54 protein-coding genes (1 of these 54 running past the window's edge) are annotated in these 56,147 nt (G+C 64.3%); 20 read left to right on the top strand and 34 right to left on the bottom strand.

The window, feature by feature from the left end:
- The first annotated feature begins 275 nt into the window (after positions 1-275).
- The 3 genes from AC56LW_RS21550 to AC56LW_RS21560 all read left to right on the top strand — a co-directional run bounded on the left by AC56LW_RS21550 (position 276) and on the right by AC56LW_RS21560 (position 2,505).
- Entirely contained in the window at positions 276-485 is a 210-nt protein-coding gene (locus tag AC56LW_RS21550) for a hypothetical protein (protein WP_499637461.1), read from the top strand.
- A 191-nt stretch (positions 486-676) separates the two neighbouring features.
- Positions 677-1,822, top strand: a complete 1,146-nt coding sequence (locus tag AC56LW_RS21555; protein WP_499637463.1) for an acyltransferase family protein — start codon at positions 677-679, stop codon at positions 1,820-1,822.
- Positions 1,822-2,505 (top strand): transglycosylase domain-containing protein, encoded by a 684-nt coding sequence (locus AC56LW_RS21560; RefSeq protein ID WP_332532595.1) that lies wholly within the window; start codon positions 1,822-1,824, stop codon positions 2,503-2,505. Before AC56LW_RS21555 ends, AC56LW_RS21560 begins: the two co-directional genes overlap by 1 nt.
- Here AC56LW_RS21560 and AC56LW_RS21565 read toward each other — a convergent pair whose 3' ends face one another.
- Positions 2,506-3,534 carry an MBL fold metallo-hydrolase gene (locus AC56LW_RS21565; protein ID WP_499637465.1) on the bottom strand — a complete coding sequence of 343 codons (1,029 nt, stop codon included), beginning with the start codon at positions 3,532-3,534 and terminating at the stop codon, positions 2,506-2,508. It abuts the gene before it with no gap.
- 161 nt (positions 3,535-3,695) lie between these two features.
- The gene (locus tag AC56LW_RS21570; RefSeq protein WP_332532593.1) at positions 3,696-5,177 is read right to left on the bottom strand and encodes an alanine/glycine:cation symporter family protein; all 1,482 of its coding nucleotides are present in this window, start codon (positions 5,175-5,177) and stop codon (positions 3,696-3,698) included.
- A gap of 232 nt (positions 5,178-5,409) precedes the next feature.
- On the opposite strand from AC56LW_RS21570, the gene AC56LW_RS21575 reads away from it, so the two are divergent.
- The 4 genes from AC56LW_RS21575 to AC56LW_RS21590 all read left to right on the top strand — a co-directional run bounded on the left by AC56LW_RS21575 (position 5,410) and on the right by AC56LW_RS21590 (position 7,130).
- Complete coding sequence (locus tag AC56LW_RS21575) at positions 5,410-5,604, top strand: hypothetical protein (protein ID WP_332532592.1); 195 nt, start codon at positions 5,410-5,412, stop codon at positions 5,602-5,604.
- Between the two features lie 106 nt (positions 5,605-5,710).
- Positions 5,711-6,163, top strand: coding sequence for a DUF2147 domain-containing protein (locus AC56LW_RS21580; protein WP_332532591.1), 453 nt, complete (start codon positions 5,711-5,713; stop codon positions 6,161-6,163).
- A 39-nt stretch (positions 6,164-6,202) separates the two neighbouring features.
- Entirely contained in the window at positions 6,203-6,544 is a 342-nt protein-coding gene (locus AC56LW_RS21585) for an SMR family transporter (RefSeq protein WP_407070048.1), read from the top strand.
- Positions 6,545-6,605: 61 nt separating this feature from the next.
- A complete protein-coding gene (locus tag AC56LW_RS21590; RefSeq protein WP_332532590.1) occupies positions 6,606-7,130 on the top strand; it encodes a hypothetical protein in 525 nt (174 codons plus the stop codon).
- On the opposite strand, the gene AC56LW_RS21595 is transcribed toward AC56LW_RS21590, so the two are convergent.
- Genes AC56LW_RS21595 through AC56LW_RS21605 form a run of 3 tightly spaced genes read right to left on the bottom strand, consistent with a single transcriptional unit; the run spans position 7,097 to position 10,648 of the window.
- A complete protein-coding gene (locus AC56LW_RS21595) occupies positions 7,097-7,702 on the bottom strand; it encodes a response regulator (protein ID WP_332532589.1) in 606 nt (201 codons plus the stop codon). The genes AC56LW_RS21590 and AC56LW_RS21595 overlap by 34 nt on opposite strands.
- A complete protein-coding gene (locus AC56LW_RS21600; RefSeq protein WP_499637469.1) occupies positions 7,699-8,820 on the bottom strand; it encodes a sensor histidine kinase in 1,122 nt (373 codons plus the stop codon). Before AC56LW_RS21600 ends, AC56LW_RS21595 begins: the two co-directional genes overlap by 4 nt.
- Before the next feature lie 16 nt (positions 8,821-8,836).
- The gene (locus tag AC56LW_RS21605; protein ID WP_499637473.1) at positions 8,837-10,648 is read right to left on the bottom strand and encodes a CIA30 family protein; all 1,812 of its coding nucleotides are present in this window, start codon (positions 10,646-10,648) and stop codon (positions 8,837-8,839) included.
- A gap of 248 nt (positions 10,649-10,896) precedes the next feature.
- Here AC56LW_RS21605 and AC56LW_RS21610 point away from each other — a divergent pair, with 248 nt between their 5' ends.
- Positions 10,897-11,352 carry a hypothetical protein gene (locus tag AC56LW_RS21610; protein ID WP_499637476.1) on the top strand — a complete coding sequence of 152 codons (456 nt, stop codon included), beginning with the start codon at positions 10,897-10,899 and terminating at the stop codon, positions 11,350-11,352.
- Here the strand turns inward: AC56LW_RS21610 and AC56LW_RS21615 are convergent.
- From AC56LW_RS21615 to tyrS, 14 genes are all read right to left on the bottom strand, one after another.
- Positions 11,344-13,008 (bottom strand): hybrid sensor histidine kinase/response regulator, encoded by a 1,665-nt coding sequence (locus tag AC56LW_RS21615; RefSeq protein ID WP_499637479.1) that lies wholly within the window; start codon positions 13,006-13,008, stop codon positions 11,344-11,346. The two genes, AC56LW_RS21610 and AC56LW_RS21615, sit on opposite strands and share 9 nt — an antisense overlap.
- The gene (locus AC56LW_RS21620; RefSeq protein WP_499637482.1) at positions 12,999-13,466 is read right to left on the bottom strand and encodes a response regulator; all 468 of its coding nucleotides are present in this window, start codon (positions 13,464-13,466) and stop codon (positions 12,999-13,001) included. The genes AC56LW_RS21615 and AC56LW_RS21620 overlap by 10 nt, the downstream gene beginning before the upstream one ends.
- Positions 13,463-15,799: an ATP-binding protein gene (locus AC56LW_RS21625; RefSeq protein WP_499637485.1), complete on the bottom strand. Its 2,337-nt coding sequence runs from the start codon at positions 15,797-15,799 to the stop codon at positions 13,463-13,465. Before AC56LW_RS21625 ends, AC56LW_RS21620 begins: the two co-directional genes overlap by 4 nt.
- A gap of 121 nt (positions 15,800-15,920) precedes the next feature.
- Complete coding sequence (locus AC56LW_RS21630) at positions 15,921-16,433, bottom strand: hypothetical protein (RefSeq protein WP_499637488.1); 513 nt, start codon at positions 16,431-16,433, stop codon at positions 15,921-15,923.
- 74 nt (positions 16,434-16,507) lie between these two features.
- Positions 16,508-17,584, bottom strand: coding sequence for a Holliday junction branch migration DNA helicase RuvB (ruvB, locus tag AC56LW_RS21635; protein WP_332532575.1), 1,077 nt, complete (start codon positions 17,582-17,584; stop codon positions 16,508-16,510).
- A 13-nt stretch (positions 17,585-17,597) separates the two neighbouring features.
- Positions 17,598-18,176, bottom strand: coding sequence for a Holliday junction branch migration protein RuvA (gene ruvA / locus AC56LW_RS21640; RefSeq protein ID WP_332532574.1), 579 nt, complete (start codon positions 18,174-18,176; stop codon positions 17,598-17,600).
- A 15-nt stretch (positions 18,177-18,191) separates the two neighbouring features.
- Positions 18,192-18,731 (bottom strand): crossover junction endodeoxyribonuclease RuvC, encoded by a 540-nt coding sequence (ruvC, locus tag AC56LW_RS21645; RefSeq protein ID WP_183556793.1) that lies wholly within the window; start codon positions 18,729-18,731, stop codon positions 18,192-18,194.
- A gap of 137 nt (positions 18,732-18,868) precedes the next feature.
- On the bottom strand, positions 18,869-20,455 hold the full coding sequence (gene purH / locus AC56LW_RS21650) for a bifunctional phosphoribosylaminoimidazolecarboxamide formyltransferase/IMP cyclohydrolase (RefSeq protein ID WP_499637492.1): 1,587 nt from the start codon (positions 20,453-20,455) through the stop codon (positions 18,869-18,871).
- Positions 20,456-20,546: 91 nt separating this feature from the next.
- Complete coding sequence (locus AC56LW_RS21655; protein WP_005667930.1) at positions 20,547-20,780, bottom strand: helix-turn-helix domain-containing protein; 234 nt, start codon at positions 20,778-20,780, stop codon at positions 20,547-20,549.
- 116 nt (positions 20,781-20,896) lie between these two features.
- Entirely contained in the window at positions 20,897-21,922 is a 1,026-nt protein-coding gene (gene dusB, locus AC56LW_RS21660) for a tRNA dihydrouridine synthase DusB (protein WP_499637495.1), read from the bottom strand.
- A 282-nt stretch (positions 21,923-22,204) separates the two neighbouring features.
- Positions 22,205-22,879 carry a histidine phosphatase family protein gene (locus AC56LW_RS21665; protein ID WP_499637498.1) on the bottom strand — a complete coding sequence of 225 codons (675 nt, stop codon included), beginning with the start codon at positions 22,877-22,879 and terminating at the stop codon, positions 22,205-22,207.
- A gap of 42 nt (positions 22,880-22,921) precedes the next feature.
- On the bottom strand, positions 22,922-23,587 hold the full coding sequence (locus AC56LW_RS21670; protein ID WP_499637501.1) for a YbhB/YbcL family Raf kinase inhibitor-like protein: 666 nt from the start codon (positions 23,585-23,587) through the stop codon (positions 22,922-22,924).
- 46 nt (positions 23,588-23,633) lie between these two features.
- Entirely contained in the window at positions 23,634-24,092 is a 459-nt protein-coding gene (gene dtd / locus AC56LW_RS21675; protein ID WP_499637504.1) for a D-aminoacyl-tRNA deacylase, read from the bottom strand.
- Positions 24,089-25,318 (bottom strand): tyrosine--tRNA ligase, encoded by a 1,230-nt coding sequence (gene tyrS / locus AC56LW_RS21680; RefSeq protein WP_499637507.1) that lies wholly within the window; start codon positions 25,316-25,318, stop codon positions 24,089-24,091. The genes dtd and tyrS overlap by 4 nt, the downstream gene beginning before the upstream one ends.
- A 180-nt stretch (positions 25,319-25,498) precedes the next feature.
- On the opposite strand from tyrS, the gene AC56LW_RS21685 reads away from it, so the two are divergent.
- Together AC56LW_RS21685 and AC56LW_RS21690 are read left to right on the top strand one after the other, a co-directional pair.
- Positions 25,499-26,863: a M23 family metallopeptidase gene (locus AC56LW_RS21685; RefSeq protein ID WP_332532567.1), complete on the top strand. Its 1,365-nt coding sequence runs from the start codon at positions 25,499-25,501 to the stop codon at positions 26,861-26,863.
- Between the two features lie 89 nt (positions 26,864-26,952).
- On the top strand, positions 26,953-28,050 hold the full coding sequence (locus AC56LW_RS21690) for an anhydro-N-acetylmuramic acid kinase (RefSeq protein WP_499637511.1): 1,098 nt from the start codon (positions 26,953-26,955) through the stop codon (positions 28,048-28,050).
- Between the two features lie 69 nt (positions 28,051-28,119).
- On the opposite strand, the gene erpA is transcribed toward AC56LW_RS21690, so the two are convergent.
- From erpA to rplM, 4 genes are all read right to left on the bottom strand, one after another.
- Entirely contained in the window at positions 28,120-28,488 is a 369-nt protein-coding gene (gene erpA / locus AC56LW_RS21695) for an iron-sulfur cluster insertion protein ErpA (protein ID WP_183556750.1), read from the bottom strand.
- Between the two features lie 229 nt (positions 28,489-28,717).
- On the bottom strand, positions 28,718-29,755 hold the full coding sequence (gene argC / locus AC56LW_RS21700; protein ID WP_183556748.1) for an N-acetyl-gamma-glutamyl-phosphate reductase: 1,038 nt from the start codon (positions 29,753-29,755) through the stop codon (positions 28,718-28,720).
- A gap of 166 nt (positions 29,756-29,921) precedes the next feature.
- Positions 29,922-30,314, bottom strand: coding sequence for a 30S ribosomal protein S9 (gene rpsI, locus AC56LW_RS21705; protein ID WP_183556746.1), 393 nt, complete (start codon positions 30,312-30,314; stop codon positions 29,922-29,924).
- A gap of 9 nt (positions 30,315-30,323) precedes the next feature.
- Positions 30,324-30,752 (bottom strand): 50S ribosomal protein L13, encoded by a 429-nt coding sequence (gene rplM, locus AC56LW_RS21710; RefSeq protein ID WP_183556744.1) that lies wholly within the window; start codon positions 30,750-30,752, stop codon positions 30,324-30,326.
- Between the two features lie 264 nt (positions 30,753-31,016).
- On the opposite strand from rplM, the gene AC56LW_RS21715 reads away from it, so the two are divergent.
- The 4 genes from AC56LW_RS21715 to AC56LW_RS21730 are packed head-to-tail and all read left to right on the top strand — an operon-like array spanning position 31,017 to position 34,860.
- On the top strand, positions 31,017-32,456 hold the full coding sequence (locus AC56LW_RS21715) for an alpha/beta fold hydrolase (RefSeq protein ID WP_499637514.1): 1,440 nt from the start codon (positions 31,017-31,019) through the stop codon (positions 32,454-32,456).
- Between the two features lie 14 nt (positions 32,457-32,470).
- Positions 32,471-33,202, top strand: coding sequence for an ABC transporter ATP-binding protein (locus AC56LW_RS21720; protein ID WP_499637517.1), 732 nt, complete (start codon positions 32,471-32,473; stop codon positions 33,200-33,202).
- Positions 33,199-34,383 carry an ABC transporter permease gene (locus tag AC56LW_RS21725; protein WP_499637519.1) on the top strand — a complete coding sequence of 395 codons (1,185 nt, stop codon included), beginning with the start codon at positions 33,199-33,201 and terminating at the stop codon, positions 34,381-34,383. The genes AC56LW_RS21720 and AC56LW_RS21725 overlap by 4 nt, the downstream gene beginning before the upstream one ends.
- Positions 34,384-34,437: 54 nt before the next feature.
- Positions 34,438-34,860, top strand: coding sequence for an OsmC family protein (locus AC56LW_RS21730; protein ID WP_332532562.1), 423 nt, complete (start codon positions 34,438-34,440; stop codon positions 34,858-34,860).
- A 9-nt stretch (positions 34,861-34,869) separates the two neighbouring features.
- Here the strand turns inward: AC56LW_RS21730 and coq7 are convergent, their stop codons facing one another.
- Positions 34,870-35,514 carry a 2-polyprenyl-3-methyl-6-methoxy-1,4-benzoquinone monooxygenase gene (coq7, locus tag AC56LW_RS21735; protein ID WP_499637522.1) on the bottom strand — a complete coding sequence of 215 codons (645 nt, stop codon included), beginning with the start codon at positions 35,512-35,514 and terminating at the stop codon, positions 34,870-34,872.
- A gap of 15 nt (positions 35,515-35,529) precedes the next feature.
- Entirely contained in the window at positions 35,530-35,961 is a 432-nt protein-coding gene (locus AC56LW_RS21740) for a hypothetical protein (protein WP_499637525.1), read from the bottom strand.
- Between the two features lie 230 nt (positions 35,962-36,191).
- Between AC56LW_RS21740 and AC56LW_RS21745 the strand changes: the two genes are divergently transcribed.
- From AC56LW_RS21745 to AC56LW_RS21755, 3 genes are read left to right on the top strand one after another with little or no spacing between them, the layout of a single operon-like run.
- Positions 36,192-37,085: an ABC transporter ATP-binding protein gene (locus AC56LW_RS21745; RefSeq protein WP_332532559.1), complete on the top strand. Its 894-nt coding sequence runs from the start codon at positions 36,192-36,194 to the stop codon at positions 37,083-37,085.
- Positions 37,086-37,087: 2 nt separating this feature from the next.
- A complete protein-coding gene (locus AC56LW_RS21750; RefSeq protein ID WP_499637528.1) occupies positions 37,088-40,693 on the top strand; it encodes an ABC transporter permease/M1 family aminopeptidase in 3,606 nt (1,201 codons plus the stop codon).
- Positions 40,694-40,736: 43 nt separating this feature from the next.
- On the top strand, positions 40,737-40,943 hold the full coding sequence (locus tag AC56LW_RS21755; protein ID WP_332532557.1) for an addiction module protein: 207 nt from the start codon (positions 40,737-40,739) through the stop codon (positions 40,941-40,943).
- 71 nt (positions 40,944-41,014) lie between these two features.
- On the opposite strand, the gene AC56LW_RS21760 is transcribed toward AC56LW_RS21755, so the two are convergent.
- From AC56LW_RS21760 to AC56LW_RS21775, 4 genes are all read right to left on the bottom strand, one after another.
- Positions 41,015-43,684 (bottom strand): DNA topoisomerase III, encoded by a 2,670-nt coding sequence (locus AC56LW_RS21760; RefSeq protein WP_499637531.1) that lies wholly within the window; start codon positions 43,682-43,684, stop codon positions 41,015-41,017.
- Between the two features lie 244 nt (positions 43,685-43,928).
- Entirely contained in the window at positions 43,929-44,387 is a 459-nt protein-coding gene (locus tag AC56LW_RS21765) for a Smg family protein (protein ID WP_183556726.1), read from the bottom strand.
- 213 nt (positions 44,388-44,600) lie between these two features.
- Positions 44,601-45,731, bottom strand: coding sequence for a DNA-processing protein DprA (dprA, locus tag AC56LW_RS21770; RefSeq protein ID WP_499637534.1), 1,131 nt, complete (start codon positions 45,729-45,731; stop codon positions 44,601-44,603).
- A 7-nt stretch (positions 45,732-45,738) separates the two neighbouring features.
- The gene (locus tag AC56LW_RS21775; RefSeq protein ID WP_499637537.1) at positions 45,739-46,860 is read right to left on the bottom strand and encodes a LysM peptidoglycan-binding domain-containing protein; all 1,122 of its coding nucleotides are present in this window, start codon (positions 46,858-46,860) and stop codon (positions 45,739-45,741) included.
- A gap of 281 nt (positions 46,861-47,141) precedes the next feature.
- Here AC56LW_RS21775 and def point away from each other — a divergent pair, with 281 nt between their 5' ends.
- Positions 47,142-47,681, top strand: a complete 540-nt coding sequence (gene def, locus AC56LW_RS21780) for a peptide deformylase (RefSeq protein ID WP_183556720.1) — start codon at positions 47,142-47,144, stop codon at positions 47,679-47,681.
- Positions 47,681-48,628 (top strand): methionyl-tRNA formyltransferase, encoded by a 948-nt coding sequence (gene fmt / locus AC56LW_RS21785; protein WP_499637539.1) that lies wholly within the window; start codon positions 47,681-47,683, stop codon positions 48,626-48,628. Before def ends, fmt begins: the two co-directional genes overlap by 1 nt.
- A 96-nt stretch (positions 48,629-48,724) precedes the next feature.
- Here the strand turns inward: fmt and AC56LW_RS21790 are convergent, their stop codons facing one another.
- Positions 48,725-48,955 carry a BrnA antitoxin family protein gene (locus AC56LW_RS21790; RefSeq protein WP_499637540.1) on the bottom strand — a complete coding sequence of 77 codons (231 nt, stop codon included), beginning with the start codon at positions 48,953-48,955 and terminating at the stop codon, positions 48,725-48,727.
- 235 nt (positions 48,956-49,190) lie between these two features.
- Here AC56LW_RS21790 and metH point away from each other — a divergent pair, with 235 nt between their 5' ends.
- Positions 49,191-52,961: a methionine synthase gene (gene metH / locus AC56LW_RS21795; RefSeq protein ID WP_499637542.1), complete on the top strand. Its 3,771-nt coding sequence runs from the start codon at positions 49,191-49,193 to the stop codon at positions 52,959-52,961.
- A gap of 255 nt (positions 52,962-53,216) precedes the next feature.
- On the opposite strand, the gene AC56LW_RS21800 is transcribed toward metH, so the two are convergent.
- The 4 genes from AC56LW_RS21800 to AC56LW_RS21815 form a co-directional block, all read right to left on the bottom strand.
- Positions 53,217-54,494, bottom strand: coding sequence for an EAL and HDOD domain-containing protein (locus AC56LW_RS21800; RefSeq protein ID WP_332532551.1), 1,278 nt, complete (start codon positions 54,492-54,494; stop codon positions 53,217-53,219).
- Positions 54,495-54,591: 97 nt separating this feature from the next.
- On the bottom strand, positions 54,592-55,380 hold the full coding sequence (locus AC56LW_RS21805) for a class II glutamine amidotransferase (protein WP_499637545.1): 789 nt from the start codon (positions 55,378-55,380) through the stop codon (positions 54,592-54,594).
- An 80-nt stretch (positions 55,381-55,460) separates the two neighbouring features.
- Entirely contained in the window at positions 55,461-55,718 is a 258-nt protein-coding gene (locus AC56LW_RS21810; RefSeq protein ID WP_183556710.1) for a BTH_I0359 family protein, read from the bottom strand.
- Between the two features lie 122 nt (positions 55,719-55,840).
- Positions 55,841-56,147, bottom strand: the 3' portion of a protein-coding gene (locus tag AC56LW_RS21815; RefSeq protein ID WP_499637548.1) for a GTPase. 143 nt of this gene lie beyond the right edge of the window; the window shows 307 of its 450 coding nt (coding positions 144-450); its start codon lies off the right edge, out of view; its stop codon occupies positions 55,841-55,843.

The following is a 56,147-nucleotide window of genomic DNA, read 5'->3' on the forward strand; positions in this document are numbered from 1 at the left end:
GCTCAATGGCACTCAGTCTGAACAGTGTCACCCCGACCGGCCACATCAACAATATTATCTACTGGTGCGCTGGCATCTTCAATATACGAGGTCTGACATTCGGACACGACCTCAGCCCTAACTACTTGCAATGGCTTCTTGCCCGGCATTAGCATGGCCCGGTGCAAGCTGGTTCCGACTACCCAATTGTCGAGTTCGTGTCCGAATGTCAGACCTGACCCCGGCTTTTAGTCGAGTTCGTGTCCGAATGTCAGACCTGACCCCGGCTTTTAGTCGTGGACCGCAACGCCGGTCAATGCAGGCCGGGCGGCCGTGCATGGCATCGAATTAGAAGGCAAAGCCACGATCGACCGGCTGGCGGCACGAGCGGGCGCATCGACGTCGGCGGCACCTATACCCACACCAGCGGCGTTGTCAGCCGCAGCAGCGCATCGATCGTCGATGCAGACAGCATGAAACGCCAGCTTGACCTTTACACACTGTGAAAGCGTGATGCAAGATCGCGCCTGCGACTGTCGGTCTCGGGCCTGCTGCAGCAAGACGTTCGCGAACGGCGCACGTTCGAAGGCAACGCGCCGTTGCTGCGCGCAGCGACATATCGGGTACGCGCAACCTGGCGCCTGGTTTGGGAGCACTCCCTGTAGACGATGGCAGCAATCACTCTGGAAAGCACCGCATGACGACTTCCCGTCCCCACTGGCACGCCGCGCGGCGCAACGTCGGCATCGATTGCCTGCGTGGCCTGGCGATCCTGCTCGTGATCGTGCACCATCTGGCCTTGCCGTTTCGCCTGCCGCTGGGCCCAAGCCTGCTTGGCCAGTGGCTGCCCAAGCGACTGATCGACGCCATCAGCTTCAACGGCTACGAAGCAGTCTTCATCTTCTTCACGTTGTCGGGCTTTCTGATCACGCTGCGTATCATCGAACGCGATGGCGACGTTGGACAGGTCGACCTGCGCCGTTTCTACCGCGCCCGCGCGCGGCGCATCCTGCCCCTGCTCGGCCTGGCCCTGACGCTGCTCTCGCTGCTGGCCGTGTGCCAGGTGCCGGGATTCGCGCCAGAGACCGACCGCCAGTCGCTGGCCGGCTTGCTTGGTTCGGCACTGACGTTCACGTTCAACTGGTACGAGGGCCGCACTGGCTGGGCGCCGCCGGGCTGGGATGTGCTGTGGTCACTGTCGATCGAAGAAGTGTTCTACGTGGGCTTTCCGCTGCTGTGCCTGTGGCTGCCGCGCCGTGTCCTGATCGGCATGCTGGTCATGCTGGCGCTGGGACTGCAACCGTTGCGCGCGCTGGTGCCGATGAGCGACGAGATCTGGTGGGAAAAGGCATACCTGCCCGGGATGGCCGCGCTGGCCTGGGGCGTGCTCGCTGCACTGCTGGCGCGCCGGTGGCAGCCAGGCAAACGAGGGGCCCGCATCATGGGTCTGGCTGGTGCGCTGTGCCTTGTGCTGGTATTGGGCTGGTCGGACGTGGTCTACCGACATCTGTTCAAGTCGAACCTGTATGTGATTTGCGTCGGCGCCTGCCTGCTGCTGCTGGCCTTTCACGCGCAGCCACCTGCGCCGCGCCGCGGGCTAGGATGGCTGGCGCGCATGGGAAGCCTCAGTTATGAGCTGTACCTGTTCCACATGTTCATCGTGCTTGGCACCGTGGGTCTGTACCGCGCGCTGATGGGCAATGTACAAACCTGGACCTTCGTCGTCTACGTGCCGGTGCTGCTGTGCTGTTACGCGCTGGCGCGCCTGCTCGAACACGGCGCCGTGCATCTGGGTTTGCAGCGCAGACCATCCGTGGGCCAGGCGCCCGTCAAAGGCGTGTGATGCGACGACGAACCCGTTGGCTGTCGATCCTGCCCGCGATGGTGGCGGGCTATCTGCTCCTTGTCGTCATCTGGGCCTGGGCCACCTTTGACACTGTCACTGCGCACATGCCTGCAATCGCTGACGCGCCCCTGTCCGCGCGGCAGACGCAGATCCTGCTGCGCGTCGAAGATCCTGCCTTCTTCGTACACCACGGCGTGAGCCTGACCAGCGGCCAGGGCTTTGCGACGATCTCGGGCGCGGTCGCGCGCGACCTCTACCTGGAAGGGGCGGACCTGGGCGGGGCTGGCGGCGCGTTGCAGGCGCTGTACCGCAGCGTCTTCGCGTGCTGCAAACGGATCGATCTGGGCCGTGATGCGATGGCCGTGGTGCTCGACGCCAGGCTATCCAAGGCGCGACAACTGGCGCTGTACACCACCCATGTCTATTTGGGAACGCACAACGGCAGGCAGATCATGGGCTTGTCAGCGGCGTCCCGGAATTATCTCGGCAAGTCGCTGGAACAGACCAGCGAAGAAGAATTCATTGGCCTGGTTGCCATGATCAAGGCTCCCAACGCGTACCATCCTGTCAGGCAGCCAGCCGCACATGCCACGCGCGTGGCACGGGTGCGTGCGCTGGTACATGGCACCTGCAAGGCGCAGGGCTGGTTCGATACAACACTGGCGCACTGCGGCGCGTGATCATTTGAGGCCATGCCACCAGCGCCCGCCGGCCTGCGGCTGCGTCAGGTTCAACGCTTCGCCCATCTGCGGCGTCGTCAGCTTGATCCCGCGCTCGTCGGCCAGCGTCTCGATCCGGTCGAGCGGCTCCTGCCAGCGGTGCAGCGCCAGGTCGAACGTCCCGTTGTGCATCGGGAGCAGCCAGGCTGCGTTCAGGTCCACGAACGCTTGCAGGGTTTCTTCCGGCTGCATGTGGATGTCCGGCCAGAGCTTGTCGTAGGCGCCGGTTTCGATCAGTGCCACGTCGAACGGCCCGTATTTGGCGCCGATCTCCTTGAAGCCCTTGAAATAACCGGTGTCGCCGCTGAAGAACAGGCGCAGGTTCTCGTGCCGTATCACCCATGATGCCCACAGCGTCGAGTTGCCGTCGCGCGGCCCGCGGCCCGAAAAGTGCTGGGCCGGCGTCGCGACGAACCGCACGCCGTCGATCTCGGCGCCCTGCCACCAGTCGAACTGGCGTACTTTGGCGCGGTCGATGCCCCAGTCGACCAGACGGTCGCCCACGCCCAGCGGCGTGAGAAATACCGACGTCTTCGCGGCCAGCGCCATGATCGCCGCGTAGTCGAGATGATCGTAATGGTCATGCGACAGGATGATCGCCTTGATGGGCGGCAGGTCGTCGATCGAGATGGGCGGCGCATGAAAGCGCGCCGGGCCGAACCACTGCACGGGCGATGCGCGCTTCGAGAACACCGGGTCGGTCAGGTAGAACTCGCCGGCAAGCTTGATCAGCATCGTCGAATGACCGAGGCGGTACAGCGTGTTGTCGGGCGCGGCCAGCAGGGCTGCCCGGGTCAGCGGCTGCACCGGCACCACCTGCTGCGGCGTGGTCCCGGCCGGCTTGTGGAACACGAAGGCCCACCACAGCTTGGCGATCTCGCCAGGACCGAGCTTGTGCATGGCGACCGGATTGCGGTATTTGCCGTCGTGATATTGGGGCGACTGCGGCGTGGTCGTGGTGGTCGCCGAGACCGGAGGGGAGATTGCCATGGTAGCGAGAGCTCCCAGAAGGATGATGCCGATCAGCGGGCGCATGAACGCGTCGATTCGATAAAAGTGCACTGCGGCCAATTCGGACGTTCGGGCGTTGGCGCGGGTGGAGGACGATCCGGCGGACGCCCCGGCCTGGATGGCCGGAGCATCACGCGACGCTATTTGACTGCCGCCGCGTCGCGCGCACCGTCGCCTTGCACCTTCAGCGCAGCAGCACGCCCCTCCCAGTAATGCGCATTCTTGATCCCCAGCGCGACCGGGTCGAACTCGGGTTCCTTGCCGGCCTTCTTCTGCGCCTCGTAATCGCGCAGGCACTTGAAGGCATCCTTGCGAAGCAGGAAGATCGCGACGATGTTCAGCCACGCCATCAGGCCGACGCCGATGTCGCCCAGGCCCCAGGCCACGTCGGCGGTCTTGACCGCGCCGTAGATCGTCGCGGAGACGATGCACAGCTTGAGGAGCACGCCCAGCCACGGATGGCGGTTATGGCGGTCCATGTAGGCGATATTGGTCTCGGCGATGTAGTAGTAGGCGACGATGGTCGTGAACGCGAAGAACAGCAGCGCGATCGCGACGAACAGTGCGCCGAAGCCCGGCAGCACGTTCTCGAGCGCCGTCTGCACGTAACCGGGGCCCGACGCCACGCCCTGCACGCCGATGAAGCGCGCCGTGCCGTCAGTATTTTCGACGTTGTACTGGCCTGTCACCAGCAGCATGAAGGCGGTCGCCGAGCACACAAACAGCGTGTCGATGTACACCGAGAAGCCCTGCACCAGGCCCTGCTTGGCCGGGTGGCTCACTTCGGCCGCCGACGACGCGTGCGGGCCGGTGCCCTGCCCGGCTTCGTTCGAATAGATGCCGCGCTTGACGCCCCACTGGATCGCCATGCCGAGCATGGCGCCGAAGCCCGCGTCCAGGCCGAAGGCCGAGCTGACAATCAGGCGCAGCACCCCTGGCAGTGCTTCGATATTCATGGCCACCACCACGACGGCCACAAGGATGTAGGCGGCCGCCATGAACGGCACCACGATCTCGGCGAAATGGGCGATGCGCTTGACGCCGCCGAAGATGATCGCAGCGAGCACCACGGCCAGGCCGATGCCGGTGTAGAGCGGATCGATGCCGGCGGCGGTCTTGAGACCTTCGGCGATCGAGTTGGCCTGCACGCCCGGCAGCAGCAGGCCCGTGGCGAACAGCGTGGCGATGGCGAAGGTCCACGCGTAGCGCTTCATCCCAAGGCCTTTTTCGATGTAGAACGCCGGGCCGCCGCGGTACTGGTTGCCGATCTGCTCCTTGTAGACCTGGCCCAGCGTCGATTCGACGAAGGCCGAGCTGGCGCCCAGGAAGGCGACGGCCCACATCCAGAACACGGCGCCCGGGCCGCCGAACGTGATGGCGGTGGCCACACCAGCGATATTGCCGGTACCGACCCGGCCGGCCAGCGTCATGGCAAGCGCCTGGAACGACGACACGCCCTGCTCCGAGCTCTTCCCTTCACGCATCAGGCGCAGCATCTCGCGAATATGCCGCACCTGCAGGAAGCGGCCGCGAATCGAAAAGTACAAGCCCGCCCCGAGGCACAGGGCGATCATGATGGGGCTCCAGATGATACCGTTGACTGCGTTGACCAGGTCGAGCATGGTGGTGCGACTCCTGCGTTGAGGGGTTCCGGAAGAGCGGCATGTGGCCGCCGTGACGTCGCACAAGTTACATGATTCCGTAAGGAATTCACATCATTTTTTCGGCCCTGTGGCGCCGTAGGCCGGGCTGACTCAGGATGGGCAGGAAATGAGCGCTGCTGGTGCAGGCGCGCCCGGTCGGTGCACCAATTGCTGGCGATCTAAAGCGTGGTGGACATGATACGATCCCACCATGGACCGACGAAGCGATTACAAGACCGCCCTCCTCATCGACGCCGTGCTGCACGACGTGTCGATCGAGGCCCGCCCTGCAGCGCGCGAACTGGCCACGCTGGGCGTGCCGCTCGAAGTGAGCCTGCGCGTGCTGACCCGCCCGGCCGAGCGGCGCCACCAGGTCACCCCGGAAGACGTGCGCAACGCGCCATAGGCCCGTGCTGCGCGATTGGAAGACATCCTCGGGCGTCAACCTGTCACACGGGCGAAGCGGTAGGCTACACTGGCGCCGTACCTACAACAACACTGGAGACACCACCATGCGCCACCTGATCCAAGCAAGCCTGATTGCCGCCGCCATGCTCACCCTGCCCGCCGCCGCGTGGGCGCAGGCCACCTCGCCTGTCGGCACCTGGAAGACCATCGATGACAAGACCGGCAAGCCGAAGGCGCTGGTGCGGATCACCGAAGAAGGCGGCATCCTGACCGGCAAGATCGAAAAACTGTACCGCGCGCCATCCGAAGAGCAGAACCCACTGTGCGGCAAATGCAGCGACGCGCGCAAGGACCAGCCGATCATCGGCATGACCATCCTGTCGGGCCTGAAGAAAGACGGCGGCGACTACACCGGCGGCGAAATCCTCGACCCGGCCGCCGGCAAGACCTACAAGAGCAAGGCCACGCTGGCCGACAACGGCAACAAGCTCGAAGTGCGCGGTTATATCGGCGCGCCGATGTTCGGACGCACCCAGACCTGGCAGCGCGAGCAGTAATCGTTACCACGGCCCGGCAACGGGCCGTTTTCATTTTCCATGACCCTGAACCTCGCTTACCTTTATCTCGGATTTGCCATCGTTGCCGAAGTGATCGGCACCACGGCCCTCAAGGCTTCCGACAGCTTTACCCGTCCCCTGCCCAGCCTGATCACGGTCGGCTGCTACGCCCTGTCGTTCTACCTGCTCACCTTCAGCCTGCGCGTGCTGCCAACCGGCATCGCCTACGCGATCTGGTCGGGCGTGGGCATCGTGCTCATTTCGATCGTCAGCTGGTTGTATTTCAAGCAAAGCCTGGATCTGGCGGCCATCGCCGGGCTGGCGCTGATCATCGCCGGCGTGCTGGTCATTAACCTGTTCTCAAAAAGCGTCGGGCACTGACCATGTCAACCGCGCCGTGCGCCCGGACGTTACATCCGGCCCCATCCCGATCATCCCCCCCATGAAATCCACTCCGATCACGCGTACCGCACGCCCCGTTTTTCGCGGGCGCGAAATGCGCGTGCTGCGGCTTCTGAGCATGGCCGCCGGTGTGTTCGCCATCCTGCTGCCGGCTGCGCTGCTGGCCTCGACGGCGCATGGCATCCCGGACTGGCTCGAGCCGTACATCGTGCTGGTGGGCGTGGCGCTGGGTTCGGGCGGGTTCTTCCTGGTGGCGATGGCGGGCCATCGCATGGGGCGCGACGCCATGCTGCGCTCGTTCGCGGCGCTGCTGCTGATGGTGCCGTTCGGCGCCAGCGGCATCGTCATCTGGCATGGCAGCAATATGCTGATGGTCTACCTGTGCACGTTCTTCCTGGTGCACACGGTCCTGCTCTATTGCAGTTTCATTTATCCGCTGATGCATGTGCCACAACCACCAGCGCCACCCCGGCGCGCTAATAAAACGGTCGCCTGGAACCAGTTGAGCCGGCCCCGCCGCAATCCCGACGACTACAACCAGCCGGCATCGCGCGCCAACCGGTAGGCTTCGACGCGGTTCCCGGCCCCCAGCTTGCTGATCGCCTCGGACAGGTAGTTGCGCACCGTGCCTTCCGACAGGTGCACCTGACGCGCGATCTCGCCGCTGCTGCGCCCTTCCCCTGCCAGCCGCAGCACCTGCCGCTCGCGCTCGGTCAGCGGATCGCTGCCGCTGTTCCAGCTCTCCAATGCCAGTTCGGGCGCGATTGCGCGGCCACCGCCGTGCACGACGCGGATCGCCGCGGCCAGCGCATCGACCGGCGCGTCTTTCAGCAGATAGCCGCGCACGCCCGCTTCCATCGCGCGGCGCAGGTAGCCGCTGCGCGCAAACGTGGTCACGACCACGACACGGCAGGCCAGCTTGCGCTGGGCTAGGCCCTGTGCCAGTTCGAGGCCCGTCATGTGCGGCATCTCGATATCGGTCAGCACGATGTCCGGCACCAGCCGCTCGCACAGCGCCAGCGCCGCGCGCCCGTCTGCAGCGCCGCCCACGACGTCGAAATCCGGTTCGAGCCGCAGCAGCGCGCTGAGCGCGCCCAGCACCAGCGTCTGGTCTTCGGCGATCAGGATGCGGATCATGCCGATGCTCCCGCCGGCACGTGCAGTTCGAGCGCCAGACCGGCGCCGGCCTGCAGCGACAAGCGCCCGCCGAGCGCCGCGACGCGCTCGCGCATGCCGGCCAGGCCGTTGCCAGGCTGCAGACCATCCGTGCTGCGCAGCTTGCCGTCGTCGAGCACGCGCAGCACGGCGTGCGTTTGCCCATCCTGCTGCTCTTGCACCAGGCTCAGCGTGCAGCGCGACGCGCCGGCATGACGCACGATATTCGTCACCGCTTCGCGCACGGCCAGCGCCACCACGTGTTCGGCCGCTGGTGCCAGGTCGATACGCTCGATGCGCTCGTCGAGGAGTACGTCGGCCGCGAGCAGGCTGGCGCGCGCGCTGGCCAGCGCCTGCACCAGGCCACTGTGGCGAAACCCCGTCACGGCGGCGCGCACCTCGGCCAGCGCACCGCGTGCATTGGTTTCGATGTCGGCGATTTCGCGCTCGCAGGCAGCCAGATCGCGCCGCGCCAGCTTGCGCGCCAGTTCGGCCTTGAGCGCGATCATCGACAGCGAGTGGCCCAGCAGGTCGTGCAGGTCGCGCGAGATGCGTTCGCGCTCGGCGATGCGCGCCATGTGCTCGACCTCTTCCTGCTTGCGCATCAGGAGCGTGCGCGACGTGCGCAGCCGTGCATCCATGATGCACGACAGGCCGACCGGCATGCCGGCCATCAGGATCGGCAGCAGGAACACCATCTGCATCTGCGGGATCAGCAAGGCAACCACCGCGCCACTGGCGATCACGGCCAGCATCGCGCCCACGGCGCGGGCCGTGCCGGGGATGCGGGCGCACATGGCACAGGCAAAGATGAAGAAGCAGGCAGCGCCCGGATTCCACGGCGCCCAGGCTGCGCCGATCAGGCAGGTAGCCGCCACGCAGGCGCCGACGCGCCAGCCGCGCGGCCAGAAGCTGGCGCAGTACAGCGGCACGAACAGGATGATCGTCAGCGCCAGCAGCACCGCCTCGGCCACGCCGGGCCTCACGTAATAAAACTTCCAGAACAGGTAGCCCAGCGACAGCAGCCACGTGTATTGCAATGCGCCGTAGTCGGCCGGCATCCACGGTCGCGCCAGTACCTGCCTGAAGGTCGTTGTCATCGTGACTCCGTGATGGTTATTGCGCCAGCAGGCGCACGTCGGCGAGTTCGAAGCGGTACTCGCCCGGCTGTGGCCCGGCACTGAATGCTAGCATGGCAACCGCCGCCGGATCGATGCCGGCAAAGGCCGACAGTGGCACGCTGATGTCCTCCCACTCTTTGCCGGCGACGAATGGCACGCTGCTCGGCCGGTTATTGGCCGCGCCCATGATCATCACCTGGTAGGTCTTGCCGTCGCCGCGCACCTTGAAACGCAACACCCGGGCCGCGCTCAGGTCTGCCGGCTGCATCGGCTGCGCGCCGGGCATGAACGCGACGCTCGACCACGCATACGGCAGGCCGGGGGCGACGCTGGCCTGCACCGCCAGCGGTATCTGCCCGTCGGGCAGCGCCGGCAGCACGTCGAGCTTGACGGTCGACTTGCCGCCGGCGAACTGGTCGGTCGATGGCATCCAGCCACTGCCGAACGGGCTGGCCAGCTTCGCCGCGCTGAACTGGCTGATGCGTCCATCGGCCGGCAAGTCCTGGCGCGTCGATCCGCCGCGCTCTTGCGCGACCCGTTCACGCCTGGCGTCGCGCAACGCATTCGCGCTTTGCCCGTCCTTCCACACCTCGACGATGCGGCGCGTGGCCGTGATGTCGCGTGTCGGGTCGCCCTCGACCAGCAGCAGGTCAGCCTTGCAGCCCGTGGCGATACAGCCGCGCCGGCCCAGCCGGAAGGCGGCGGCCGGTGCGCTGGTGGCGGCGGCCAGCGCGGCGGTCGGCGTCAAACCTGCCTCCACCAGCGCCGCCAGTTCGCGGTGCATGCTGATGCCATACAGCGTGCCCGCATTGCCGGCATCGGTGCCGGCCAGGATCGGCACGCCCGCCCTGGCCAATGCCGCCGTGACCGCCTTCGGCATGGCCAGCAATTGGGGCTGCGCCTGCTGGCCGTAGCGCGCCTTGAGGGTCGTCGCGCCCTCGCGTTCGACCAGCGCCGCCAGATCCGCATTGCCCAGCAAGTCGTCGCCGCGCACGCCGGCCATGCTTTCCATGACGGTGAACGTCGGGATCACGAAGGCGTTCTTGCGTTTGGCCAGTTTGGCCAGGCTGTCGACCGCCGTTGGATCGGGCGCGGCGCCCAGGAACAAATGGACCAGCGCATCGGCGCCCGCCTCGAGCGCGGCGCGGGCGTCTTTTTCGGTGCTGACGTGAACGACGGCCAGCTTGCCGCGCCGGTGCGCCGCCTCGATCAGCGCGGTGGCCGTCGCGATGTCGAGCGAGTGCATCTTGCCGGTGCCATGGCCGCCCGCTTCCAGCACGATCTTGATGAAGTCGGAGCCCTCGGCAATGCGGGCGTCGACAAAGGCCTGCGCTTCGCCCGGGCTGCTCAGGGTCGGGATCGGCACGCCGAACTGGGTGCCATGGCCGCCCGGCGCCGTGGCCAGGGTGCCGGCCGAGAACAGGTCGGCCTGCCCCGCATGCCTGCCTGCGGCCATGCTGCGTTTGGCGTCCTGCATGACCGGCACGGCGGTAAACATGTCGATCTGGGTCGTTACGCCAAACAGCACCGGCAAGTCGAATTGCCTGAAGGCGTGGGTATGGGCGTCGATCAGGCCCGGCATCAGCGTGCGCCCGGCGCCTTTGACGATGCGCGCCCCTGCCGGGGCCGGCCCGCGAAAATCCGCATCGACGACGCGCGCATCATCGAACAGCACCGAGCGCCGTTCGTGCACGGCCTTGCCGTCGAAAACGCGTACGTCCTGGACCAGGGTGGCAGCGCCCAGCGCCAGGCAGGAGAGGGACAGACCAGCTGCGGCAAGAGCCGCTTTTGCGACGATGGTGGACATGGTTTCCTCACGGGTTGGTGTGAAACCAGTATGGCGATCGCGCTGGTATGCCGACAGGCGCAGTTGCCATCACTATCGGATGACAACTGTCATGTGCGACCAGGCTCTCGCTACATTTGAACGACACATTCACGGCAAAACAAGGACAAATCTGTCGTGTGCCGATAACCTTATTCGGGCCCGTAATATTGCCTGTGTGCTATCTTTATCACACTGCCGTGCTGGCTGAATAATGCAATCGATCTCGTATGAGCCAGAACACCGTCCCTGTCAAATTTGCCGCGCGAAAAATCGCCATGACGATCCTGCGCCTGTTGTGCTTTGCCGCCGGCATGCTGGTGCTCGTCGCGCCAGCAATCGTGCTGCCGGCCGGCGCCATGACGCCGCACGCGGGCAAGGCAGCGGCAACGCTGGCCTGCCTCGTGCTCGGCGCGTGTGCCTTCTTCGTGACCGGAATGGCCGGGCATCTGCTGCGCCGCTCTGGCCTGCTGCGCGCACTGGCCGCCCTGCTGCTGGCCGTGCCCCTTGCGTTCTGCGCCGCGTTGTTGTGGCGCGGCGCCGCGCCTGCCTTCATGTGGACCGCCGGGGTGCTGCTTGGCTTTACGCTGACGCTGTACCTGACGTTCGTCTATCCGGTGCTGCGCGCGCAGACGCAGGCATGGCTGCGCTGGCGCGCTGCGCGGCAGCTGGCGTCATTACACTAGCCCCACCAGCCGCGCCACCGCCCGGATCAGCAGATGCGGCTGCAAGGGCTTGATCACGTACGCCTGATACCCCGCCTTCAAGGCGCGCTGCTGGTCCAGTGGCCGCGCGAATGCGGACATCGCCACGGCCGGCAGCATGTGTTCATCGAGCCGCATGTCGTTGCGCACCGTGCGGATCAGGTCATAGCCATTGAGCTTGGGCATGCTGATATCGCTGACCAGCACCTGCGGGTGCACATCGCCCAACTGCGCGAGCGCCGCCACGACCGAATTGACGGTGACAACACCGGCGCCCCGCTCTTCCAGAACACGCCGGCTCAGTTCCAGGATGTCTTCGTTGTCATCGACCAGCAGCACGCTCACGCCGTGCAGGTCGATCAGCATCAGCTGGTCAGCTTCCGCATTCGCTTCTGCTTCAGCAACCATGCCGGCCGCGTCGTCGCCTGCCGCATCGACAACGCGCAGCGGCAGCATCACCGTGAAGGTCGCGCCCTGGCCGACGCCCGCGCTGTCGCCGCTGACCGTGCCGCCATGCAGCTCGGTCAACTGCTTGACGATCGACAAACCGATCCCCAGCCCGCCATGCACGCGCGCAGCCTTGCTGTTTTCCTGGCTGAAGCGCGTAAACAACTGCGGCAGGAAACGCGCATCGATGCCCTCGCCGTTGTCGCGCACCGTCACCGCGACCTGTCCGTCATTGCGGCGCTGGGCTGTCAGGGTGATCGCGCCACCACCCGGTGTGAACTTGAGTGCATTGCCCAGCAAATTGGCGAAGATCTGCTGCAAGCGGATCGGGTCGCCATCGAGTTCCAGCGGCGCGCCGTCATGGGTATCGATCCGGATGGCGACGCCCTTCTCGATGGCGAGCGGACGCAAGAATTCGGCGGCCGAATCGAGCAGTGCGCTCAGGTCGAGCCGCTGCAGATCCAGAATCAGCTTGCCGGTCACGATGCGGTTCATGTCCAGCAGATCGTTGATCAGCTTGGCCTGCAGGCCGGCATTGCGCGCGATCGCGTCGACGCCCCGCTTGACGGTGGCAGGGTTGTCCTGCGCGCGTTGCAGCACGCCGGCCCAGCCGACGATCACGGCCAGCGGCGTGCGCAGTTCGTGGCTGAGCGTGGCGAGAAATTCGTCCTTCAGCAATGCCACCCGTTCGCTTTCCAGTCGCGCCGTGCGTTCGGCCTCGAACAGGTACTGGCGCTGGTTGTCCATCAGGTGGCGTTCGGCCATGACTTCGCGCGCGATCTTGCGCCGCTCAATGGCGTTTTCGACGGCCCAGGTCAGGCTTTCGCGGCCCAGCCAGGCCTTGCCCACGAAATCCTGGGCGCCGTGGCGCAGCGACGCGCGGCTCTCCGTCCCGGCCACGCCGGTGAGGATCACGACAGGCAGGTGCGGAATCCTGTCGGCGTCGCACGGCAGGCGCGCCAGCACGTCGAGCGCATCGCCGTCGGGCAGAAAGAAGTCGAGAATCATGCAGTCGAATGGCGCCGAACTCGCGCACAGGTGCATCGCCTCGTTCGCCGACGTCGCTTCGACGAACTGGTAGCGGCGATCGTGCCCACCCAGCAGCGCCGCTTTCGCGTCGGCGCGGTCCAGCGCATTGTCATCGACCAGCAGGATGCGCCAGGGACGATCGGTGTCGTAAGTCACGGGCATAAGGGTTTTCCAGTCGATGATGTGTCTGCGCCCGGCAGCACGACGTGCGTCAGCCAGTAGCGGAAGATGCTCTCGAGGTTGGCCAGGCCTTCTTCGAAGTTCACCAGTTTGACGTGATAGGCGTTGCCGCCGGCCGCGTAGAATGCATCGCGGTCGCGCGGGTTGATGCTGGCGGTCAGCACGATGACGGGTAGCGTGCGGCGTTGTGGATGGCGGCGCACTTCTTCCAGCAGCGTCAGGCCGTCTTCACCGGGCAGATTGCAGTCCAGGAGCATGAAGGCGTAGGCGTCACCAGCCGCGGCGAACAGCCGGCGCCTGGCGTCATCGGCGTCTCGGGCATGCACCAGCAGGTTGCCGATGCCGGCGCGCCGCGCGGCAATCGACACGGTGTCGACATCGTCGTCGCTGTCGTCGACGACCAGAATGGGCGGCAGGTCGCTCCGCACCAGGGGCATCATGCGCCGGACTGCTTCATGCCGGCGCCGATCAGCGTGAAGTAAAACGTGGTGCCGACGCCCACTTCGGACGTGAACCAGCTGTGGCCATTGTGCTGCTCGACGAGCTTCTTGACGATCGCCAGGCCAGCGCCACTGCCGCCCCCGTAGGCGTCGCGCGTGTGCAGACGCTTGAACATCATGAAGACGCGCTCGCTGTGCTTGGCGTCGATGCCGATGCCGTTGTCGCGCACGTAGAACGTCGAGACGGCGTCGGCGCCATCGGCCGGATCGAGGTAGCCGATCTCGATCCGTCGCTGCAGCTTGTCGTTGTACTTGGCGGCGTTGGAGATCAGGTTGGCGAACACTTCGCGCACGCGGATACGGTCGCATGAGATCGTCGGCAGCGGCCTTGGAATCTGCACGTCGATGTCGCGCCCGAGCAGACTCGCACCGAGCATGTCCGTCGCTTCGGCCACCACGTCGCCCAGCGCGATCGGCTGGCGCGCGAGCGAGAGCCGGCCGACGCGCGAAAAGTGCAGCAGCGCGTCGAGCAGGCTGTCCATGCGCACGGTCAGCCGCAACATGGCGTCGATGCGTTCGCGGCCATGCGCATCGAGCGGGCGGCCCGCCTTCGTTTCTTCGAGCAGGAAGTGCGCGTACTTGTGGATGCCGCGCAGCGGCTCTTTCAGGTCGTGGCCGGCGACGTAGGCAAAGGCGTCGAGTTCGTCGTTGCTGCGCACCAGATCCGTGTTCAGCGCCGCCAGCTGTTCGGCGCGGGCGACGACGACATCGAGCATCAACAGGCGCAGGTTTTTGGCCGCTTCGATCTCGACCGGCTTCCATGGTTCGGCGCGGCCCCGCACTTCTTCCTGCCACACGGCGAAGCTCTGACGCGGCGTCAGGCGCGTGCCGTGCTCCCCGGTGGCCTTGCCGGCTTCGTACGGATTGCCGCCCCAGCGATACGTCTGCAACTGCTCGGGGCGGAACCAGATGACCCAGTCGCCCTGGCTGCGCTGCGAAATCGGAAACGCCAGCAGGCCGCTGCAGCAACCAAGCGCGTCGCCGCCCTCAGGATAAGCGCGGCCCAGGTCGTCCAGCGCGATGACTGTGCCGCCATCGGCAAGGCGCGCGCTGTGCAGCGTCAGCCAGGCTGCCAGTGCCGTGAGCTGCTGGGCATCCGGGGTGGCGCCGGCCATGCTCCAATGACCGTTTTCCGATACCGCCACGCCGCCCGCGTCGATGCCGTCGAGGAGCGAAGGCGCACCATGCGTCAGCGCGGCGTAGTTGCCGTCCGCGAGCGCCTGGCCCAGCACCGCATGGTGCGCGGCCTCGAGCTTCAGCCGGTATTCCAGATGCTCCCGGCCCTCGGCCGAGGCGATTTCGAGGGACGTGACCTGGCCGAGGAATTCGGCGGCCGCGCGCAGAGTATAGGGCAGGACGATCGGCGCGTAATGGTGGCAGGCGATCAGGCCCCACAGCCGGCCATCGCGCAGGATCGGCATCGTCAGCGTGGCCGCCACGCCCATATTGCGCAGGTAATCGGTGTACATGACGGAGGCGCCGCGCAGGGCGCAATAGGTCATGTCCAGTGGCCGCCCCGTCACGGGGTTCAGCAGCGGTACGATCTCCATCAGCGCGCCGTCCACGTCCGGCAAGGGCCGCACGCCGATGCGCTTGAAGATGGCGCGCGCGGGCACCGGAATATCGCTGGCCGGATAACGCAATCCCAGCCACGAATTGAGGTCGCTGCGGTGCGCGTCGGCGATCACTTCACCGGTCTCGTCACGATGGAAGCGGTAGATCATCACGCGGTCCAGGCCCGTCGTGCGGCGTACCTCGTTGGCGGCAATGTCGCAGAACGCGCTCAGGCTGCTGGCCGATTTCAGGCGCACCAGCGTCGTTTTCACCATCGAGTAATAGTCGCTGTCGGTCACGACCGTGTCGCCCGGGCGGCTGGCCGGCTCGATCTCGACGATCAGGACGCCGTCGGCCTGGTGGACCGAAAAGTCCATCGCGATATCGCGGCAAGGGGCATGGGGCAGCGGCGCGGTCAGCACGTACAGCGCATTGCGCTCCAGGACTTCGGTGCGCATCGCTTGCACGATGCACTGCACCGCCTGCGGGCCAATCACGGCGGCCAGGGGCTGGTCCAGGACCTGCTCCATGGCCAGGCCGGTACGCTGCGGCCAGTTTTCACTGGCCTGGCGCACGATCAGATCATCGGGGCTGAGCGCCAGCAGCAAGCCGTGCGCCTGGATGCAGCCCGGGGTCTGCACCGGTTCATCGTCGCAGTTGGACAGCGAGACGCCATGGCGCTTGATACTGTACGGGAACGGCAGGGTGCTGCGACTCATTGAGTGACTCTTTATCGCATGGCCGTTTGCTAGACGAAGGGGCGAAGAGTAACACTAACGTCGGAACTGCGGATAATCGTCGCGCGACGACGGCACCTTTCGCTCTTGCGCCAGACGATGCTTACTCCATCAGCCTGCTACTGCAGTCACGGTTCACACGTTTCAGTCGGGTAGTGCCCTGACTGAAAAAATAGCGGCCCTGTGCGGCGCCATCGATATCGCGATTGTTGACAGCGCGACTCCATTGCAGTGCGGCGGTATCCGCATCGAGCTCGAGAAACGCATAAGTCTGGATTTCCACCCAATCAGGCTGCGTCGGCGCTGCGTGGAGATAGTAAATCATGTGACTGTCAGGAAGCGATTGGACGCGGTATTTCGTCCCCAGTCGCACATAGGCGCTATCCGGGAATTGGGGGCCCACGTCTCTCGCCCAGATGCGTACGACGCCCTTGCAGCTCGCGACCAGAAGGTCCGACGTGCCTTCCGCCACCGAATCATCAGGGCTGATCGTTTGCGACGTCAACGTCCCTGACCATACGCCGTCTCCCAGGGGAGATGGTGCGTCGCCCTGGATTGGCAGCGCGGCGCAGCCCAGCAGGGCCAGGGCCAGGGCGGCCGGGAATAGCATTTTCACGATTGCTCCAAAAAGAGAATGTTGCTGTGTTCTGACCATCGCGCGCACGAAGTCACATCAGGCCACGAGCCACTTCAGCCGCCCTGCCCTGGCGGCAGACTGTCCCACAGGTCGCCCGTCGGGCTGATGCGCGGCGCCGTCACGCCAAAGTGCTGGTAGGCCAGCGGCGTCGCAATGCGCCCGCGCGGGGTGCGCTGCAGATAGCCTTGCTGGATCAGGAAGGGTTCGAGCACGTCTTCGATCGTGTCGGCCGCTTCGCCGATGGCGGCTGCCAGGTTGCCGATGCCGACCGGGCCGCCGGCAAACTTGAACAGCACTGCTTCGAGCAGCTTGCGGTCCATGACGTCAAAGCCCACGCTGTCGACGTCGAGCATTTTCAATGCGCGGTCGGCGATGTCGCGCGTGATCTCGCCCGTGCCTTTCACCTGCGCGAAATCGCGCACGCGGCGCAGCAGGCGGTTGGCAATACGCGGCGTGCCGCGGGCGCGCTTGGCCACTTCGCGCGCGCCTTCTTCGTCGATCGGCGCCACCAGCAGCGCGGCGCTGCGCAGCACGATCTTGGTCAGCTCGGGGACGTTGTAAAACTCCAGGCGCGCCACGATGCCGAAACGGTCGCGCAGCGGATTGGTCAGCATGCCGGCGCGCGTGGTCGCGCCCACCAGCGTGAACGGCTGCAGGTCGAGCTTGACCGAGCGCGCGGCCGGGCCTTCGCCGATCATGATGTCGATCTGGTAATCCTCGAGCGCCGGGTACAGGATCTCTTCGACCACCGGCGACAGGCGGTGGATCTCGTCGATGAACAGCACGTCGTTCGGCTCGAGATTGGTCAGCAATGCCGCCAGGTCGCCCGGACGTTCGAGCACGGGGCCCGAGGTCTGGCGCAGGTTCACGCCCATCTCGCGCGCGATGATGTGCGCGAGCGTCGTCTTGCCCAGGCCCGGTGGCCCGAACAGCAGCGTGTGGTCGAGCGCCTCGCGCCGGTTGCGCGCGGCCGTGATGAAAATCTCGAGCTGGTCGCGGATTTTTTCCTGGCCTACGTATTCGTCGAGCTGCTTGGGCCGCAGCGCGCGCTCGATCGCCTCTTCGTTGGGCGAGGCCGGCGCAGCGTCGATCACGCGCTGTTCGGTAAAGTTGTCGGTCTGGATACTCATTGCTTACATCCGGTCAGGCTTTGGAGAGCGCCTTGAGCGCAAATTTGATGCCATCCGAGACGCTGGCGCCGGCTGGCATGTTCTTGATCGCGAGCAGCGCTTCCTTGTCGGAGTAACCCAGCGCGGCAAGCGCGTTGAGCACGTCGGTCTGCGTGTCGTCGCGCGGGACACCGGCCACCATGCCGATATCGGCGCCGAGTTTGCCCTTGAGTTCGAGCAGCAGGCGCTCGGCGGTCTTCTTGCCGATGCCGGGCACCTTGACCAGGCGGCCCGTCTCTTGCAACGTGACGGCTTGCGACAGCTCGGCCACGGTCATGCCGGACAGGATCGACAGCGCCATGCGTGCGCCGACACCGGTGATCTTGATCAGTTGCCGGAACAGCGCGCGTTCAGACGCGGTGCCAAAACCGAACAGCAGGTGCGCATCTTCGCGCACGGTCAGGTGCGTAAACAGCACGACTTTTTCGCCCGTGTGCGGCAGGTTGTAGAACGTGCTCATCGGCACATCGACTTCATAGCCGACGCCATTGCAATCCACCAGCACGTGCGGCGGCGCTTTTTCGAGCAGGGTTCCGGAGAGACGACCGATCATCGAATGAGTTCCTTGTTATGAGACGAGACGGCTGTTTTTCATGCGCAGCCCGATCATGTCGGGCGCAATCGCGCCCAAGAGGGCCAGCGTGTCGATCGTGTGGGCATGGCAGATCGCGACGCCGAGCGCATCGGCGGCATCGCTGCCCGGCAGGCCCGGCAGCTTGAGCAGGCGCGCAACCATGTCCTGCACCTGCGGCTTGGCCGCGCGGCCCGTGCCCACCACCGCTTGCTTGACCTGCACCGCCGTGTATTCGGCCACATCGAGATCGGCACCCACGAGCGCCGTGATGGCCGCGCCGCGCGCCTGGCCCAGCAGCAGGGTCGATTGCGGATTGACGTTGACGAACACTTTTTCGATGGCGGAACAGGCGGGCTGGTAGGTCGCGATGATCTCGCTGACGCCGTGCAGGATGACTTTCAGGCGTGGCGGCAAGGCGCCTTCCAGCCCGGTCTTGATGGTGCCCGAAGCGATGTAGCGCAGCTTCGTGCCGTGTTTTTCAATGACGCCGAACCCCGTCGTGCGCAGGCCCGGGTCGATGCCGAGAATAATCATGCTGGAATGTTACCCCGGCTGGGGGTGTTCGTGGGAAAAATACTGTGCAAAAACACAGGGGCGCACCATTTCGGTACGCCCCCGTTGGACGCCAGCCAGGGCGGCAGGTTTCCCGCGGCCCTCGCCTCGCCAATGAATCAATGACGGAAGTGACGCGTGCCCGTGTACAGCATGACGACGCCGCGCTCGTCAGCGGCATCGATGACTTCCTGGTCGCGCATCGAGCCACCCGGGTGGATCACGCAGGTCGCGCCGGCATCGACGACGACGTCCAGGCCATCACGGAACGGGAAGAATGCATCCGACGCCACGGCCGAGCCGGTCAAGCTCAGGCCGGCGTTCTGGGCCTTGATCGACGCAATGCGCGCCGAGTCGATGCGGCTCATCTGGCCGGCGCCAACACCCAGCGTCATGCCGTTACCGCAGAACACGATCGCGTTCGACTTGACGAACTTGGCCACGCGCCAGGCAAACATCAGGTCTTGCAGTTGCTGCGGCGATGGCTGCAGCTTGGAGACGACGCGCAGGTCTTCCATGCCGACGTTCTTCGCGTCCGGCGACTGCACCAGCAGGCCGCCGCCAACGCGCTTGACGTCGTAGGCATTCTGGCCGGCGCCCAGCGCGATTTCCAGCAGACGCACGTTCTGCTTGGCCGACATGATCTGGCGCGCTTCGGCGGTAAAACTCGGCGCGATCAGCACTTCGACGAACAGCTTGGCCAACGCTTCGGCTGCCTTGCCATCGACTTCGACGTTGAAGGCGATGATGCCGCCAAAGGCCGAGGTCGGATCGGTCTGCAGCGCGCGCGAGTAGGCGTCCAGTGCATCGACGCCGATGGCCACACCGCATGGATTGGCATGCTTGACGATCACGCAACCGGCCGCCTGGCCGAGGCCGCCGAGCGACTTGACGCATTCCCAGGCCGCATCGGCATCGGCGATATTGTTGTAAGACAGCTCTTTACCCTGCAGCTGGCGGTAGTTGGCCAGTGCGCCGTCGATCGTGACGAGGTCGCGGTAGAAGGCGGCGCCCTGGTGCGGGTTTTCGCCGTAGCGCATTTCCTGGACTTTCTCGAAGCCCATGTTCAGCGTAGCCGGGAAGTTCGAGCGGGTCACGTGTGCGCGGTCTTCGCCCAGGCTGGTCAGGTAATTGGTGATCGCGCCGTCGTACTGGGCGGTATGCGCGAAGACTTTCTTGGCCAGGCGGAACTTGGTCTCGTAGCTGACCGGACCGGCGTCGCCGCCCGAGCCCTTCATTTCCGCCAGCACGACGCCGTAGTCGGCCGGATCGACGACCACGACCACATCGCGGTGGTTCTTGGCGGCCGAACGCAGCATGGTCGGGCCACCGATGTCGATGTTCTCGATTGCATCTTCCAGCGAGCATTGCTCTTTGGCGACGGTTTGCTGGAACGGGTACAGATTGACCACGACCATGTCGATCTGCGGAATATTGTGCTCTTCCAGTTTCGCGATGTGCTCGGGGAAATCGCGACGGGCCAGGATGCCGCCGTGCACTTTCGGGTGCAGCGTCTTGACGCGGCCATCGAGCATTTCCGGGAAACCGGTGTAATCGGCCACTTCCGTGACTGGCACGCCATTTTCTTGCAGCAACTTGGCGGTGCCGCCAGTGGACAGGATGTTCACGCCCAGCTGGTTCAGGGCGCGCGCGAAATCGAGCACGCCGGTCTTGTCGGATACGGAAATGAGAGCTTGTTTGATCATGGTGAGGCCTATGGTTGAGAATTCCTGGCGCCGGACGTGGAGACCGTTGGGTCTCCGGGGCCGCGCAGGAAGCGCAGCCAACCGGCAACGCTTAGAGCAGCCCGTGCTCTTGCAGTTTCTTGCGCAATGTATTGCGATTGATGCCCAGCATCTGCGCGGCATGCGACTGGTTGCCGTCGGCGCGCGACATGACCACTTCGAGGACGGGCTTTTCGACGGTCAACACCATCATGTCGTAGATGTTGGTCGGTTTTTGCTCGCCGAGATCGTTGAAATAGTCTTCAAGACTCTTCTGGACGACTTCCTGGATACTTTCTTTGCTCATGTCTTTGCTGCTTCATCCTGGTTGTGTGATTGCTGCCCGGCTTGCTGCACTGGCTTGCTGCATCTGCGGGCAGCGCGTCCCCAATTGTTCTTCTTGTCGCTTGTTGTGCTGGTCTTCTATGCCGCGATCGCGTCCACGGCGGGAAGCGCGGGGCGGTATTGTAACCGCTCGCCATGGCGGTGCTGGGATTTCAGGAAGTCATCCATCGCCGCAAGTTGCTCGGCGGTCGATTCCAGCAGATTCATGCGCTGACGGAATTCCTCGCCATCCGGCAGATCCTGGACATACCAGCCGATGTGCTTGCGCGCGGTGCGTACGCCGATGAACTCGCCATAGAAGGCATAGTGCGCCGGCAAGTGCTCGTGCATCAGTTCGCGCACTTCTTCCACCAGCGGCGCCGGCATGTACTCGCCCGTGCGCAGGAAGTGGTCGATTTCGCGGCAGATCCATGGCCGGCCCTGGGCCGCCCGGCCGATCATGACAGCGTCCGCTCCCGTGTAGTCGAGCACGAACTTGGCCTTCTCGGGCGTGGTGATGTCCCCATTGGCCACCACCGGGATGCCGACCGACGCCTTCACGGCGCGGATGGTGTCGTACTCGGCGTCGCCCTTGTAGCCGTCGGCCCGGGTGCGACCGTGCAGGGTCAGCATCTGGATGCCGGCCTGCTCGGCCAGGCGCGCGATGCGCAGTGCGTTCTTGTTTTGGCGATCCCAGCCAGTGCGGAACTTCAGCGTGACCGGCACGTCGACGGCCTCGACCACCGCGTGCAGGATGCGCTCGACCAGGTCTTCGTGCTGCAACAGGGCCGACCCGCACCAGCTGTTGCAGACTTTCTTGACCGGGCAACCCATGTTGATGTCGATGATCTGCGCGCCACGCTCGACGTTGAACTTCGCACAATCGGCAAGGTCTTTCGGATCGGCGCCGGCGATCTGCACCGCCTTGGGCTCCATCTCGCCCGCGTGGTCGATCCGGCGCGACGTCTTTTCGCTGGCCCACAGGCGCGGATTGGACGCGGCCATCTCGGACACCGCATAGCCCGCGCCGAGCTGCTTGCACAGTTGCCGGAACGGACGGTCCGTCACACCAGCCATCGGCGCGACAAAGACGTTATTACGCAGGAGATAAGGACCTATTTGCACAGCGGGCAGACTCAAAAGTGACACGGGAACCTGCTATTTTACCTCAAGCGCTGCTCAATTTATCAGCACAATTTTTCAAATTGTTGTGTGTGCGATATTGGCAAGGCCAGGAAATGGGGAATGAGACGCTCACGTAGGGTGGACGGCTTTGCCGTCCACGCGGCGATCGCTATCGGCGCCGGTCACGCGAGGGGCGAGCCCACCGCCAACCAATCGGTGCCGGTTGCGTGCCGGATAACCCCACCGCCAACCATCACCGCGTGGAAGGCGGAGCCTTCCACCCTACGGCAACTCGTCGAGGGCGGGTTGCCGCAGGTGCTCGACTTCGCCCCAGCTCGTCAGGCGCAGCTTGCCCTGCCCGACCGCAAAGCGGTTGATGCTGGCATTGTGCACCTTGAAGTCGCGCGGGGTGTCCAGTGACAGGCCCAGTGCGGCCCGGTAGGCGCACTCGAGCACGCCACCGTGTGCCACCAGCGCCAGCGTCTGCCCTGGATGGCGTGCGGCATGTGCCGCGATCGCCGTCGTGACGCGGTCGAAAAAGGCACGGAACGATTCACCGTGGTTCTTACCCGGTGGCAGGGTCGCATCGACATTGCGCGCTTGCCAGGCGACAAAGTCCGCCGGATAGCGGGCCGCGATCTCACTATAGAGCAAGCCTTCGAAGCCGCCATAGCAGCGTTCGCGCAATTGCGGATCAACCTGCACAGCCGAGGCGATACCGCGCGCGCGCAGGATCGCCTCGGCAGTCTGCCGGGCACGGCCCAGGTCGCTGGACAGCACGTGGTCGATGGCTTCACCGGCCAGTGCCGTGCCAAGCAGCGCTGCCTGGCGCTCGCCTTCGGCGTTGAGCGGGATATCGAGATGGCCCTGCAGCCGGCGTTCGGCATTCCAGGCGGTTTCGCCGTGGCGGATGAGCAGGATCGTGGTCGCGCCCCGGGGCGCTGTGGTCATGGTCATGAGGTTCTTGTGCCCGAACCTCGGGGCAATCGGATGGAAGCGCTATTTTGGCAGATCGGCGACGGCGTGGGGATTGAGTGCATAGGTGCCGAAGATGCACGCCTCGTCGAGGATGTGCCCGTAGATCGCCATGCGCGCCTCGGGCCCCGTGAAGCGGCCCGTGAGCGGCAGGCGTGGCATATCGAGCGCATACAGGGTAAAGACATAGTGGTGCACGCGCTCGTCGTTCCAGGGTGGACACGGGCCGTCATAGCCATAGAACTCGCCGGCCATACCGGGCGCGCCGGCAAACCAGTCGGTATAGTCATTGAGGCCATGGCGCAACTGGTGCTCGGTGCCGTTCTTGATGGTGAATGGCACCAGCGGCCCCGGTTTGCCATGCGGCGTGACGCGATTGGAAAACCTGCCCTCGGCCAGCGTCGTGAGGCACACAGGGATATCGGCCAGCGTCCAGTGGAAAAAATCGATGCGCGGCGCCCTCAGCGGCACCGTGCAGCCGTCGACATTGACGCGGCGGCCATCGCGCGGGACGTCGGGATCGTGGCAGACCAGCACCAGCGATTCGGTGCCGTTCGGTACGTCGTCCCAGGCGATGTGCGGGTTGCGATTGCTTGACAGCCTGACGTGGGCGGCAGAGTCGCCCACGGCAAACGCGCAGGCGGCGGGAATGGCGGCCCCGTTGGTAAACGAATTGCTCCAGATGCGCATGGCTCCTCCCGGCTACTGGTTTTGACACCTGCAGCCAGCCGGGGTTTCAGCGCGTTGTCACGACCGGATCAACCCGCAGCCAGAATGTCACCGGCCCGTCATTGATGAGCGACACCTTCATGTCGGCGCCGAACACGCCGGTTTCCACCTGGGCGTGGCGCGTGCGGGCCTGGCGCACCACGTGGTCGAACAGGCGCCGGCCGTCTTCCGGTGCTGCCGCTGGCGTGAACGATGGCCGCGTGCCGGATTTGGTATCGGCCGCGAGCGTGAATTGCGGCACCAGCAGCAGGCCGCCATTGACGTCGGCCAGGCTGCGATTCATCTTGCCGGCCTCATCCGAAAAGACGCGGTAACCGAGCAATTTGGTCAGCAGCAAATCGGCTTCGCGCTCGGTGTCACCCTTTTCGGCGCACAGCAATACCAAGAGGCCGGGACCGATGGCGCCAACGGTCGCGCCATCGACGCGCACTGCCGCTTCGCTCACGCGTTGCAGCAGGCCGATCATGCCAGCGTCACGCGCGCGAACTTGCGCTTGCCCACCTGCACGACGAGCGTGCCGGAAGCCACCTGCAACGCTTTATCAGCCACGACGGCGCCATCGATGCGCACACCGCCCTGGTCGACCATGCGCATGGCTTCCGACGTCGATGCACACAGGCCAGCTTGCTTGAGCAATTGCGCCACGCCCATCGGCGCGCCCGACAGCGCCACTTCCGGCACGTCGTCAGGAATGCCACCCTTGGAACGGTTGACGAAGTCGGCCAGCGCATCGTCCGCCGCCTGGGCCGAGTGGAAGCGCGTCACGATTTCCTTGCCCAGCGCCACCTTGGCGTCGCGCGGGTTGGCGCCGCCGTCGATCGTCGCCTTCAGTTGTGCAATGTCGTCCAGCGAGCGGAACGACAGCAAATTGAAGTACTTCCACATCATGTCGTCCGAAATGCTCATCAGCTTGCCGAACATGGTGTTCGGTGCTTCGGTGATGCCGATGTAGTTGTTCTTCGACTTGGACATCTTCTCGACGCCATCCAGGCCTTCGAGCAGTGGCATGGTCAGGATGCACTGCGGCTCCTGGCCATAGTCCTTCTGCAGTTCGCGGCCAACCAGCAAGTTGAATTTCTGGTCCGTTCCACCCAGCTCAAGGTCGGACTTCAATGCGACCGAATCGTAGCCCTGCATCAGCGGATACAGGAACTCATGCACGGCGATCGGTGTCCCACTCTTGTAGCGCTTGGTGAAATCGTCGCGCTCCATCATGCGCGCAACTGTATAGCGCGACGCCAGCTGAATCATGCCGCGTGCGCCGAGCGGGTCGCACCACTCCGAGTTGTAGCGCATCTCGGTGCGGCCGGCGTCCAGCACCAGCGATGCCTGACGGAAGTACGTCATCGCGTTTTCTTCGACCTGCTCGCGCGTCAGCGGCGGCCGGGTGGCGTTGCGCCCCGAGGGGTCGCCAATCATCGACGTGAAGTCACCGATCAAGAAGATCACCTGGTGACCCAGATCTTGCAATTGACGCAACTTGTTCAGCACCACGGTGTGACCCAGATGCAGGTCTGGCGCCGTTGGGTCCAGACCCAGTTTGATGCGCAGCGGTGTGCCGGTTTGCTCCGACCGCGCCAGTTTTTGCGCAAAATCGGCCTCGACCAGCAACTCGTCCACACCCCTTTTTGCGATGGCGAGGGACTCGAGAACGCGGTCAGTCAGAGGAAGGCGCACAGGCGCATTTACCATGGAATTGCCGCCAGGAACTGCTGTTGAGGTCATAAATTCGTGTAGGAAATTGGCTAAAACGGTTGTAGGACCACATCTTTTGGTATAATTCACGATCCTGTTTTCGTTTCCCAAAGAAAACTTTGTTAAACGTCATGAACATGGCCCTTGAAAGTTCAGCCGCAAATTTTAACTGATTGCATGAACCCTATACAGAAAATTACCCGTCAGACACTGCTGCAGCTGGTGCCGAAGACCCGCAAAGCCCGCGTTTTGAGCGCCGGCGCCGTCTTCCTGAGCATGTGCGCCTTTGGCGCAGTAGGTGTCGCCCCGATCGCCAACGATCCTTCCGACCTGCCCGTGACCTCGGTCGCGACGAACCTGGAACTGCCAAATCTGGCATCCCAGATCGCCGCGCTCCAGCAAGACGAGCAGCAATTCATCCACGAAGAACGCATCCGCCGCGGCGATTCGCTCGGCTCGCTCTTCACCCGCCTTGGCATCGAAGATGCACAGGCACAGAAATTCGTTCGTTCCGACAAGCTGGCACGTCGCCTGCTGTCGCTCCAGACCGGCAAGCGTATCCAGGCCGAGACCGATGAAAACGGCCTGCTGCTGTCGATGCGCGCCACCGTCATCGATGGCAAGAACGGCAACGCACGCACGATCAGCGTCGAACGCAAGGGCGAATCGTTCGTCGCCCTCGAAGCGCCGGCCAAGCTCGAGCGTCGCGTCGAAATGCGCTCGCGCGACATCGCGTCGTCGCTGTATGCAGCGACCGACTCCAACGTCGACGGCGGCAGCCTGCCCGATTCGATCGTTGGCCAGATCATCGAGATGTTCTCGACCGATATCGACTTCCGCACCGACGTCAAGCGCGGTGACCGCTTCAATGTGGTCTACGAGACCTTCTGGCTCGACGGCGAACAGGTCAAGACCGGCCGCATCCTGGCTGGCGAGTTCGTCAACCGTGGCGTGGCGTACCAGTCGGTCTGGTATGAAGATCCGATCACCAAACAGGGCGGTTACTACACCCTGGACGGCAAGGCGCTGAAAAAGGCCTTCCTGAAGTCGCCACTCGAGTACTCGCGCATTTCGTCGGGCTTCTCGATGCGCGTGCACCCGCTGTCGGGCAAATGGAAAGCGCACAAGGGCGTCGATTACGCAGCATCGACCGGCACCCCGATCCGCGCCGTGGCTGACGCTACCGTCGACTTCGCCGGCAACGGCAATGGCTACGGCAATATGGTCGTGCTCAAGCACTGGTCGGCATATAGCACCGCCTACGCGCACATGAGCCGTATCGCACCGGGCCTGCGCAAGGGCGCCAAGATCAGCCAGGGTCAGGTCATCGGCTACGTCGGTTCGACCGGCTGGTCGACCGGCGCGCACCTGCACTACGAATTCCGTGTTGCAGGCGTGGCCAAGGATCCAAACCAGTACAAGTCGCTGGCACAGCAACCGCTGAGCCAGGCTGAACTGGGTCGTTTCCGCATGGCTGCCGCCGAGATGAATCACCGCTTCTCGCTGCTGGGTCCAAGCGGTTCGGCCATGGCCGCCCGCTAAGACAGCTTCACCCCTGTCCCGACGCCCTCCGCTGCATCTCGATGCCGGAGGGCGTTTTGCTTTGTATGGCCTGATTTTTTCATAACACCATGACCGAGACCCCTTCCCTTTTCATCGGCCTGATGTCAGGCACCAGCCTCGACGGCGTCGATGGCGTGCTGGCCGACTTTTCGCAAGGCGCGATCCGCACGATTGCAGCCGCGTTCACGCCCTTTCCTGCCGACTTGCGCGATGAGCTGATGGCGCTGCAGGCAGCCAGCCACAATGAGCTCGAGCGTGAGGCGCTGGCCGCCAATGCGCTGGCACTGGCGTATGCCGACTGCGTACGTGCGCTGTTGCCGTCCAGCCCCGGCAAGGTCGCTGCCGTGGCCGTGCATGGCCAGACGATCCGCCATCGCCCCGAACTGGGCTTTACGCGCCAGACCAATAATCCGGCGCTGCTGGCCGAACTCACCGGCCTGGACGTGATCGCCGACTTTCGCAGCCGCGATGTCGCTGCCGGTGGCCAGGGTGCGCCGCTGGTGCCGGCCTTTCACGCGGCCGCATTCGGCGCGCCAGGCACCGCGCGTGTCGTTGTGAATATCGGCGGCATTGGCAATATCAGCGTGCTGCATGGCGACGGGCGCGTGACCGGCTTCGATACCGGTCCGGGCAATGTCTTGATGGATCTGTGGATCGCGCGCCACCAAGGCCGCGCCTATGACGAGGATGGCGCCTGGGCAGCGAGTGGGACCGTGCACCCGCCATTGCTGGCAGCGTTGCTCGATGAGGCGTACTTTGCGCTGCCGGCACCCAAGAGCACGGGGCGCGACCTGTTCCATGCGGACTGGCTCGATGCCAGGCTGGCCGCTTTCCACGATGTCGCCCCGGCCGACGTCCAGGCCACACTCACGCGCCTGACGGCTGTGACGATCGCACGCGCCATCCGTGATGAAGGCATCGCGCCGGATGCGGTGTACGTGTGCGGTGGGGGCGCCTATAACGGCGCGCTGCTGCGCGCCATCAGCGCCGAACTCGATGGTGTAAAAGTGGTATCGACGGCCGAACTGGGCGTGGCGCCGAACAGGGTCGAGGCGCTCGCGTTCGCCTGGCTGGGTTGGCGTTTTACGCAGCGCGAACCAGGCAATCTGCCAGCCGTCACGGGCGCACGCGGCCTGCGTGTCCTGGGTGCGCTGTACCCGGCGTGAACGCAAAAAGGCCCGCTCGAAGCGGGCCTTTTTCGATACTCCGGCAATTGCCGGGCAGCGCTGCGCTGCTTACGCCGAGAACGACGAACCGCAACCGCAGGTCGAGGTGGCGTTCGGGTTCTTGATCACGAACTGCGCGCCTTCGAGGTCATCCTTGTAGTCGATTTCAGCGCCGACCAGATACTGGTAGCTCATCGAATCGATCAACAGCTGGACGCCTGCTTTTTCCATCGTCGTGTCATCGTCGTTGATGATCTCGTCGAAGGTGAAGCCATACTGGAAGCCCGAGCAGCCGCCGCCCTGCACGAAGACGCGCAGCTTGAGGTCGGGGTTGCCTTCTTCTTCGATCAGCTGGGCCACTTTCTGTGCCGCGCTGTCGGTGAAGTTGATTGGTACGGGAATCGTGTCGAAATCTACTACTTCGGCGACTGCGGTCATGGAATGCTCCTGGATAATCAAACTCCGCCCATTATAGACGGTTGGGGGAACTCATGCTGCCGACCCTCAGGGAAAGTCGGCCAGATGAGACACCAGTTGTCACTCAGACAGGGTACCGTCCCTTGATGATATCAAGAGGACATGATCCTTCTGCAAGAGCTGGTGCAGTAGCCTCGAATATGCGGCCAAGTGGCCGCAATTCAAGTCTGGCAGGCACCAGCGACGCCTGTTACGGCAGCAGCGCGATCTGCTTCAGCCCAGTCGCTTCATCCAGCCCGAACATCAGGTTCATGCACTGCACGGCCTGACCCGATGCGCCCTTGACCAGATTGTCCTGCACCACCAGGATCACGACCGTGTCGCCGCCATCCGGGCGATGCAGCGCCAGGCGCAGCACGTTCGAGCCGCGGGTCGAACGCGTCTCAGGGTGCGAGCCGAACGGCATCACGTCGACGAACTCGCTGTCCTTGTATTCATCTTCGAACAGCGCCTGCAGCGCCGCATCGTCGATCTCTTTCGTCAGGCGCGCGTACAGCGTCGCGTGCATGCCGCGGATCATCGGCACCAGGTGCGGCGTGAAGATCAGGCCGACCTTCTGGTCGGTGAAGCGCGCCAGCTGTGCCGTCGTTTCCGGCGTGTGGCGGTGACCGCTCACACCATAGGCCTTGAAGTTGTCGCTCGACTCGGAGAACAGCGTGGCGATCTCGGCCTTGCGACCGGCACCCGACACGCCCGACTTGCAGTCGGCGATCAGGTTGCCCGCGTCGATGATGCCGGCCTTGAGCAACGGGTAGTAGCCAAGCTGCATCGTGGTCGGGTAGCAGCCCGGGTTGGCGATCAGGCGCGCGCCCTTGATCGCGTCACGGTTCAGCTCTGCCAGGCCGTACACGGCTTCTTCAAGCAGTTCGGGCGCCGTGTGGTCGATCTTGTACCATTTTTCGAACGTAGCCTGGTCTTTCAGGCGGAAGTCGGCCGCCAGGTCGATCACTTTCACGCCGGCTGCCAGCAGCTCGGGCGCCTGCGCCATCGCCACGCCGTGCGGGGTGGCGAAGAACACGACGTCGCAGCTTTTCAGGTCGGCTTTATCAGGGCTCGAAAACGCCAGGTCGACGCGGCCGCGCAGCGACGGGAACATGTCGGCCACCGGCAGGCCGTCTTCCTTGCGCGACGTAATTGCCGTCAGTTGCACATCCGGATGCACGGCCAACAGCCGCAGCAATTCCACGCCCGTGTATCCGGTGCCGCCAACGATGCCAACTTTGATCATGTTCTGTTCCTCGATAATGGTAGAAAGGCCCTGCTTTCAGGACGAAGGGTGCATTTTAACAGCCTGGGAAATGCGGGGCGTACCGCTCTGAAAAGCAAAAAAGCCGCCCAACCTTGCGGTGGACGGCTTTTTCGGCACAGCGCCCAAAGGCGCTGGCAACAGCGAATTAACGCTTCGAGAATTGCTTTGCGCGACGTGCTTTGCGCAGACCAACTTTTTTACGCTCGACTTCACGCGCATCGCGGGTGACGAAGCCAGCACGGGCCAGATCTGGCTTCAGTGCTGCGTCGTAGTCGATCAGAGCGCGGGTGATGCCGTGACGGACGGCGCCAGCCTGGCCCGACTCGCCGCCGCCGTGCACGTTGACTTTGATGTCAAAACGCTCGACGTTGCCGGTCAGTTCCAGCGGCTGGCGAATGACCATCAGGCCGGTTTCGCGCGAGAAGTATTCCGAAGCAGGCTTGCCGTTCACGATGATCAGGCCGGTGCCAGTTTTGATGAACACGCGAGCGACTGCACTCTTGCGACGGCCGGTGCCGTAGTTGTAGTTACCGATCATGTCAGTTCCTTAGAGGGTCAGTGCTTGTGGTTGCTGAGCAGCGTGTGGGTGCGAACCTTCCGCGTACACTTTCAGCTTCTTGATCATTGCGTAGCCGAGTGGGCCTTTAGGCAGCATGCCCTTGACCGCTTTCTCGAGTGCGCGACCTGGGAAACGCTGTTGCATTTTCAGGAAGTTCGTTTCGTAGATACCGCCCGGGTAGCCCGAGTGACGGTAGTACGTTTTTTCGGTGGCCTTGGTACCGGTCACACGCAGTTTGCCTGCATTGATCACAACGATGAAGTCACCGGTGTCGACGTGCGGGGTGAATTCCGGCTTGTGCTTGCCGCGCAGTCGGAGTGCCACTTCGCTGGCAACACGTCCGAGGACCAGGTCCGTCGCGTCAATGACAAACCAGTCGCGCTGGACTTCATGGCCCTTAGCGGAAAAAGTTTTCATGTTTATTCCAAAATAAAAAATTGCTCAAATGGTGGTTCCGCCCTGTACTTCAGCGGACTCGGCCTTGTTATCTTTTCCTGAGCAAACGGAAAGCCGACGATCATAACCTGCACGGGCACTGCCGTCAATCGCCATCTGGTGATTTTCAGGGGCCAGCGCGACCACAATCCTGACCCGGTCCGCATGCCTTGATGCATAGTTGAAACAATGGGTTGACCATAGAAACAACGCGAACTTATCATCGTTGCAACCTGAGGAGATGTCGTGACGATATTCAAGATTTTGCCCACCCTGCTGGCGCTGCCGCTGCTGCTGGCCGCGGGTAGCGCCAGCGCTGCTGCACCGGCCAAGACGGACCGCAGCTGCCACCTGCCCGGTGTGGTCGAGGCGCTGCGCTGCGTCAGCGTGACGGTGCCGCTCGACCATGCAAAGCCGCAGGGTCCAACGCTGGCGCTGCATGTGACCGTGGCCCCGGCCTTCCGCCAGGGCAGCCGTACCGATCCGCTGTTCGTGCTGGCCGGTGGCCCGGGCCAGGCGGGCAGCGATGTGCTGCTGCTGCTCAAGGCCGCGTTCGACCGCGTGCGCGCCACGCGCGACATCGTCTTCATCGACCAGCGCGGCACCGGCCGCTCGGGCAAACTCGGCTGCGTCAGCAAGCCCGAACACGAAACCATGGGCGACGCCGAACTGATGGCCGAACTGCGCGCCTGTATCGCGGCCAACAAGTCGCCTTTGAGTGCGTACACCACGCTGGCCGCCGCGCGCGACCTCGAACGCGTGCGCCTTGCGCTGGGCTACGGCCAGGTCAATCTGTGGGGCGGCTCGTACGGCACGCGCCTGGCGCAAACCTACGCCCGCGCCTATCCATCCAGCGTACGCGCCCTCGTGCTCGACGGCGTGGCCGCGCCCGACCAGGTCATCCCGGCCGGGGGCCGCGACTCGCAGACCGCGCTCGACGGCGTGTTTGCCGCCTGCGCCAAGGACGCCGCCTGCCACAAGGCGTACCCGAACCTGCGCACCGAATTCGATGGCCTGGTCACCCGGCTCGAAGCGGGCGACCTGCGCCTGTCGCTGCCCAATCCGCGCACGGCCGAGCAGACCAGTTTCACGATGTCGTCCGACCGCTTCCTGGGCACCGTCCACAACATCCTGTATGCGCCGGCCGATGCGCGGCGCCTGCCATTCCTGATCCATAACGCGAGCCAAGGGCGCTGGCAGCCGTTCATCGCGCGCCAGAACCTGGCCGGTGACTTCGGCAACGATGCGAGCATGTCGATGCTGCTGCACTTCGCCGTGGTGTGCGCCGAAGACGTGCCCCGTTTCACGCCCGAGTTAATGAAGGCTGACGCTGCCGTGCTGGCGCGACCGCTGGCCGAGATGATGCCGAAGCTGTGCAGGGACGACATCAAGGTGCCGGCCGTGCCGTATGCAGAACCGACCCGCATCGACGCACCGGCCCTGCTGCTCTCGGGCGCGCTCGATCCGGTCACGCCGCCACACCGCGCCGCGAGCGCCGCCAGGTCGATGGCGCACGCCCAGCAGATCGTGGTGGCCAATGCCGGCCACGGCGTCTCGCAACTGGGCTGCGCACCGCGCCTGCTGCGCGCTTTTCTGGACCATCCGCAGGACAAGCTCGACGCGGCCTGCATGGCCGAGATCCCGGCGCCCACCTTCCAGCTCGGCAGCGCCGGGCCGCAACCATAAGATTCGGACACGCCATGATCGAAGTTCACGATGTACGCAAGGCCTTCGGCGCCGTCCAGGCGCTGGGCGGCGTTTCCTTTACCGCGCGCGATGGCCAGATCACCGCGCTGCTCGGCCCCAACGGCGCCGGCAAGACCACCCTGCTGCGCACGCTCGTCGGCCTGCTCAAGCGCGACCACGGCAGCATCCTGATCGGCGGCGTCGACCCCGAACTGGACCCGATGGCGGTGCGCCGCAATATCGGCTTTCTCACCGACCAGTTCGGGCTGTACGAGCGCCTGACCACCCGCGAATACCTGCACTATTTCGGCGAGCTCAATGACATGGACGCTGCGGCGCTGCGCACGCGCATCGGCGAAGTGGCCGAGCTGCTGGGCATGGAAGACATCCTGGATCGCCGGGCCAAGGGCTTCTCGCAGGGCCAGCGCATCAAGGTCGCGCTGGCGCGCACGCTGCTGCACCGCCCGCGCCACCTGCTGCTCGATGAACCGAGCCGCGGCCTGGACGTGATGAGCACGCGCGCGCTGCGCACGGCCCTGAACGCGCTGCGCGAGGACGGCAGCTGCGTGATCATGGCCACCCACGTGATGCAGGAAGTGACGCACCTGTGCGACGACGTCATCGTCATCGCCAAGGGCCATACCGTGGCCCAGGGCGCGCCCGAAGAACTGTGCCGGCGCACCGGCATCACCAACCTGGAAGACGCCTTTGTCAGCCTGGTCGGCACCGAAGAAGGTATCGCATGAAGTCCAAGATCCGGATCGTGTTTTTGAAAGAGCTGCGCGAGATGCTGCGCGAGCGCCGCACGCTGGCGTTCCTGCTGGCCGCCTCGCTGATGTACCCGGCCATCATCGGCCTGCTGCTGAACCAGATGATCGAACGGAACACGCGCACCGAGCGTGAAGGCATCGAGATGGTCGTCATCGGCGGCGCCAAAGCGCCGACCCTGATGGCCCAGCTGCGCGAGCGCAGCGTGACCGTCACCGAGGCCGCGCCGATGAATGAGGACGCCATCGGCGACCTGCTGCGCGCAAAAAAAACCGTCGCCGTGCTGCGCGTGACGGACGACTACATCGCCAACTACCAGGCCATGCGCCCGGCGCGCCTGGAGCTGTGGTTCGATTCGTCCACCGAAAGCGGCCCGCAGCGGCGCGACGTCGAAGATATCCTGCAGGCCTACAGCAGCAATATCGCCAGCGCGCGCCTGCTCGCGCACGGCGTCTCGCCCGCCACGCTCTCGCCCATCGAACTGCAGCGCCATGACACCGGCACCAATGCCTCGCGCTCGGCAATGGTCATCGGGGGCATCATCGGCATCCTGTTTTTGCCGGCGTTTTTCCTGAACCTGTCGGCGGCCGTCGACAGCACGGCGGGCGAACGCGAACGGCGCTCGCTCGAAGTGCTGATGGCGCAGCCGGCCCGCAGCTGGGAACTGGTGGTCGGCAAATGGCTGGCCGCGAGCGTGCCGTCGCTGCTGGGCGTGACGCTGATCCTGTGCGTCGCCCACGCGATCCTGCGCTGGCTGCCACTTGAGGAAATCGGCATGTCGTGGAACCTGGGCTGGGGTGAGCTGATGCTCGTGTGCCTGGTCACGGTGCCGCTGTCGCTGCTCTCGAGCGCCCTGTTCATCGGCCTGGCGATGAACGCGAAGACCTTCAAGGAAGCCCAGACCACGGTCAGCTTCGTGACCATCCTGCCCGTGATTCCGGGCTTCGTGGTCTCGTTCATGGAACTCAAGACCGCGACCTGGATGTACCTGGTGCCGATGCTGTCGAACCAGACGCTGGTCAAGGAACTGGCCAAGACGGGCGACATTGGCCCGCTGCCCTTCGTGCTGACATTCCTGTGCGCGCTGATCCCGGCGCTGCTGGTGGTGGCGTTCGCGAGCTGGCGCATGAAGAGCGAGAAATACGTGCTGGGTGTGTAATCCCGCCGTACAATCGAAGCCCCTTTTCAAGAACACAGCACAGCGGAGCAGAACATGGATGTAAAAGTCAGCTGGAACGGCCCGTCGGGCATGAGCTTCCGGGCCCAGACGGGCAGCGGCCACATGGTGGCGATGGACGGTGCACCGGAAGGCGGCGGCCACAATCTGGCGCCGCGACCGATGGAGATGGTGTTGATCGGCACCGGCGGCTGCGCCGCGTATGACGTGGTGCTGATCCTCAAGCGCGGGCGCGAAGACGTGCGCGGATGCGACGTGACGCTGCAGGCCGAGCGTGCCGAGGTGGATCCGAAGGTCTTCACCAAGATCAACTTCCACTTCGTGGTCACGGGCCGCAACCTGAAGCCGGCGGCCGTCGAACGCGCGGTGCAGCTATCGCATGACAAGTACTGCTCGGCGTCGGCCATGCTGGCCAAGACCGCCGAGATCACGCACTCGATCGAGATCGTCGAAAGTTAAGACGGGGCCTCAGATGCGGTAGGCGGCGGTGGTCATGACCTTGGCCATCGCCCGCATCGCCATCTTGACCGGCATCGGCAACGGGGCTGCGCCCATGCTTTGGGCCGCGTCGGCGTGCGCGATTTCATCGATGCGCATCTGGTCGACGATCGCGCGCGATTTGGCGTCCTGCTGCGGCAGCAGTTCGAGGTGGCTGTTCAGGTGCGCCTCGACCTGGCGTTCGGTCTCCACCACGAAGCCCAGGCTGACCGGATCGCCGATCCGGGCCGCCACCGCGCCCATCACATAGGCGCCCGCATACCACAGCGGATTGAGTACGCTTGGCTGCGAACCCAGTTCGTCCAGGCGCTGCGCGCACCAGGCCAGGTGGTCTTCTTCTTCCTGGCCGGCTTCTTCGAACTGCGCGCGCAGTTGCGGCGTGTGGGCGAAACTGGCCTGCGCATCGTACAGAGCCTGGGCGCACACTTCGCCGACATGGTTCACGCGCATCAGGCCCGCGCTGTGACGGCGATCGGTATCGGACAGCTCGCTGTCCATGGCGTGCGTGGCCGGGTTCGGGCGCGACATGGCGGTCACGCCGCCGACGACGCGCAAGGCCTTGTCGACGCCGACAATCAGGTGGTCCAGGGGGCTGATGAAACGATTCGCGGTCATGGCTGGCTCGGTAATCTAGTCGCTGAGGCCTTCATTATATGCCTTAGTTCTCGCGATCCACTCGACCAGCGGGCCTTCGGGTTCGATGCCCGAGATGTTCTTGGCCACGCCCAGGTTCAGTTCGAGCAGGTATGGCACCGACACGATCGGCACGCCGGGACGGTGGCGCGAAAACGCGTCCAGAAAACGCGCCGACTCCACGGTGGGCATGACCTTCTCGCCGCTCATGAACTGCAGCACGCTGGTGATCGTGTGGCCGTTGCCCAGCGTGTGGTAGATGAAGCGGTTGAATTCGCGGTCGACCGTCCTGAAGTCGATTTCGTCCTTCGTCATCAGGCCGGCCAGATACACCAGGCCCAGGCCGACGCGGAACCAGTCGGTCGATTCGGCCCGGCTGCGCCCTTCGCGCATCAGGATTAGCAGTTTGTCTTGGGTGGCGGCATCCATGTTGCCATTATCCATAATTTGGGCGGGCGCGGGCCGCACACCCGTTGCGCAGGACAACAAATTTATAGAAAGAAACCCGGCATGCACCCTGTCACCGGATAATGCAGCCTGTGGCCCGCTTTGGCCCGTGTATCGCACCGTGCCTGCCCTCGCCGTGACGATTGAATACAATGCCAGTGTGAAAAAAGAGTAGCTGCGATGTAAATACATCACTGCAGCCAGGAGTTGTCATGCAATTAAAGATCCGCAATTTGTCAAAGACCTACGCCAACGGCGTGGTCGCGCTCGACCGTGTCACGCTGAATATCCCGGCCGGGATGTTCGGGCTGCTCGGCCCGAACGGCGCGGGCAAATCGACACTGATGCGGATCCTGGCCACGCTGCAGGAATGCGACGCCGGCTCGGTGTTCCTTGACGATATCGATGTGCTGGACGAAAAAGACGCGGTGCGCCGCATGCTCGGCTACCTGCCGCAGGACTTCGGCGTCTATCCGAAGGTCACGGCGTACGACCTGCTCGACCATTTCGCGCAGCTCAAGGGCCTGTCGCACCGGGCACGCCGGCGCGAGGTCGTCGACGGCCTGCTGCAACAGACCAATCTGTGGGACGTGCGCGCGCAGCGCCTGGGCACCTTCTCGGGCGGCATGCGCCAGCGCTTCGGCATTGCCCAGGCCCTGCTGGGCGACCCGCGCCTGATCATCGTCGACGAACCCACGGCGGGCCTGGATCCGCAGGAGCGCGTGCGCTTTCACAATCTGCTGTCGGACATCGGCGAAGAGCGCACCGTGCTGCTCTCGACCCACATCGTGTCCGACGTGGCCGACCTGTGCGCCAATATGGCGATCATCAACAAGGGCCAGGTGCTGCTGTGCGGCGAGCCGCAAGAACTCATCTACGGCATCGAAGACTTCATCTGGGCGCGTTTCGTCACCAAGGCCGAACTGCCGGCGTTCCAGGCGCGCCACAGCGTGATCTCAAGCCGCCTGCTCAGTGGCCGCACGCTGATCCACGTGTATGCCGAGGACGATCCGGGCGACGGCTTCGAGCCGGCCCGCGCGAGCCTGGACGACGTGTACTTCGCCACCATCGCCGGCCGTCACAATCCCGCCGCCGGGGATTGCTGACCGTGCGCGCGCTGCTCGTCATTGCCCGTTTCGAGGCCAGGCAGCGCCTGCGGCTGCTGTCGACCTGGGTGTATTTTGGCGGCTTCCTGGCGCTCGGGATGCTGTGGATGGTGGCGTCGGGCGGCGCGTTTCGCGAGCTGTCGATCACGTTCGGCGCCCGCATCGCGATCGATGGGCCACGCCAGATCGCGCTGGCCACCGCAATGCTCGGCAGCCTCGGGGTCATTGTTGCCGCAGCCGTCATGGGCCGCGCGGTGCAGCAGGATTTCGAGCACGAGATGCACCACTTCTTTTTCAGCGCGCCGCTGCGCAAGGCCGACTACGTGTTCGGTCGCTTCCTGGGCGCGTATGCCACGCTGGCCGTGATCTTCGCCGGCATCGTGCTGGGCCTGTGGTTCGGCACCATGCTGCCAGGGATCGCGCCCGATCGCCTCGGCGGCGCGCCGCTGGCCGCCTGGCTCACGCCGTATCTGTTCACGCTCCTGCCCAACCTGTTCATCTTTGGTGCGATCTTCTTCGTGCTGGCCGCCCTCACGCGGCGCATGCTGCCGGTGTACGTGGCCAGCGTCATCATGACGCTCGGGTACACGGTCGCGCCGTCGCTGGCGCGCGACCTCGATTTCAAGACGCTGGCCGCGCTGATCGACCCGTTCGGCACCACGGCCCTGATCCGCCTGACCGAATACTGGCCGCTGGCCGAGCGCAACGTGCGCCTGATTGCATTGACCGATGTGTACCTGGTCAACCGCGTGATCTGGGCCGGCTTCTCGCTGCTGGTGCTGCTGCTTGGCTACTGGCGCTTCCAGGCCGTCGGCGAGACCGAAGGCCAGACGCGCGCGCGCCGCAAGCTGGCGCCCGAACTGCCGTCCGGACTGCCCTCCGGGCTTACCCCGCCGTTGTCGCGCGCGGCGCGCGACACCAGCACGCCGCCCGACTTCGCGGCCCGCAGCCTGGCCGTGCTGCTCGTCAAATCGGGCTGGGGCGAACTGCGCGAATCGACCCGCAACGCATACTTCGTGGCGCTGGCCACGGCCGGCGTGCTCGCACTGATCGCCAGCGCGCTCGACCTGGGCGCGGTGTATGGCACGCCGACCTATCCCGTCACGTACATGATGCTGGAACTGATCCGCGGTGTGACCGGCCTGTTCGTGATCATCACGACCATCTTCTATGCCGGTGAACTGGTCTGGCGCGAGCGCGAGATGCGCACCAGCCAGATTCTCGATGCGCTGCCGGTGCCAAGCTGGCTGCCGCTGGCCAGCAAGACGCTGGCGCTGATCGGGCTGCAAGCCTGCCTGCTGCTCGTCGCCATGGCCACGGCCATGCTGATCCAGCTCTTCAAGGGGTACTTCCAGCTCGAACCGGGCCTGTACCTGCAGGCGCTGTTCTCGGTCATGCTGCCGCACTTCGCGCTGCTCGCGGTGCTGGCGATCGCCGTGCAAGTCATCGTCAACCACAAATACCTGGCCAACTTCGTCATGATCGGCTGGGTGCTGGCGGCGCTCGCCTTCAATGGCGCGGGCCTGGATCATCCGCTGGTGCTGTACGCGGTCTGGCCCGACCTGACCTATTCGGCGATGAACGGCTTTGGCCACTACCTGCTGCGCGAACGCTTCTACCTGCTGTACTGGGGCGGCGCGGCGCTGATGCTGTTGGGCGCGGCGCGCGCGCTGTGGCCGCGCGGCGTCGATAGCGGCTGGCGCGAGCGCCTGCACCTGGCGCGCCGCAGCCTGAGCCTCCCGGTGCTGGCCACGATCGGCACCGGCGCCGTCGTGTTCGCGGGCAGCGGCGCCTTCCTCGCATGGGAAATGGCGCAGGGCGGCTACCTGAGCGCGCACCAGGCCGAACAGCTGCGCGCCGACTACGAACAGCGCTACCACCGCACCGCGTTCCTGCCGCAGCCACGCATCACCGCCGTCAAACTCGACACGGCCATCCATCCCGCCGCGCGCGCGCTGCAGGTCAAGGGCAGTTATCAGCTCGAAAACCGCACCAGCCGCCCGTTGTCGGACGTGGTGCTGTACCAGCAGCGCGGCGCGCGCCTGAACGTGACGTTCACGCAGCCGGCAACGCTGGCAGCGAGCGACCCGGAACGGGGTTTCTATCGCTATCGCCTGGCCACGCCGATGGCGCCGGGCGCGCGCATGGGGCTGGACTTCACCGTCGACTACGCGCCGCGCGGCCTGCTTGGCCTGGGCAGCGAGACGCCGGTGGTGGGCAACGGCACGTTCTTTACGGATGACGTCATGCCGCGCATCGGCTACCAGCCGGCGGTGGAACTGCGCGACGAACGCGATCGTCGCCGCCACGGCCTGGCCCCGCGCGCGCGCATGGCTGCGCGCGACGATCCGGCGGCGCGTGCCAACCACCTGCTGGGCGTGGACGCCGACTGGATCGACTTCGAGACCACCGTCAGCACGAGCGCCGACCAGATCGCGGTGGCGCCAGGCACGCTGGTGCGCGAATGGAGCCAGGACGGGCGGCGCTACTTCCGCTACAAGATGGACCGCCCGATGCTCAACAGCTATGCCTTCCAGTCGGCGCGCTACGAAGTGCGCCACGAACGCTGGCAGGACGTGACGATCGACGTGTATTACCACCCGGGCCACGAAGCGAACGTGGAACGCATGGTGCGCGGCGCCCAGGCGGGCCTCGACTATGGCGCGCGCAACTTCGGGCGCTATCCGCTGCGCGAACTGCGCATCGTCGAGTTCCCCCGTTACAGTGATGGCGCCGTTGCCTACCCGGGCGTGATCCCGTTCTCGGAAAGCGCCGGCTTCATTGCGCGCATCGATCCCGGTTCACCAAAAGACCTCGACTACCCGTTCTACATCAGCGCGCACGAGACGGCGCACCAGTGGTGGGGGCACCAGCTCATCGGCGCCAATACGCGCGGCAGCACGGTGCTCAGCGAAGGGGTGTCCGAGTACATGGCGCTCATGGTCATGCAGCGCGCTTACGGCGCGGGCAAGATGCGGCGCTTCCTGCGCTATGACCTCGACGGCTACCTGAGGGGCCGCGCGAACGAGCAGCGCAAGGAAGCGCCGCTGGCGCTCAACGAGCAGCAGCCTTACATCCAGTATCAGAAAGGCGCGCTGGCGCTGTACCTGATGCAGGACATGCTGGGCGAGGATGTCGTCAACGGCGTGCTGCGCGGGCTGTTGGCGCAGCACGGCTACCAGGGCCCGCCCTACCCGACCGCGTCAAGCCTGATCGACGGCCTGCGCGCCGTGACGCCGCCGGCGAAGGCCTACCTGATCGACGACCTGTTCGAATCGATCGTGCTGTACGAGAACCGGGCCGACAGCGCCACGGCGCACCGGCGCGCCGATGGCAGGTACGACGTGACGATCCATGCCAGCGCCGGCAAGATGCGCGCTACCGACCAGGGCGAAGAGCAGCCGATGCCGCTACACGACTTCATCGAATTCGGCGTGGACGACAGCGACGGCAATCCCCTGGTGCGCGAACGGCGCCTCGTCAGCCGGGCCGAACAGCAGATTACGCTGGTGGTCAATGGCATGCCGGCGCGCGCCGGCATCGATCCCGATAACAAGCTGATCGATCGAAAACCGCGTGACAATATGCTTGCAGTCGACAAGCCGTAGTTCTCGCGCTATGATCAAATCAAAATATGGGGGAGGAAGCGTCATGTCAAACCTGGTCACGGAGATTACCGAAAAAATCCAGATGCTGAACGCAACAGAGAAACAGCAAGTGCTACACATGCTGCTGCAGGATATCGACGGTCCCGATCAGGACGCCGATGAAGCGTGGCGCAATGAAGTCGTGCGGCGCGTGCAAGCCATTCACAACGGCGAAGCAGCCATTCGCGCACTGAAGGAATGGCAGGACTGACAGCGTTCGGTTCGTCTGAAAAACAAAAAACCGCGGCATGCCGCGGTTTTTTTACGCCGGTGGGCGCTGGTTTATTTCGCCGCCGCCTTCTTGGCAGGCGCTTTCTTGGCCGCCGGCTTCTTGGCCACTGCCTTTTTGGCCGCAGGTGCCTTCTTGGCCGCTGGCTTGGCGGCCGCTTTGCGCGCTGCCTTCACCGGTGCTGCTGCGCCGTCGACGGTTGCCTCGGCATCTGCGGCGCCATCGGCAGCGCCCGCCTTGACCTTGGCGCCCGGCTTGGCCTTGCGCTCTTCGAATTCGAAGCTGATCTTGTTGTCCTTGCCACGCACCAGGAACGCCTTGAACGCGCGCCGCGTGCGCTGCGACACGAAGCCCGGCAGCAGGTCGGTCTTGCCTTCGTTGAGCAGCTTGCTCATCTGTTCAGGCAAAATCTCTTGCTGCAGGATGATGCGGCCGCTGCGGAAGTCGCACGTCTTTGGCTTGGCCACGCTGTGTTCGCACACATAGGCCAATGGCATTTCGAACACGCCACCGGTGCACTTCGGGCACGGGCCGACCGGCGTCTGGCCAGTAAAGTCCACGCCTTCGCCATCGGCGCCTTCATCGTCCTGGCCAAAATCGAACTCGAGCTTGAAGTTCTTGATCTCTTCGTCGCGCACGATGCGCAGGATGGCGGCAAACGGGCGGCCCATTTTCGAGCGGAAGCCTTGGAGCGGGCCAATCGTGCGTTTTTCAAGCAGCTCTTCGACTTCGCTGATCTCGAACTGGCGGCTCCCCGGCGTCTTGCTCATCGAGAAATCGCATTTGGTGCACGCGAAGCGGCGGTAGTTTTCCTTGACCACGCTCGCGCAATTCGGGCACGGGGTGGTCAGCGTCGCGTAGTCGCCCGGGATCGTGTCATTGCTGTATTCCTTGGCGCGCTTGACGATGATCTGGGTCATCTGGGCGATTTCGCGCATGAATTCTTCGCGCGAGATCTTGCCCTTTTCCATTTGTGACAGCTTGAATTCCCATTCGCCGGTCAGCTCGGGTGCTGTCAGTTCATTCACACCCAGGCCGCGCAGCAAGGTCATCAGCTGCGATGCTTTGGCGGTCGGCATCAGCTCGCGGCCTTCGCGCAGCAGGTATTTCTCGGTCAGCAGACCCTCGATGATGGCGGCGCGCGTTGCCGGCGTGCCCAGGCCCTTGCCGGCCATCGCGTCGCGCAGCTCATCCGAGTCGATCAGCTTGCCGGCGCCTTCCATGGCCGACAGCAGCGTCGCTTCGTTGTAGCGTGCCGGTGGTTTGGTGACCAGGCCATTGGCCGTGATTTTTTCGGTCAGGACTTTCTCGCCCTTGGCCACCGGCACCAGGTTGGCGCCATCCTTGTCGTCGCCCAGGTCCTTGCCGTACACGGCCAGCCAGCCGGGATTGGTCATGACCTTGCCTTCGGTCTTGAACTGGTGACCGGAGACTTCGGTAAAGCGCGTCGTGACCAGGAATTCGGCCGCCGGGAAGAACACGGCCAGGAAGCGGCGCGTGACCAGGTCGTACAGTTTCTGTTCCGGCTCGGACAGGTTCTTTGGGACGATGCCGGTCGGGATGATCGCGAAGTGATCCGAAATCTTGGTGTTGTCGAAAATGCGCTTGTTCGGCTTGACCCAGCCGCCCTTAGTCACTTGCTTGGCGAACTGGTTATAGTTATTGGTCTCGGCCAGCGCGACGAGCGTTTCCTTGACCGTAGCGATATAGTCTTCTGGCAAGTGACGCGAATCGGTACGCGGGTAGGTCAGCACCTTGTGCTTTTCGTACAGCGCCTGGGCCAGGCCCAGCGTGTTCTTGGCCGAGAAACCGAAGCGGCCGTTGGCTTCACGCTGCAAGCTCGTCAGGTCGAACAGCGCCGGCGCCATCGACGTGGTCGGTTTGGACTCTTCGGTGACGGCGCCCTGCTTGCCGCGGCAGGCGGCGGCGATCGAGTCGGCCGCGGTCTTGCTCCACAGGCGCTCGGCGCGTTTTTCAGGATCGTTCTCGTCCTTCTTGAACTTCTGGTCGAGCCAGCGGCCTTCGTAGATACCGGCGGCGCACACGAACTCGGCGCGCACTTCCCAGTAGTCGCGCGGGACGAATTTCTTGATCTTTTCTTCGCGCTCGACGACGATCGACAGCGTCGGCGTCTGGACGCGGCCGACGGTGGTCAGGTAGAAGCCACCCTCTTTCGAGTTGAACGCCGTCATGGCGCGCGTACCATTGATACCGATCAACCAGTCGGCTTCGGAGCGGCAGCGCGCGGCATCGGCCAGCGGCAGCATTTCTTCGTCGCTGCGCAGATTGGCGAAGCCGTCGCGGATCGCGCCGGCCGTCATCGACTGCAGCCACAGGCGCTTGACCGGTTGCTTGGCCTTCGCGTTCTGCGCGATCAGGCGGAAGATCAGTTCACCCTCACGCCCGGCATCGCATGCGTTGATCAGGGTCGTCACATCCTTGCGCTTGATCAAACGATTCAGCACCTTCAGGCGCGATTCGGTCTTGGCGATCGGATTGAGCGCGAAGTACGGCGGGATCATCGGCAGGTGCGTGAAGCTCCACTTGCCGCGCTTGACGTCGTGCTCTTCGGGCACGGCGATTTCGAGCAGGTGGCCAACAGCCGACGAGAGCACGAATTCGTCCGATTCGAAGTACTCATCGTGCTTGGTGAAGCCGCCCAGCGTCTTGGCGATGTCGTTCGCGACCGACGGCTTCTCGGCGATGATGAGGGATTTGGTCATAGTGTTTCTCGTCGTACTGTCTATATAGTGTGGGGCTTGCGCATCATACATGCTCGGGCCAGCACCGGTGAAATTCTGGCCATCATGCCAGTTTGGTAACGTCCTGAATGAAGCGGCCAATGATAAGCGGGTTCCCGCGCATCCGGCAAGGGGCCGCCCCACGCTGGTGCATCATGGCAGGCAGGCCAGAAATACAAAACGGGGCGCGCAGCCCCGTTCAGTCGTTACCATTATTGCATCAACTTCAATGCAATAACCGCGGCTCCTGCTCGTCGTCGTCGCTGAACAGATCGTCGAACATCAGCGCATCCGGCTCCTTGCCCTGACTCCACAACACCATCAACACGATGATCTTGAGTTTGCTCAATGCAATGGGCGATTCGTCGCAGGCCAGCGCACGCTCGATGACGATTTCGCGCTGGATCGGGCCAAGAACCTTGGCGCTTTCGAGGAAGGCAATAAAGCCGATCGCTGCGCTGCCAAGCTCGATATATTCTTCGTCGACGTAGTAACGGGTGCCCGTGGATGCATCGATCGTTTCAGGCAGCGGCGCGTCGGTCAATCCGCCCAGCCAGTCGAGCGCCTCCGTGATTTCGATGTCATCGAAACCAACGGCGGAGAGCTTGCGCGCCAGGGCTGCCGGCTCGGGGCAGGCGTCGGGACGGTAGTACGTCTCGTAGAGATAGACCAGGATGTCGAACATAGTGACGCTACTGTAGCAGCTAAACTTCGTGAGGTACAAGTGGAGCACGCCAGCCACGCCGCGCTACGGAAAAACCGTTGTATCCAAGCCTTGTTCAATAAGCCAGCTTATTAATAATGATTAAAAACAAGCACATACCATTCGCATAATACGGATCGGGAAGCACGACCCCGGTGTCATTGTCGGTCATAAATACCCCCTGCCACGGCGTTGTCAGTGCCAGATGCGCTGCATACGGCCACCCGGCAAACGGGCCACGAGGCCGGCCAGTTCCAGCTCGAGCAGGCGCGCGCTGAGCGCGCCGGGATCGATTGCCAGGCGGGCCAGCAGTTCGTCGAGCGCGACCGGTTCGTGGCCCAGGGCGTCAAGCAGGAGAGCGTCGTCCTCCGACCCAGGCGCGGCAGCGTCGACCTGCGGCAACCCTGCCAGCGGCGACATGCGCATGGCCATCAACACATCGTCCACCGTTTCGACCAGTTGCGCGCCTTCGCGAATCAGGCGGTGGCAGCCCTTGGTCAGCGCCGAATGGATGGAACCGGGCAGCGCGAACACTTCGCGGCCCTGCTCGGCCGCCAGTTGCGCCGTGATCAGCGAGCCGGACTGCGCCGCTGCCTCGATCACCAGCACGCCCGCTGCCAGACCGCTAATGATGCGGTTGCGGCGCGGGAAGTTGGCGGCCAGCGGCGGCGTGCCCAACGGATATTCGCTGACGATGCAGCCTTGCGCGGCGATCCGGTGCGCCAGCGCCCGGTTGCGCGCCGGATAGACGCGGTCCAGGCCCGTGCCGACGACGGCGATCGTCGAGCCGGTTCCGCGCAGTGCGCCTTCGTGCGCCGCCGTGTCGATCCCCAGCGCCAGCCCCGACACCACGCACAGACCGGCACGGGACAACGCGGCGGCAAACGACTCGGCATCCACCCTGCCCTGCACGCTGGCATTGCGGCTGCCCACGACCGCAACGAGCGGTTGCGCGAGCAACGCCACGCGGCCACTGACATATAACAGCAGCGGTGGATCGGGAATCTCGGCCAGCGCCGGCGGATAGCGTGGATCGTCGAACGTGACGAGATGGTGATCAGGCCCGGCCAGCCAGGCCAGCGTGGCGTCGATGAGCGCCGCCAGCGCAGGCGTGACGGGGGCGCAGATGGCACGCGCCTGGGCGGGGGTGACGTGGGCGCCAAGGGCTGCGGGGCCCGCGCACAGGATGGCCCCGGGGGTGCCGAACACGGCCAGCAGCGCGTGCACGCTGCGGCGCCCTACCCCGGCCGCCTGTTCCAGGCGCAGCCAGTCGGCGATCAGGGTGGCATGCTGGTCCGGCGTTGGGCGGGGGTCCGTGGCCTGCACGGCGGGATTACTCCGGTGATTTGACCACGTCGCCGACTTGTACGGGCGCTGTCACCGTCATGATCAAGCCGTACGAGACGTTCTTGAACACGCGGAAGATGAACAGGCTGCCGTTTTGCTCGTCAGGCATTTTCAACTGGGCACGCCCCATGCCGAGGAAACCCCGGCTCGCCGGGTCGGGCACAGTCTTCCCGACATGATAGAGCTGCAGCACGGCGCCGACATCGAGTCCGTCAACCGCGCCCCGGTTGACAGTGACGACCTGGCTCTGGCCGGCGTAGGTCACGCCGGCGTAAATGGACATCACGCGCGCATCGATCGGTTGCAGCGGCGCATGCGGCACATAATTGCGCACCGGCGTGGGTGGCTGCGGCACCAGCAGGTCGCCCACGCCCATTTCGCGCACGGTGTCGACGACCTGGAACGTGTGCGCATCGACGCCGGGGCCGGCCGGGGTAACGAGCTTGACGCTGCCAAGGAAGGCCGCTTCATGCGCCATCACCTTGCCGGTCTGCGGATCGCGCAACACGGTGCCGGGACGGAACACCTGGTACACCGTGTCGCTTGTGAGCGCGCCGTGGACGTACACGCGGTCGCCCATGCCCAGGTAGAAACGGCCTTCCTGCGAAGCCACGATGCGCGGCGCGCCGGCCAGCTCGTCGGCTTCGACCACCAGCGGCTGGGTCAGGTACGGCTCGATGGCCCCGGCGGGGATCGACGGCACCGCGCCCTGGCCCGTGCCTTCGCTGCGCACCTGCGGCGACAGGCGCGTCAATGGCGGCTGGCCACGGCCATCGCCGTCTTCGCCGGGCCGGTTGAACGACAGGCGGCCGCGCGCGCGGTCGAACCAGATCACCTGGCCCGGATAGATCCAGTGCGGGTTGCGAATTTCATCACGGTTCATGCCCCAGACCTGCGGCCAGCACCATGGGTTGCGCAAGAATTTGCCGGAAATGTCCCAGAGGGTGTCGCGCTTGACGACGACGTGCTTGTCGGGGGCGTCGGGGCGGAACGCGCAGGCCGCCGACGGGGTGGCAGCATTCGTCTGGGCCACGGCGGGGCCGCTCGCGGCGCAGGCCAGCAAGGCCACCGCTGCAGCATGGGCCATGACTGTGCTAAAATTTTTCATTGAAGACGTCCGTTAAGTCCGGCGTTAAGACAGCGTAAATCCGAATACGATTGCAGGCCGCGCATGAATTCCGCCCGGCCGCGGCGCCAGAAGCATCACGACGTACCGCTCCCCGCCCACGGAAGGGTTGCTGTATAGAATCAAATTCTGCACACAATTGCCTGAACTAGCAAGACAAACCGGCGTTTGTCCTGCGGGGCGTGTGGCGCATTTGCTGTCTGAAATTGCCTGCGCTCCAGCACCCCGTCAACCGCACCCACCTCTCGAAATCCGAACTGATCATGGCCCTACTCGACATCCTTCGCTATCCCGACCCACGTCTGCACAAGATTGCCACGCCCGTGACCGAATTCGGCACCGAGCGCCTGCGCACTCTCGTGGCCGACATGGCCGACACCATGTATGACGCGCCCGGCGTTGGCCTGGCCGCGAGCCAGGTGGACGTGCACGAGCAAGTCGTCACGATCGACGTGACCGAAGCGCAGGACGACCTGATGGTGTTCATCAATCCCGAAATCACCTGGTCAAGCGACGAGCGCGCCGTGTACGACGAAGGCTGCCTGTCGGTGCCGGGCGTGTACGACGGCGTCGAGCGGCCATCGCGCGTCAAGGTGCGCGCCTTCGATCTCGAGGGCAAGGAGTTCACGGTCGACGCCGATGGCCTGCTGGCCGTCTGCATCCAGCACGAGATGGATCACCTCAAGGGCAAGGTGTTTGTCGAATACCTGTCGCCTTTGAAGCGCAACCGCATCAAGGCCAAGCTGCAGAAAGAAGAGCGCGGCCTGGCACGCGAAGCGGCCCAGCGCGGCGCGCGTCGTTGATGAAGGTCGTCTTTGCCGGCACGCCGGAATTTGCCGCCGTCGCCCTGCGTGCGATTCACGAAGCCGGTTTTACCGTGCCGCTGGTACTGACCCAGCCCGACCGCCCTGCCGGGCGCGGGATGCAGTTGCAGGCTTCCAGCGTCAAGCAATACGCGCTGGCGCATGGCATGCCGGTCGCGCAGCCGCTGTCGCTGCGCACCGACAGCAAGGATCCCGAGCGCGCCGAACAGGCACGCGCGGCCCATGCGCAACTGCTGGCGCTGGACTACGACGTGATGGTGGTGGCGGCCTACGGCCTGATCCTGCCGCGCAGCACGCTGGACATCCGGCCCTGCATCAATATTCACGGCTCGCTGCTGCCGCGCTGGCGGGGCGCCGCGCCGATCCACCGCGCCATTGAGGCGGGCGACCCTGACGCCGGCGTCACCATCATGGAAATGGAAGAAGGCCTCGATACCGGCCCGATGCTGCTGATGGAAGGCTTGCCGATCGAGGCCACCGACACCACCGGCACGCTGCACGACAAGGTGGCGGCGCTGGGCGCACGCATGATCGTCGAGGCGCTGCACAAGATGGCCGCCGGCCAGCTGGTGGCGACGCCGCAGCCAGAGGTCGGCGTGACCTACGCGGCCAAGATCACGAAAGAAGAGGCAAAGCTCGATTTCGCGCTGCCGGCAGGCGTCCTGGCGCGCAAGATCCGCGCGTTCAATCCGTTCCCCGGTGCGAACGGCGTGGTCGATGGCGTGGCAGTCAAGATCTGGCATGCCGACGCCGTTGATGGCAGCGGCGCGCCGGGCCAGGTGCTGCAGGCGGATGCGGGCGGGATCGTGGTGGCGTGCGGCGCGGGCGCGCTGCGCCTGACCGAGCTGCAAAAACCGGGCGGCAAGCGCCTGGCGGCGGCGGAATTCCTGAAAGGGTTTGCGCTGGCGGGATTGACGTTCAGCTGAGCCGCCACGCGCTCCGGATACGACAAGGCAGCCCGCGGGCTGCCGTTTTTGTCTTCACGTCGTGAAAAAGGCGCCTCGCCGGCGCCTTGCAACTGCTTACTCTGCCTGCGAACTACGCTGGGCATCCATATGTTCACGCAGAACCTGGTTGATGCGGGTCTGATAACCAGGACCTGCGGTCTTGAACCATTCGAGCATATCCACATCCAGACGGATCGTGACGATCTGTTTCACACCATTGCTGGCGACTTGCGGCTTCGACGATGCTGCTGAGTCCGGGCTGCTGTCAATTGGCTGATCCCAATCCGGTCGGTATTCTTTGTTCATGCGTAATCCCATCTGTTCACGCCACTCGCGGTGGCTTGACTTCATTGTCGTCTCACCGTGTAACGTAAAGATTGCTGTTAAGTCGCGAATTGTAACGCCATGTAACACATGCCATGTTACATACAAAAGGATACATACATGGGTCCGACTTTCAGCGATATCAACGGCTTGACGTATAATCGTAGACCGCCCAACAGGCAATATCTTCAAGCCGCCCTCCTCGAAAGACCTCACCATGAACGCCCGCTCCAACGCCATCTCGCCGATCGAAACCCAGCTGCGTGACATCCTCGCGCGCCGTATCATGATCCTGGATGGCGCGATGGGCACGATCATCCAGCAGTACAAGCTCGATGAAGCGGCGTACCGCGGCGAGCGGTTTGCGACCTTTGCCGCGCCCGAAGGCAGCGGTGCGCGCGAACTGTTCGTCAAGGGTAACAACGAGCTGCTGACGCTGACGCAGCCGCAGATCATCCAGGAAATCCACGAGCGCTATCTGGCCGCCGGCGCCGACCTGCTCGAGACAAACACGTTCGGGGCCACCGGCGTGGCGCAGGACGACTATCACATGGCCCACCTGGCCTACGAGATGAACGTGCAGGCCGCCAAACTGGCGCGCGCCGCCTGCGACAAGTACTCGACGCCGGACAAGCCGCGCTTTGTCGCCGGCGCGCTCGGCCCGACGCCCAAGACCGCGTCGATTTCGCCCGACGTGAACGACCCGGCGGCGCGCAACGTGACGTTCGACCAGCTGGTCGCGTCGTACCATGAGCAGGTGCGCGGCCTGGTCGACGGTGGCGCCGACGTGCTGCTGGTCGAGACGATCTTCGACACGCTCAACTGCAAGGCGGCGCTGTTTGCCATCGACCTGTACTTCGACGAACACCCGGACGTGCCGCGCCTGCCGCTGATGATCTCGGGCACCGTGACCGATGCCTCGGGCCGCATCCTGTCGGGCCAGACCGTGCCGGCGTTCTGGAATTCGGTGCGCCATGCCAAGCCGCTGACGATTGGCCTCAATTGCGCACTGGGCGCCGCGCTGATGCGCCCGTACGCGCAAGAGCTGTCGAACATCGCGGACACGTTCGTCTGCATCTATCCGAATGCCGGCCTGCCCAACCCGATGAGCGACACGGGCTTTGACGAGCTGCCAGCAGACACGTCGGCGTTGCTGCGCGAATTCGCCGACGCGGGCTTCATCAATATCGCCGGTGGCTGCTGCGGCACGACGCCGGAGCACATCAACGCGATCGCGACCATCCTCGAGCAGCACGCGCCACGCGTGATTCCCGAAATCCCGGTGGCGATGCGCCTGTCGGGTCTGGAGCCGTTCACGATCGACGAGTCGTCGCTGTTCGTCAACGTCGGCGAGCGCACCAATGTGACGGGCTCGAAAGCGTTTGCGCGCATGATCCTCAACGAGCAGTTCGACGAGGCGCTGTCGGTCGCGCGCCAGCAGGTCGAGAACGGCGCCCAGGTCATCGACATCAATATGGACGAAGCGATGCTCGACTCGCAGGCGGCCATGACGCGCTTTTTGAACCTGATCGCATCGGAACCCGATATCTCGCGCGTGCCGGTGATGATCGACTCGTCGAAGTGGTCGGTGATCGAGGCGGGCCTGAAGTGCGTGCAGGGCAAGGCGATCGTCAACTCGATCTCGATGAAGGAAGGCGAAGAAGAATTCATTCGCCAGGCAGTTCTGTGCCGCCGCTACGGCGCGGCCGTGATCGTGATGGCGTTCGACGAGCAGGGCCAGGCCGACACGTTCGCGCGCAAGACCGAGATCTGCGCGCGCGCCTATAAAGTGCTGACCGAGCAGGTGGGCTTCCCGCCCGAAGACATCATCTTCGATCCAAACATTTTCGCGATCGCGACCGGCATCGAAGAACACGACAACTACGCGAACGACTTCATTCAGGCGTGCCAGTGGATCCGCGACAACCTGCCCTACGCGAAGATCTCGGGCGGCGTGTCGAACGTGTCATTCAGCTTCCGCGGCAACGATCCGGCGCGCGAAGCGATCCACACCGTGTTCCTGTACCACGCGATCAAGGCGGGCCTGACGATGGGCATCGTCAACGCCGGCATGGTCGGCGTCTACGACAACCTGGCGCCCGAACTGCGCGAGCGCGTCGAGGACGTCGTGCTCAATCGCCGCAAGGACGCCACCGAGCGCATGATCGAGATCGCTGGCACCCTGAAGGCCGGCGGCAACAAGCAGGAACAGAATCTCGAGTGGCGTGAAGCGACGGTGGAGAAGCGCCTGGCGCACGCGCTGGTGCATGGCATCACGCAGTGGATCGTCGAGGACACCGAGGAAATGCGCCAGCAGGTGCTGGCCGCGAACGGCCGCCCGATCCACGTGATCGAAGGCCCGCTGATGGATGGCATGAACATCGTCGGCGACCTGTTCGGCCAGGGCAAGATGTTCCTGCCGCAGGTGGTCAAGTCGGCGCGCGTGATGAAGCAGGCCGTGGCGCACCTGGTGCCGTTCATCGAAGAAGAAAAGGCGCTTGAAGAAGCGCGCACTGGCATCGTCTCCAAGCCGAAGGGCAAGATGGTGATCGCCACCGTCAAGGGCGACGTGCACGACATCGGCAAGAACATCGTCTCGGTCGTCATGCAGTGCAATAACTTCGAGATCGTCAACATGGGCGTGATGGTGCCGTGCGCTGACATCCTCGCGCGTGCCAAAGAAGAAAACGCGGACATGGTGGGCCTGTCGGGCCTGATCACACCATCGTTAGAGGAGATGGCGCACGTGGCGCGCGAAATGCAGCGCGATCCGTACTTCCGCGACCGCAAGATGCCGCTCCTGATCGGCGGCGCAACCACCAGCCGAGCGCACACGGCCGTGAAGATCGCGCCGTTCTACGACGGCCCGGTGGTGTACGTGCCGGATGCATCGCGCTCGGTGTCGGTCGGCCAGTCGCTGGTCACGGACGACACGCGTGACGCCTACATCATCGAACTGGCCCAGGACTACGAACGCATCCGCATCCAGCACGCCAGCAAGAAGGCGCTGCCGATGCTCACGCTCGAGCAGGCCCGTGCCAACAAGGCGCGCCTTGATTTCGCGCCAGTGAAGCCGAAGTTCATTGGCCGGCGCATCTTCAAGAACGTCGACCTGGGCATGATCGCGCGTTACATCGACTGGGGTCCGTTCTTCCAGACCTGGGACCTGGCCGGCCCGTTCCCCGCCATCCTGACCGACCCGGTGGTGGGTGACGCAGCAAGCAAGGTGTTTGCCGAAGGCCAGGCGATGCTCAAGCGGATCATCGAAGGCCGCTGGCTGTCGGCCAACGGCGTCATCGCGCTGCTGCCGGCGAACACGGTGCATGACGACGACATCGAAATCTACACGGACGAATCGCGCTCCCAAGTGGCGCTGACCTGGTACGGCCTGCGCCAGCAGGGCGTGAAACCCATGGTGAATGGCGAGCAGCGCCCGAACCAGTGCATCGCCGACTTCATCGCGCCGAAAGACAGCGGCATTGCCGACTACATCGGCATGTTCGCCGTGACGGCCGGCCTGGGCATCGAAAAGCACGAGCAGCGTTTCGAAGCGGCGCACGACGACTACTCGTCGATCATGCTCAAGTCGCTGGCCGACCGCCTGGCCGAAGCGTTCGCCGAATACCTGCACGAACGCGTGCGCACCGACCTGTGGGGTTACGCCGTCGGCGAAGACCTGAGCAACGAAGCGCTGATCGCCGAAAAATACCTCGGCATCCGCCCCGCCCCCGGCTACCCGGCCTGCCCGGAGCACACGGTCAAGGCCGACATGTTCGCCACGCTGCAAGCCGAAGAAATCGGCATGCAACTGACCGAGTCCTACGCCATGTACCCCGGCGCCGCCGTCTCCGGCTTCTACCTGGCCCACCCCGACTCGAAGTACTTCGTCGTCGGCAAAATCGGCAACGACCAGGTCGACGACATGGCCACCCGCCGCAACATGGACAAACAAGAAGTCGAACGCCACCTGGCCCCCAACCTCTCCTGACCCAATTAGGGTCAGAGTAGAATTAATCAGTAATTTTTCCGAAAATCACGCTTTTTAATGAGGGTCAGAGTCGAATTATTGAGCAGTTGCTCTCGCCAATAACGGGCTCTGCCATTCGGCGCCTTGCGGATAGGAAAAGTTGTCAAACAATTCGACTCTGACCCTCATTGTTGGGTAATTGCTTTCTGTGGCGGGAATGCGAAACGGGCCGGCAGGTTATCCTGACGGCCCGTTTGGGTGAATTCGCTGGCGGGGTCAGATCGCGTAGCGTACGACCTTGTCGCTCCACTCGAATGCGGCTACTTCGAGCTCGGCCAGGTCGTCGCCGTCGAAGGCCAGTGACTTCAGGCCTGCGAGCATGTCGTCCTGCTCGTCGTCCATGCGCTCGATCGATTCAGCCAGCTTGAGCAGCTCGCCAAAGAAGCCCGTGCGGTTCAGGAGCGCGGTGCGCACTTCGTCGATCACGGGAATCTGTTCGACGATGTCGCGCATTGGAATGCAGAACAGCGTGTCCATCAGCGACATCATGCCGACCGTGAATGCGATGTCGGCGACGTTGCGCTGCGCCGGGCGCATGCGTTGGGCCAGCAGCTCCATCAGGCGCGCGCGGGTCGTGGCCAGCATCAGGAGCGGACTCTGGCTGTGGCCGCGCACGTCGGGCTCGGCAAACAGCAGGATCTGCAGCCAGCGCTGCAACTGGCGCCGACCCAGCAGGTTCAAGGCCTGGCTGATCGATTCGATGCGGCGCCCTGCCCCCACTGCCGGCGTGTTCACCAGGCGCAGCAGGTTCAGGCCGATCGTCACTTCACGTTTGACCACCTGCTCGATCTCGGCATTGTCGGCGTCCGACGTGATCAGGTTCATCAGGTCGAGCACCGTCGTCTGTGACGGCGACAGCTTGCGCCCTGCGATCACCGAGGGCTTGGCAAAGTAATAGCCTTGGAAATAGTCGAAGCCGACGTCCAGGCAAGTCCGGTATTCAGTGAGGTTCTCGACCTTCGCCGCCACCAGCCGCTTGCCGGTGTTGCGCAGGCGCGGTGCGAGCGACAGCATCGTCACGAGCGGCAGCGCGCGCAGGTCCATCTTGACGAAGTCGATCACCGGCAAGAAACGCGACAGCGCCGGGCCATGGGCCGACGCTTCGGCAGCAAAGCGAAAGCCGTGCGACGCCAGATGCGTCATGCGCTCGATGACGTCGACATCGGGCTCGACCGAGCTGACGATGTCCAGCACCGTGCGCTCTCGCGGCATGAACGCAAACATATCGCTCATCAACGCGTCCTTGTCGACATTGATGAACGCCGTCGCATCGCCAATCGCACGTGGCAGGCCGAGCTGGGACGCATGGTGGATGACGCTGGCGCTGGCCGACAACCCGGACTCGAACTCCGCCGGCCCCTGGGCACTGCCGCGGAACAGCAATTCGTAGCCATACAGTGCCTGGTTACGGTCCAGCACCGGCTGGCGCGCTAAGAAGAAATTGCGCATGCGCAGTGGCTGGGATGCCTCGTCGAGGCGGGCTGTATCGGTCATATCATTCTCAATATCGCGGCAACCGATCTACTTTACCGCATCCCAATGGCAGTTGGGTTTCCTAGCATAAATTTTTTGTGAGAATGTTGGGGAACGATCAACCCGCTGACATGGTCGCTACATCCTGCGGCAAGCCATCGACGAACACCTTGAGTTCACCCGGCGCGAAATGGGTCCATGCCTCGTTCGTCGTCAGCGGTTCAGTCACGATGATCGCGACCCGGTCATCGGGCGTCGTCACCTGCGAAAAGTCGACCGACAGGTCTTCGTCCGACAGGCAGGCCGTCACGAACGGGTGCTTGCGCACAACGTAGCATAGCTTGGTGGAGCAATGCGTGTACAGCGCCGTCCCATCGGACAGCATCATGTTGAAGGTGCCATGGGCGGCGATGCCGGGAATGATGCGTTCGAGTGCGCCAGCGAGCGCCGCGCGCGTGGGCGCCGTATCGCCGAACTCGCGGCGCAGGCTTTGCAGCAGGAAGCAGAAGGCGAGCTCGCTGTCGGTCGTGCCGACTGGCCGGAACGCGCCATCGAGCACAGGCGCGAATGCCTTGAGGTCGCCATTGTGGGCAAACACCCAATAGCGACCCCACAATTCACGCACGAACGGATGACAGTTTTCCAGCGCCACCTGGCCGACGGTGGCCTTGCGGATATGGGCAATGACGTTGGTGGACTTGATCGGGTAACGCTTGATCAGCTCGGCGATTGGCGAAGCAATCGCTGCCTGGTGATCGACGAAGTGGCGTACGCCCGTCCCTTCGAAGAACGCGATCCCCCAGCCATCATGGTGGGTATCGGTGCGGCCGCCGCGATGGGCGAAGCCGGTAAAAGAAAAGACAATGTCAGTGGGGACATTGCAGTTCATTCCGAGTAACTGGCACATGGGTACAGCTTCGTAAGCTACTGAAATGAGAGCGCCATCACCTTGGCTGGCAATGGCGCGGCAGGTACTTCGACACCGGCTTAATGCAGCACCACCGGTTGGCTCATCAAGGTATCGTACTCGCCCAGGAACTCGTCGATTTCTTCCATCGTCGGTTCGCTGGCGATCAGGTTGTTGACATCGCGTCGGAACGATTGCGCGAGTCGGCCGCCGATGAACGCTTCGCGCCGGCCGGCCTTGTCGACGATCTCGAAGCCACCAAAGCGCAGTGCTTCGAGTTCACGGTCGACGCCGAATTCGACGACGCTGTACTGTTCACTGTTATAGATCATGTTCATGTTGACTCCTTCGATCAGAAAGTTGGTGCCAACCTGCCGGATGGCGGCGAATGGCAGGCTGTTCACTTCGATAAAGAGGTGGGGCTGGCCAGCTGGATTTCAAGTGAGCGCCCCCGTAAAACTCAGGCGTGCACGGTCGGTTCCAAGGCCAACAGCTGATCGTATGGCGGTGCTGCAAGCCACGATCGCAACTGATCAAGGTGTTCGCTGCTCGCCAGACCGATGAACAGGCGCCGAGGGCGTTGGCGCAGCAGACGATTCAATGTTACACGCAAAACCAGATTGCCGTCGCAGCACAGGCAGCCCGGGGCGATGCGCTTGACGTGCAGGCCGGGACCGGTTTCGAGCGGCGTGGCCGCCACGCCCAGGCCTTCGAGGATGACGGCGTCGAACGGGATGGCGGGCACCGGCAGGCGGCTTGCGGGAGAG

Source organism: Telluria sp. LT2P80 (assembly GCF_059685955.1).

What these genes read in the sequence shown, in the direction of transcription:
- AC56LW_RS21555 (WP_499637463.1), top strand. Translation starts at nt 677, where the DNA reads ATGACGACTTCCCGTCCCCACTGGCACGCCGCGCGGCGCAACGTCGGC.
- AC56LW_RS21560 (WP_332532595.1), top strand. Translation starts at nt 1,822, where the DNA reads ATGCGACGACGAACCCGTTGGCTGTCGATCCTGCCCGCGATGGTGGCG.
- AC56LW_RS21565 (WP_499637465.1), bottom strand. Translation starts at nt 3,534, where the DNA reads ATGGCAATCTCCCCTCCGGTCTCGGCGACCACCACGACCACGCCGCAG.
- AC56LW_RS21570 (WP_332532593.1), bottom strand. Translation starts at nt 5,177, where the DNA reads ATGCTCGACCTGGTCAACGCAGTCAACGGTATCATCTGGAGCCCCATC.
- AC56LW_RS21575 (WP_332532592.1), top strand. Translation starts at nt 5,410, where the DNA reads ATGGACCGACGAAGCGATTACAAGACCGCCCTCCTCATCGACGCCGTG.
- AC56LW_RS21580 (WP_332532591.1), top strand. Translation starts at nt 5,711, where the DNA reads ATGCGCCACCTGATCCAAGCAAGCCTGATTGCCGCCGCCATGCTCACC.
- AC56LW_RS21585 (WP_407070048.1), top strand. Translation starts at nt 6,203, where the DNA reads ATGACCCTGAACCTCGCTTACCTTTATCTCGGATTTGCCATCGTTGCC.
- AC56LW_RS21590 (WP_332532590.1), top strand. Translation starts at nt 6,606, where the DNA reads ATGAAATCCACTCCGATCACGCGTACCGCACGCCCCGTTTTTCGCGGG.
- AC56LW_RS21595 (WP_332532589.1), bottom strand. Translation starts at nt 7,702, where the DNA reads ATGATCCGCATCCTGATCGCCGAAGACCAGACGCTGGTGCTGGGCGCG.
- AC56LW_RS21600 (WP_499637469.1), bottom strand. Translation starts at nt 8,820, where the DNA reads ATGACAACGACCTTCAGGCAGGTACTGGCGCGACCGTGGATGCCGGCC.
- AC56LW_RS21605 (WP_499637473.1), bottom strand. Translation starts at nt 10,648, where the DNA reads ATGTCCACCATCGTCGCAAAAGCGGCTCTTGCCGCAGCTGGTCTGTCC.
- AC56LW_RS21610 (WP_499637476.1), top strand. Translation starts at nt 10,897, where the DNA reads ATGAGCCAGAACACCGTCCCTGTCAAATTTGCCGCGCGAAAAATCGCC.
- AC56LW_RS21615 (WP_499637479.1), bottom strand. Translation starts at nt 13,008, where the DNA reads ATGCCCGTGACTTACGACACCGATCGTCCCTGGCGCATCCTGCTGGTC.
- AC56LW_RS21620 (WP_499637482.1), bottom strand. Translation starts at nt 13,466, where the DNA reads ATGATGCCCCTGGTGCGGAGCGACCTGCCGCCCATTCTGGTCGTCGAC.
- AC56LW_RS21625 (WP_499637485.1), bottom strand. Translation starts at nt 15,799, where the DNA reads ATGAGTCGCAGCACCCTGCCGTTCCCGTACAGTATCAAGCGCCATGGC.
- ruvB (WP_332532575.1), bottom strand. Translation starts at nt 17,584, where the DNA reads ATGAGTATCCAGACCGACAACTTTACCGAACAGCGCGTGATCGACGCT.
- ruvA (WP_332532574.1), bottom strand. Translation starts at nt 18,176, where the DNA reads ATGATCGGTCGTCTCTCCGGAACCCTGCTCGAAAAAGCGCCGCCGCAC.
- ruvC (WP_183556793.1), bottom strand. Translation starts at nt 18,731, where the DNA reads ATGATTATTCTCGGCATCGACCCGGGCCTGCGCACGACGGGGTTCGGC.
- purH (WP_499637492.1), bottom strand. Translation starts at nt 20,455, where the DNA reads ATGATCAAACAAGCTCTCATTTCCGTATCCGACAAGACCGGCGTGCTC.
- AC56LW_RS21655 (WP_005667930.1), bottom strand. Translation starts at nt 20,780, where the DNA reads ATGAGCAAAGAAAGTATCCAGGAAGTCGTCCAGAAGAGTCTTGAAGAC.
- AC56LW_RS21665 (WP_499637498.1), bottom strand. Translation starts at nt 22,879, where the DNA reads ATGACCATGACCACAGCGCCCCGGGGCGCGACCACGATCCTGCTCATC.
- AC56LW_RS21670 (WP_499637501.1), bottom strand. Translation starts at nt 23,587, where the DNA reads ATGCGCATCTGGAGCAATTCGTTTACCAACGGGGCCGCCATTCCCGCC.
- dtd (WP_499637504.1), bottom strand. Translation starts at nt 24,092, where the DNA reads ATGATCGGCCTGCTGCAACGCGTGAGCGAAGCGGCAGTGCGCGTCGAT.
- tyrS (WP_499637507.1), bottom strand. Translation starts at nt 25,318, where the DNA reads ATGGTAAATGCGCCTGTGCGCCTTCCTCTGACTGACCGCGTTCTCGAG.
- AC56LW_RS21685 (WP_332532567.1), top strand. Translation starts at nt 25,499, where the DNA reads ATGAACCCTATACAGAAAATTACCCGTCAGACACTGCTGCAGCTGGTG.
- AC56LW_RS21690 (WP_499637511.1), top strand. Translation starts at nt 26,953, where the DNA reads ATGACCGAGACCCCTTCCCTTTTCATCGGCCTGATGTCAGGCACCAGC.
- erpA (WP_183556750.1), bottom strand. Translation starts at nt 28,488, where the DNA reads ATGACCGCAGTCGCCGAAGTAGTAGATTTCGACACGATTCCCGTACCA.
- argC (WP_183556748.1), bottom strand. Translation starts at nt 29,755, where the DNA reads ATGATCAAAGTTGGCATCGTTGGCGGCACCGGATACACGGGCGTGGAA.
- rpsI (WP_183556746.1), bottom strand. Translation starts at nt 30,314, where the DNA reads ATGATCGGTAACTACAACTACGGCACCGGCCGTCGCAAGAGTGCAGTC.
- rplM (WP_183556744.1), bottom strand. Translation starts at nt 30,752, where the DNA reads ATGAAAACTTTTTCCGCTAAGGGCCATGAAGTCCAGCGCGACTGGTTT.
- AC56LW_RS21720 (WP_499637517.1), top strand. Translation starts at nt 32,471, where the DNA reads ATGATCGAAGTTCACGATGTACGCAAGGCCTTCGGCGCCGTCCAGGCG.
- AC56LW_RS21725 (WP_499637519.1), top strand. Translation starts at nt 33,199, where the DNA reads ATGAAGTCCAAGATCCGGATCGTGTTTTTGAAAGAGCTGCGCGAGATG.
- AC56LW_RS21730 (WP_332532562.1), top strand. Translation starts at nt 34,438, where the DNA reads ATGGATGTAAAAGTCAGCTGGAACGGCCCGTCGGGCATGAGCTTCCGG.
- coq7 (WP_499637522.1), bottom strand. Translation starts at nt 35,514, where the DNA reads ATGACCGCGAATCGTTTCATCAGCCCCCTGGACCACCTGATTGTCGGC.
- AC56LW_RS21740 (WP_499637525.1), bottom strand. Translation starts at nt 35,961, where the DNA reads ATGGATGCCGCCACCCAAGACAAACTGCTAATCCTGATGCGCGAAGGG.
- AC56LW_RS21745 (WP_332532559.1), top strand. Translation starts at nt 36,192, where the DNA reads ATGCAATTAAAGATCCGCAATTTGTCAAAGACCTACGCCAACGGCGTG.
- AC56LW_RS21755 (WP_332532557.1), top strand. Translation starts at nt 40,737, where the DNA reads ATGTCAAACCTGGTCACGGAGATTACCGAAAAAATCCAGATGCTGAAC.
- AC56LW_RS21760 (WP_499637531.1), bottom strand. Translation starts at nt 43,684, where the DNA reads ATGACCAAATCCCTCATCATCGCCGAGAAGCCGTCGGTCGCGAACGAC.
- AC56LW_RS21765 (WP_183556726.1), bottom strand. Translation starts at nt 44,387, where the DNA reads ATGTTCGACATCCTGGTCTATCTCTACGAGACGTACTACCGTCCCGAC.
- AC56LW_RS21775 (WP_499637537.1), bottom strand. Translation starts at nt 46,860, where the DNA reads ATGAAAAATTTTAGCACAGTCATGGCCCATGCTGCAGCGGTGGCCTTG.
- def (WP_183556720.1), top strand. Translation starts at nt 47,142, where the DNA reads ATGGCCCTACTCGACATCCTTCGCTATCCCGACCCACGTCTGCACAAG.
- fmt (WP_499637539.1), top strand. Translation starts at nt 47,681, where the DNA reads ATGAAGGTCGTCTTTGCCGGCACGCCGGAATTTGCCGCCGTCGCCCTG.
- AC56LW_RS21790 (WP_499637540.1), bottom strand. Translation starts at nt 48,955, where the DNA reads ATGAACAAAGAATACCGACCGGATTGGGATCAGCCAATTGACAGCAGC.
- metH (WP_499637542.1), top strand. Translation starts at nt 49,191, where the DNA reads ATGAACGCCCGCTCCAACGCCATCTCGCCGATCGAAACCCAGCTGCGT.
- AC56LW_RS21800 (WP_332532551.1), bottom strand. Translation starts at nt 54,494, where the DNA reads ATGACCGATACAGCCCGCCTCGACGAGGCATCCCAGCCACTGCGCATG.
- AC56LW_RS21805 (WP_499637545.1), bottom strand. Translation starts at nt 55,380, where the DNA reads ATGTGCCAGTTACTCGGAATGAACTGCAATGTCCCCACTGACATTGTC.
- AC56LW_RS21810 (WP_183556710.1), bottom strand. Translation starts at nt 55,718, where the DNA reads ATGAACATGATCTATAACAGTGAACAGTACAGCGTCGTCGAATTCGGC.